This is a genomic window from Paenibacillus sp. JT22N1 (assembly GCF_059692155.1).
The window spans coordinates 1-55130 of sequence record NZ_JCAUAW010000036.1; the positions used below are offsets into that span (position 1 = coordinate 1).

The following is a 55130-nucleotide window of genomic DNA, read 5'->3' on the forward strand; positions in this document are numbered from 1 at the left end:
ATGATGGCGGAGGGGACCCACGCGTTCCCATCTCGAACACGACCGTTAAGCCCTCCAGCGTCGATGGTACTTGAACCGCAGGGTTCTGGGAGAGTAGAACGTTGCCAAGCAGTACCCGCAAGGGTATTAGTAAGAATGTAGGGATAACATTTATCTATGACGCGGGGTGGAGCAGCCCGGTAGCTCGTCGGGCTCATAACCCGAAGGCCGCAGGTTCAAATCCTGCCCCCGCAACCAATGATGCGAGTCATTAGCTCAGTTGGTAGAGCACCTGACTTTTAATCAGGGTGTCGTAGGTTCGAATCCTACATGACTCACCATTTTTTGCCTTATTTACAGCATGCGCGTATGGCGGAATTGGCAGACGCACTAGACTTAGGATCTAGCGGGCGACCGTGGGGGTTCAAGTCCCTCTACGCGCATCAATCATCCCCAAGTCGTACTATACGGCTTGGGGATCCCTATGCGGAAGTGGCTCAGCGGTAGAGCATCGCCTTGCCAAGGCGAGGGTCGCGGGTTCGATCCCCGTCTTCCGCTCCATTTATTAAGCGCCCTTAGCTCAGCTGGATAGAGTATTTGACTACGAATCAAAAGGTCGGGAGTTCGAATCTCTCAGGGCGCGCCATTTTTTTTTAGAAATACATATTACTTTCGGGACGTAGCTCAGCTTGGTAGAGCACCTGCTTTGGGAGCAGGGGGTCGCATGTTCAAATCGTGTCGTCCCGATCATAGCAAAGCATAATCTAGTAGTGATTTCACTGCTAGATTATGCTTTTTTGTGTTTTCCTACAGTTTTCTCGGATGTATCGGGAGCGGCTTTTTGTATTCAAATAAAGGGATTTGTCATATGGTGTCGAATATGCATGACAACATATATATCGCACTGAGGAGTGTAGTTTAAAATGAATGTAAATACGTAATAGCGGTTACGGTATCTGATAATCTGTAGTCAGATATTAATATGCGTTTCGGATATCCTACCTCTTCTGTCTTTGAACGACTATTCAACAGAGGAGCAAGTGAAAGCTGGATTAAAGTATAATTACTTTACAGGATATACAGCAATCGACATCGAGCAGATCCTACTAGTTCTCAACAATCCGTCCAACCCCTTCTCCCAAATTAGTAAAGAGGACACACAGCTCTTGTTATCACTTATTAAACCTATTATGTCAGGTAACTAGATCTTTATAACTAGAAAAGGTCAGCCTATTCATTAGAAAGGGGCAGGCCTTTTTGCTTTTGGTGCGGGATCTTTTCAGGTTATCTGACAGAAATCGAGAGAATAATCCAAGAAATTAACAAAAAGCGAGTAATTATATAGCGATATGAGTAAAAAAGTATTAAAATAATGGAAATTTTTATTTATAATAGAGGAGAATCTCCTTATTAAGAAGAACTAGTACTAATTAAATAGTTGGGGAAGTTTATTTGAGAAGAATAAGAGGTACATCTATGCAGAATTCATTGTTTTTTAAAAATGTGATAAATTCTGATTCCATCTTCGAATCGATCGGACAATTGAGTGATATCGCCAAGAAAACAATTGGCTGCGAACATATCTCTCTCTTTCTTATAGACGAGAAACATCAGAGCACCCCAGCATCTTATTCGGTTAATATTAGTACCGCAGTCATGGACCAGTTACAGCAAATAGTGCTCCAAACTCAGTTTTTTATCCGAAATCCCGATGGGATACGTTTATCTGTACATAAGGCAGAAAGTCATATAAAAAATTATCTTATAATGAGTAAATACGAATGTATATACGGTTTTCATATAAAGCATGGTCATTCTTACGGGGCTTTATTATTCTCATTTCCTTCTGATATCCAACTTACAGAGGATCAATTGCATCTGTGCAACCTCATTAAACTGCATATGGAGCAATTGATTAAAAAGATTCAATTCCGGAGACAAGTGCTGAAACAGAAAGCTTACGAGAATCTTTTTAATACATTGAGGGTTAAAGATAGCTTCACGGTCGATCACTGTTATAATGTCGCTTTCTACTCTACTTTACTTGGAGCAAAGGCGGGGGTAAGTGAGGCTGAACTGGAACGCCTGAAGTTAGGGGCTCTTTTGCATGACATTGGAAAAATAGCAATTCCCGATCATATTTTGATGAAACCTGGGCGGTTATCAGATGAAGAATTTAATGTTATTCGCCAGCATCCTGTAATTGGCTATGAGCTGCTAAAGGATTTGCCGGATGTTGAGCATCTTCTGCCGATTGTAAAATGGCATCATGAACGCATGGATGGGAGAGGATATCCAGACAATCTACAAGGTGAAGAGATTCCCTTGCTTGTCCGCATTGTAAGTATTGCAGATGCATTTGATGCTATGACTTCTACGAGAGTATACCGAGATTCGCTGCATGTGCATGAAGTCAGGGAACAACTTCTTATTCACGCAGGCAAACAGTTTGATGACGAATTAGTACGGATTTTCTTAAGTATCATCGATGAGCAAATGCAAATGAATGGATAATAAGTTATCAATATGTAACTATTTTAGTAATGAAAGCTGGGATAGATTAATGAAATGTCGCATTCTTATCGTCGATGACGAACCCCATAATTTAAATATACTGCGTATATTTTTAAATTCATTACATTATGAAATCATCACGGTTGAGGATGGTAAAGAAGCATTCTCCATGGTCAAAGAGACGGCACCTGATCTTATTTTACTTGATGTGATGATGCCTGAAGTGACTGGATTTGAAATATGCAAACAATTAATAGCCGATAGCGACTTTGATATCCCAATTATTTTCTTATCTGCAAATGCACAGAAGGAAGACATTTTACAAGGACTTCGTTTAGGAGCTATTGATTATTTGACCAAACCATTCGATCTGGATGTGCTGGAACGGAAGGTTGAAATTGCCCTCCACCAAAAAGCGAAGGTTAAAAATTTGAAGAAAGACAATAAACAATTAGCCAAATTGGTGTATGTGGATGCGCTAACTGGTTTATATAATCGAGCATACTTGGATATTACCATTCGGATGATCAAAGAGGGAACCAAGCAATTTCAAGCCGCTATGATGGTCGATATGGATTATTTTAAGGACATTAATGATAACTATGGTCATTTGGTTGGAGATCAAGTCTTGAGAGAAGTAGCAACGATCATAACGTCGAAAATCTCTTGCGAGCATGATCTAGCCTTTCGGTATGGCGGGGACGAGTTCTTGGTCTTACTCCAAAATGAAGTGAACTGTGTAGAGATTGCAGATAGTATCATTAAGGCTGTCGACGGCTTAAAGGTTAGCCTGGCAACGCATAAATCACAGGAATTTTCAGTGAGCATAGGGTTGACGAATAATTTCGACCCTACCTCGTTCGATCAAATCATTATGCAAGCTGATTCTGCACTTCTTGGGGCCAAGAATAATGGAAGACATCAAATAAAGATTCGCTAATAAAAGGGGAATAGGTGGGGCATGGTCATGGAATTGAAAAGTTTTCAAAAATTATTTCAAATGACGAAGGTCATTAATTCTCAGTTTGAAATGTCAGAAATCCTGCAAGTCTTCGTTGACGCGATAGCAGGAGAGATAACTCAAGCAGATCTTGTTGGTTTTTTCTTGAAACAGCCGGATGGTACTTTTCAAGGATATAAAGGCAATAAATTGCCCGTGGATATAACGGAGCTGCTCATTGATCCCAGAGAAGATGAGTTTGTCAGGGATATTTTGCGCAACCAAGCTAGCGACTATATCTCAGATACGAGTATTGACCTGAGATTGGATCAATCCAAGAGACAATTGTTAAAAATTAAATCGATCCTCGGAATTCCCGTCATTGTAGAAAATGACGTGTTTGGGCTTGTCTTCGTCCACGATTTCGGAAAACCGATGAATATTACTCAGGAGCAGATGGAAGTTACGGAAGCTTTTGTTAACATGGCAAGTGTGGCGATTCGCAACATCCGCATGTTCGAACAACGGCAGCTTCTGATGGAGAAACAGCAGCTTCTTCTTGACGCGACGAAAGCTTTATCGGAGTCATTGTCGGTCAAAGATGTTCTGAACACTTTTTTCCACTACATGCGTAAAGCCAGTGGGTCTAAGGATATCGGTATTCATCTGTATAATGAAAAAGAGCATACCATTGAGCCCTACCAATTGTCTTCTGAGAATGTAACGGTTGACGAATGGAAGGTTAAGCATAGAGAAGTCAAGTTAACTATTGAAAATGACCGCCTTTTGTATGAAGTCATTACTCAGAAGAAATCAGCGGCAATCGAGGATGTGTACGCGGATCCGCGGCCTAATCATAAAGCCTTCGTCTCTTTTGATATCCGGAGTATTATGGTGTTTCCGCTTGTGGCCAAAGGTTCCGTATACGGTGTCGTTGCGATTCCATCTATCGGGAAACCAAGGAAGTATGAAGCAAGCATATTGGAATTCTGCCAATCGATTTCTGATGCTACAGCTACCGCGCTTTCGAATGCCCAGCATACGGAGACATTGGATCACTCCGTCAATGAGCGTTCTATAGAGCTGCAGCATGCTAACTTCAAGCTAGAGGGTCTAGTACGAGAGCTAGAGCATCTGAATGAGTTGAAAAGCGATTTCATCGCGACACTTTCGCATGAGCTGCGTACGCCGATTACAGCGGTTAAAGGATCTGTAGACATACTAAGCAAAGGAATTCTTGGTGGTCTCAACGATTCGCAGAAGGATTTACTAGATATTGCGTCCAAGTCGATCGAGCGTTTGCTGGATCAAGTGAATGAATTGCTGGATTTCGCTAAAATGGAAAACGGTAAATTTGAATTGGTGTATACCGAAGCTGATTTCAAAGAAATCATCAAGGAATCCGTTCATATTGTACAGTCTTTAATCAATAAGAAGAAGCTGATTCTAGTTGTAGAATCGGACGCAGAAACGGATACGATTGTAAGCGTCGATAAACAACGCATTCTGCAGATTTTATTGAATTTACTTTCCAATGCGATTAAATTTACACCACCTATGGGTGTGATTACCATTAAAACGATTTTCGAAGAAACGGTACTTACGGTTGAAGTACATGATAGCGGTATCGGTATCCCTTATGAGAAGCAGAAAAACATTTTCACGAAATTCTATCAAGCCAATAATCAAATTAATGGGACAGGCCTAGGTCTTGCGATTTCAAAACAGCTTATCGAACTGCATGGCGGTCGGATTTGGTTCGAGAGCACCGAAGGTCAAGGTTCGGTATTCAAATTTACTTTACCTAAAGGAAGGGAGTAACCAATATGCGGGCGATTGAAGTAGGATTGAGATTTTTAGTGCAGCAAGGTGTGCGATATGTATTCGGTATTCCAGCAGGCTCAATCAATGCGATCTATGACGCCCTTTTGGACATTCCTGAGCTTAAGCCGATTGTAGCTAAGCATGAGAACAGCTCCGGCTACATGGCAGGTGCTTATACGAGAATTACAGGACTTCCGTCGATTTGCGTGGCATCTAGCGGACCGGGAGCGACGAACCTCGTGACTCCGGCTGCGAATGCTTGGAAGCAGAAGCTTCCTGTTATATTCATCACAGGCTCAGTGCCATCTGGTAAAATGGGCAAGGGGGGCGCGCAAGAGCTGTATGCGGAGCCGATCTTTGCATCGATTACGAAGATGAGCCGGACGGTTCTAGACCCTAATCAACTGCCAGAGATTCTGGCAGAGGCCTATTACACAGCGATTAGCGGCGTGCCAGGTCCTGTGCATTTGGCGATTCCTATTGATATTCAAATGACGGATATTGGCGAAAGAGAACTTCCGGTGTTACCACCAGTTCAGCAGCCCACGATGGATTTGGCAGCAGCTCAAGCGGCTGCTAAGCGAATCAAAGCAGCAGGTCTGCGTGGAGCGATTCTGCTGGGTAATGGCGCAAAAGCATCCTCTGACAGCATCGTACAGTTGGCTGAAACACTTGAGTGGAAAGTGGCAACAACACCACGCGGTAAAGGAGCCTTTCCCGAAAATCATCCGCTTTCCTTAGGGATATATGGCTTATCAGCGAATATCAAAGCGAGTGAGTACCTGAACGGTAACGATCATGAAGTACTGCTGATCATCGGTTCAAGCTTAGGCGAGCTGGCAACAAGCAACTGGGAACCGCAATTGGTTGCGGGTAGAGAGCTCATTCACATCGATTACGATCAAAGTGAATTAGGAAAGTGCTACGAAACCCAGTATCCTGTACATGGTGAAATCAAGCTTGTCATTGCGGAATTATTAGATCAGCTTTCGGCTGATACACAAGATAAATCATATGCAAGCGAGGCATTCCAAGGGCTAAGCGAAGCAGCTGCAGCTTCCGAACATGACGAAGAGAAATGGAATACGTTGTCGGCGATCCGTCGTCTCAGTGCAACAGCACCGAAGAATGCTCGATTCTTCCTAGATATCGGTGAATTCATGACCTATTCGATCCAAAACTTATTGATCGAGAGCGGACAAGAATTCGATATTGATATCAATTTCGGAGGCATGGGCTCTGGAATCGGAGGTTCATTAGGAGCACAATTAGCGGAACCGACTCGACCAACAATCTGTATTACAGGCGATGGCTGTTTCTTCATGCATGGTCTCGAAGTGCTAACCGCTAAGGAATACAACCTTCCGATCCTATTTGTCGTCATTAACAATGCCCGTCTCGGGATGGTTTATCATGGTCATATGCTGCAGTACAAAAGATGTCTGGAAGACTTTTCACAAGAGAGAGTTAGTATTGCAGGTGTTGCCCAATCGCTTGGCTTGCGTCATGCCGAGGTTAGATCTCTGGATCAACTACAGGGAGAGCATGTGCAAGAGTGGCTTTCTCATGGAGGTCCTGTGGTTGTTGAAGTTATTGTGGATGGCAACGAAATTCCGCCAATGGGTGAACGAGTTAAGTTCTTGCAAGGGGCAACGTATTAATTGGCATACATTGACGTATGAGTAAAAAGTTTTTGGATGTTTATATCCAAAAACTTTTTTGCATCTAGTTTCAGTGAAAAACTGTATTCTTGGCCAAGTAAATGATATGGTGGAGAAGAGTAAGAACAATAAGGAAGGAGCACTTCATTCATGTTGAAACGAACAATAGGTCGTTTGAATTACGAAAGCTCAGTCGTTATGTTTGGTGCAGCAAGTCTCGGGAATGTTACGCAAGAGGAAGCGGATGCATCCATCTCTTTTGCCTTGCAGCATGGGGTTAACCATTTTGATACAGCTGCCAGTTATGGGGATGCCGAAGTCCGTATGGGTCCTATGATCAGTCAAATTCGCAAGGATATTTTCCTAGCTACGAAAACAGGGCAAAGAACGAAGAAGGAAGCGAAAGAAGAAATTTATCGTTCTCTGGAACGGATGCGGGTTGATTCTGTAGACTTACTTCAACTGCATGCGGTAGGCTCTATGGAGGAGTTAGACCGCTGCACAGAAAAAGGCGGTGCTTTGGAGGCAGCCTTGGAAGCGCAAGCGGAAGGTATTGTTAAGGAGATTGGCATAACTGGACATGGGCATGATGCTCCGAGTGTACATTTGGAAGCGTTACATCGATTTCCTTTCGCAACCGTGCTCCTGCCTCTCAATTATTATATGTATAGTCTGCCGGAGTATCGGGAAGCTTTCGATGCACTCATGGAAGAAGCCAATAAGCAAAATGCAGCTATCAGGGTCATCAAAGCGATTGCTAAGGCTCCGTGGGGAGAAGGGGAGAAGCGCCCTTATGCGACATGGTATGAACCGTTTGACCAGCAGCAGATGATAGATGCTTGTGTGCATTTTGTGTTGTCTTTTCCTGGTGTGTGTGGATTCGCAAGCGCAGGAGACATTCATTTGTTCCCTAAAATCGTCGATGCCGTGGAACGATATGGTTCCATGAACGATGAGGAAGCGGAGCGTATCCTGGGCAGCATCAGCGGATACACCAGTATTTTCGGAGCACCGACCTCAATCGCTTAAAAATAATAAATTTTAAATTAGGGGCCCTTCAGTTGTTTTTATGTGCTGGGGGGCTTTATTCGTCGTTAAAATTGGTAAGAGTTCCTTTCCCTCGTGCGTCGCTAACTGCAGGAATCCTGCGAATATATATAAGCGTACGTAAGGAGGAAGGTAAGATGTTTAAAGCATTTTGGAAGAAAAAAAGGTTTTGGCAAATTTTCAGCGTTATTGTACTGATGGGTTGTGTGATTGTATTCGTGGCTTGTTATTCCTACATTCGTGGACTCGATGTATCGAAGTTAAGCCAGCCGCTGCCAGAGTCAACACTTGTGCTGGATAAGAACGGTAAACCAGCTTCGCAGTTATCTGCTTCAAAAATTGAGCCTGTCCAGTTTTCACAATTACCGAAGGTGTTGACGGATGCGGTTGTGGCTGTGGAAGATAAAAGATTCTATGAGCACACGGGGATTGATGTCAGATCTATCTTCCGTGCGGTTGCTCGCGATGTGTTGCGAGGAAGCTATTCGGAGGGAGCCAGTACGATTACGCAGCAGTTGGCCCGTAATCTGTTTCTCAATGCGGACAAAACACTGGGTCGAAAGCTGAGAGAAGCCGCTTATGCGATTAAAATAGATACAACCTACAGTAAAAATGAAATTCTGGAGATGTACTTAAACAGCATTTATTTCGGGGAAGGGAGCTGGGGGGTACAGGGAGCAGCTAGAACGTACTTTAACAAAAATGTGAAGGATCTAACCTTGCCAGAGGCAGCAGTTCTTGCCGCTCTTCCTAAGGCTCCTAGCAGGTACTCACCTTTTAAGGATGAAGGTCAGGCACTCGAGCGTAGGAATACTGTGCTTGTACTGATGCGCGATGAAGGTAAAATCACCGCGCAGGACTACGAGAAAGCCAAAGCTTCACCGCTAGGTGTCGTTAAATCCGATAAAGGCAATGAGTTGAAGGGACGCTATCCGGCCTATGTGGATGCGGTCATTAATGAAGCTGTTAATGAGTATGGTTTTACAGAAGAACAGTTGTTGACCGGCGGCTTGCGAATCACGACGGAGCTAGATCCTTCTGTGCAGAATGTAGTTGCGGATGTTTTTAAAGACGATAGTCTATTTCCGGAAAGCAAGCCAGATCAGCTCATTCAAAGCGGAGCTGCAATCGTAGATCAGCGAACCGGTGGGATTCGCGCCTTAGCTGGAGGACGAGGAGAAGGAGTCTTCCGTGGGTTTAGCCGTGCAACGCAGTTGAAGAGACAGCCTGGGTCATCTTTTAAGCCGATTGTTGTCTATGGACCCGCGATGGAGAATGGCTATAAGCCAAATTCGATCTTATATGATGGTCCATTGAACATCGAAGGTTACCAACCACAAGATTGGGATCACCGAACGAGAGGGCAGGTGACGATGCAAGAGGCTGTTGTTTCTTCTTGGAACGTGCCGGCCGTGTGGCTGCTTCACGAGATAGGGATTGATCGTGGACTCCAATTTGCTAAATCTCTGGGCATTACTTTACCAGCTCAGGATCGTCAGCTTGGCATCGCACTTGGCGGACTCTCAGAAGGGGTGTCACCGTTACAGATGGCGCAAGCATTCAGCGCCTTCGCCGACAAGGGGGTTCTGCATCAAGCGCATACCATCACGAAGATCGAGACGAGCAGCGGTCATATACTTGTTGGGGCAAGCACGAAGGGGGTTCCCGTGATGCAGCCGGAAACAGCCTATGCGATGACGTCAATGCTACAAGTGGCTGTTGCGCAGGGAACAGGTAAGAATGCCGCTATGAATCGCCCCGTTGCAGGTAAATCTGGTACAACGCAGCTGCCGCAGACGAAGGAATTCGAAGGCTTAGGCAGCGGAAGCGCTAAAGATGCGTGGTTCGTTGGTTACACACCGGAGCTAACGGCTGCGGTGTGGGTTGGTTATGATCGTACGGATAAAGAGCACTACTTAACGACATCCGGCGGAGCTGTTCCTGCTGTTTTATTTCGCGAGATAATGAATCGGGCCTTGGCCCAGGCACCTATTGTGCCTTTTGATATGCCGTTTGTGGGGGCAGAGGCTCAAACTGCTAAGGATTCGAACTCATCTGAAGAGTCAGACCAGGACGATAAGGAAAACAAAAAAGAAAGTCAGCACGGACATGGCAAGGGGAAGAAAAGATAAGCTGCAAAAAGCCGTCGACATCCTTATTGGATATCGGCGGCTTTTATTGTGATGGCGGGCCTTCTACGGTGTTAGAACCTGTAAAAAGTGCATCATTTTTGCACAAAAGTTCGGGACTTCTGTTTTATGAGTTAGTCATCATTGTGGTTGCTGCGATTCTGCTTTTCACTCTTTTTGTTATCATCGTTTTTTCCTGAATGTTCATTGTTACCGTGCGCTTTGGATTTAGTGTTGTTATTTTCTTTGTTGTTATTGCTGTTGCTTTTATCGTTATCTTTGTACTTGACTTTGTCGTCTTTGTCTTTATTTTTGTCTTTATCTTCATCTTCGTCATCATCTTTTTGCGCGCTCTCATCTTTTTGGGAATCCTGCTGCTTTACCGTATTGGGCGCTTGTTCTTGCTCCCATTTGGTTTTCATATGGATATTTAGTTTAGTTGCATCCAAGTTATAGTGCTCGGCAAGCAGCTGTGTTAATGCCTGCTCAGCATTGGAAGATTTGAGGTCGACGGAAGCAAGCAGCATTTTGATCCATACGGCGGCTTGGTCACCTTTGAGATGAATCGTACCGCTATTTTCAGGCTTAATATTCAGATCATACAAGATGCCATTCGCACCCTTGGTTTGTGTAATATGCAGTTTGAAATGCTTACCATCCACCTTCAGGTCGATGTCCTCCAAGTTAGGATAAACCTCATTATTTTGCTGGGAAGTTGGTTGTGTGTTGGATACTGGTCCATTGGGCACAACTGCTGCAGGTTGCTCGCTCGTTACCGATGAAGCTGGTGTCGACGTAGGCTCAGGGGTCACTGGTGTCGCTGGTACAGCTTCAGTCACGGGTGTTACAGCACTAGTTGAGGTCGCTTTCACATAGGCAGCCTGCTGCTTGCTATTAACGATTAGTTCGATCTGATCCCCAGGCTTTAAATCAGCCAGTTGAGCCTTTTGATCATTACGGTAAACCCATACGGATTTGGCTAATGGAATTGTTTGATCACCGGTATTTGTGTTTACAGTGACAGCATCCGAAGCGATGGATTTGAATGTCCCTAGGACGGAAGTCGAAGTCGATGTGTTAGGTGAAGTTGCCGCATAGGCCGTCCACCCACAAAGCATCAAAACGACTAGGGTAATAGATAGTATCGTGATTGTTAATCTTTTGCGCATAAGAAGCACCTCCACTAACAGCTTTCGATACCAAATGATGTTTTAGGACGGTACCCGTAAGCTTCGAACTGTCAGCCATAGTATGGCTAGACCCTAAATCATGCATATGCTGGATGAACCTGGGGCATGGTAGAAGTAACCAGAACCATGGGAGGGTTGTCCTCATGTTTAGTAAATTGCTGCTTTGGTCAGGATTTGTTCTACCTTGGTTATCTTTATTTTTGATGAAGAAGAAAAGTATTTACAGGTATATGCCTGTCTGTATTTTCTCCGCTCTTTTGGTCACGATCGTGTATGAGATTGGCTATACATATAAGTTGTGGATATTAAAAGATGCCATCGTTCCATGGGGCTATGTGACAAATACAGCCTTTGCCTATGGGATTTTTCTTGTCGGAACGATGTGGGTTTTTCACTTTACTTTTGGGCGGTTTTGGTTATATGTGATTGCTAATCTGTTGTTAGATGCCTTTTATGCCTTTGTGTTTCATCGGATTGAGGAAAAGCTTGGCATAGCGGATCTTATCAGTGTGAAGCACTATCATATATTCCTCATCATGATGGGGCTTTCATTTATCCTGTATCCGTATCAGCTATGGCAGGAGAGAGGTTGGAAAAATCTTGATCATGGCGACCTCGATGATATCACGGTTAGGATCAATACCCCGACTTGGTTAACGAAAAGAGAAAAAGCTAAATAAGTAAGCCGCCTCATCTTAGGATGGTGCGGCTTCTTTTAATCGGTGTCATTTTGCAGACGCTGCATGAATTCCTCGGCAGCACGGTACCCTTGCTGACGCAAATACCAGTTGTTGGCTGCAGCTTCAACGAGTCCGGCAACATCACGTCCAGGCTGTAGTTGGATTTCAATATGTGGAATTTTGATATCCATATACTCGGTGAAACAGGGTTCAAGCTCCAAGTCGTTGTTGAGCGCATGCTCCTGCCACTTCGTAAGCTCAATATCGAGTACGATCCGCGTTTCGTCCTGGAAAGCTTTGCGGCCGTAAAGCCGCGAGACGTTAATCAGTCCGATGCTGCGCAGCGCCAGGAATTCCTTCGTCTTCCCATTGTGGGTACCTAGCAGGGTCTCGGGGCTGATCTTCTTCAGTACGACAATATCATCGGCAACAAGGCGATGCCCTCTGTGAATTAAAGTGTGGGCGGTTTCACTCTTGCCAACCCCAGATTTACCGCGAAGTAGAATGCCGATCCCCGAGACATTGACGCAAACACCGTGAACGGCAATCTCCTGAGCGAGCGATTTACTCAAATACAAATCAACTAAGTCCTGAAACTTACTCGTAGGGGAAGCCGTACGGAGGAGTGGGATTTTCTCTTCTTCGCAATATTTGGTTAAATATTTCAAGCCTTCTTGGTCTCTCGTCACGACGAAACAAGGCGGGTGATATTTGACAATATTACCGATATGAAGATTTCTTTCGTTCTCGCTGAGACTGTGCAAATAGGTAATTTCTTTCCTGCCTAACAACTGAACGTGCGCTTGCGGGAAATATTCAAAATAGCCGACAAATTCAAGTCCAGGGCGATGTGCCTTTGTTTTGGTAATCTGGCGGTGCAGTTCCGAATGTCCGGCAAGCACTTCGAGCGAGAATCGCTCAACCAAATCTTTCACTGTGACGGGCTTCACAACAGTCCTCCTTAAAGTTTTACTATTACTATTCTAATTGAAATTGACAACTATATCTATCTCTAGTAGATTCGCTTGAAGGTGGCTACTATCCTGCTCTGAAAGCGCTTGAATAGATAATAGTCAGCTTTTCATTGCAATTGAATGCTTTGTTGGTATGATAATAGGAGAAGCTCTAGGAGGAGTAAAAAAAATATGGACACCTATAAAAACTGTCAAAGCTGCGGGATGCCGCTCGCTCGTGATGAGCAAGGCGGAGGAACAGAGAAGTCTGGCATGAAGAGCAAGGTATACTGCAGTCATTGCTACCAAAACGGTGAATTCACTTTGCCTGATTTAACCGTAGAGCAGATGAAGGATCGGGTGAAGCAGAAGCTGGTTGAGTTTGGTTTTCCGCGGTTTCTTACAGGCCTCTTTACACGAAATATTCATAAGCTAAAAAGATGGTCACCAAACAAATAATTGAGTTTTACGGCCATGACGACAAAAAAGGCTCTATGCAAGGATTGCACAGAGCAAAATGCCAACATGGTCTTTCGTATGTTTATGTAAAAGAAAAGCAGCTTATCTGTTGAAGCCGCATTTTTTAGCAAGTGTTGGCCATGTTGAGAGAAACATGCTTTCCCACCTGTCTTCAGGTAATACCATGATCCATTTTGCGATTTGATCCAATCCCATTTCACATAATGTGTGAACGACTTCTTCTTTTTCACAACCGGTTTTTAATGCTAACATCTCAAAACCACCTCAGTCGAATGTATTCAAACAATTATGTATATGCAGCCGCGTGCAAAAGTGTGACTGATATTTTTGAATGTGCATGCTGGGATGGGGTGTGGGATTGCGAAGAGTCGGATAAATGTTCATAAAAGTATAAAAGGAAGAGGCTGAGCAGTTGTTTGCTGCGCAGCCTCTTTTTGTTTTAAGGTGTTCATTTCAATTGATTGCGAATAAGAGGGTCAAGAGTTTGCAGTACTTGATCAAGCTCTAAATCAGATACATCGTCATCTCTATATCGTGCTTGGTTATAAGCTGTTGTTATGGCATGAACGGCATGGTTAGACAGCTGATACTGGTTCGATAGCTCCCGTTCTGTTTCATTTGGGGTATGGGCTTTATTGTAAGTATAGCCACCCTCAGCTGCTTGCTGGATCAACACTCGGTAAAGGAAACGGATGCGTTCCCGATTGTTAGGCAAATGCGACCATTTTGGCTCATTTACTTTCCCCCTCGACCAGCTCTTCATCGTTTGCTGCCACCACATACGCGGTAGTTCTTTCCACGCTAGAAGATTCTCTTTTTCATCCGTGAATCCTTCGGTTCCCTCGCCTTTCTTGCTGCTAAATGAACGGTTCATCAAGCGCCGGATAAGCGAGACCAGAGCAGGTGTCAGCTTGGCAATGATGATATAAATGGCGCCAAGGATAAGGGCGATGACAATGAGATAGCCGAAAATAACTTGGGCATAATGAAGCAGCATGTCAAACCAGCTTGGTTCGCCAGTGGGAGCAGGAGGCAGAAGTGGCTGTGGTTGTGCTGAAGGACTTGGCTCTAGCGGCTGATCAGACGACGGTTCGGACTGCAAAAGGCGCAGCAGCCAAGCGATCGAAGCACGAAGAAGAGAGCTGATTCCTTGTTGCAATTGCTGAAAATAGGCAACAGCTGCGATGCAAGCAATTAATGTGATTAACCAAATGCGGCTTGAGCGCTTCACTGACTCAGATAATGACGATGCTGCAGCACGTTCATTGCCTGCTAACGTGGCGCTAAGGAGCTGAGCACGATTCGTAGCTAAGAAAAAAATGACCAGCGAACAAAACCCGAATCCATTCATCCAACCTATATACGGATGGAAAAGATCCAACCGTCCCATAATGGGGACACCTACGAAATAAACCAAACCTGCGGTAACAAATATGCTCGCAGGGAAGAGCGAGAGCCATCCATCCTTGGTGCACCGAATTCCGCGATATACAAATATTAACCCGATGGCTGCGCAGGTCCAGGCATGCCAGTTGTTGCCTTGCAGGAGGTAGGTAATCGTTAAACCTGCTCCCGCACAAAGCATTAACTCATAGAGAGTACGAGTTAGCCATTTTATACGTCCAAAGAAGCAGCCGAACACATAACAGAGCAAAAACTGTAAGCAAGTCATCCAGAGTAAGGTCTCAGACACATAGACCTGAATTAGAACTATAATCGGAAAGAAGATAATGAGTTCGAGTAAACCGTACAAGATCGCTAAACCGAATTCTCTCACAAGAAAATTAAGATTAGCTCGTTGAGAAGGAGTTTGAATGGGCGCTAACATTGGAAACACCTACCTCCTCTCCGTTCAGCTCAAGAAGGCTGTGCTGCAAGGGGATGATAAAAACAGAATGTCCTAACGATTCAAGACGCTCAATACTTTCTTCGATCCCCTTAGATACGAAAGAAGTCAGCAGGATGATGTCCATCGCGGTCCCTTCTTGCTCGATTCCATAATCCAGGAAGTCTTCGAAGGAGCGAGAGCAGGAGATCGCAAGCTTAGCCATCGTTTCGAAAAGGTGTTCCAAATGTGGCCAACCACCTTCGGGGGCGAGGTACACGGGAACTCCAGGTTGACCCTGCAGAGAGCCGTTGTAGCCGAAACCAACAGGAATTCCTTGGCTTACGGCATATTCAGCAAGTGTAGCTGCGTACGAGAGAGCTTTCTCAACAAGCTCGGGATCGGTCACAGCATCCCACATCGTTTCCGTTATTTGTGTATTTACGGCCAAAAGCAACCTAGGGTCAGCAGTGAAATCTCGATTATATACTTGGAGTTTCTGGCTGCGTGCTGTCGCTTTCCAGTGGATGCTGTTCATCGTATCCCCAAAACGATATTCCCGAGCGCCGGAAACGAGGAACGGATCTGGCATGATCCAGCGTTTGACGGTTATATCGCCTTGCCATCGGCTGGAGAGGAGTGGGATGTCATCTCTGCTTACCAAGCGAGGGTAAACAAGAAGCTCCAACTGCATGCGGTGGATCGAAGAAGCAGCTTGCACACCAACCAAGTCTCCCATTGAAGCGGCGACCGTTTCGAGCTTATACCAACCTCGCTTCGCACAGTGTACCCCGTGTCGTCGGACTATTTTTGTATAGGGCATAAGGCTGAACAGACTGCGATGATTTTGGAAAAGAGCTCCGCTGCTCACTGCGAGATTGCTCATCTTCGCAAAGTGGAGCCCCGCATGAATCGTTGATTCCAAGCGAAGCCAAGGAATCGGTGCTAGCTTGCGATTAACGATCGTTTCGATCATGACAATGTCGTCTCCGGCATGGCAATGCGTCGTACTGAAGGTTCGCTCAATGCGAAGCCCGCGAAACCCCCAGCGGGCAAATAACTGATGCTGGAGGAGGAACAGAGCGACAGTGATGATGAGAATCCAGCTAATGCTCATCGGCTACCCCAGCTTCACTTCCGTAGGAACGGGGGTAGCTGCAAGAATACTGACCAGCAGGGCATGCACCTGTTGGTCTTGTTGGCGCGAACGCGTACGCAGCAGGATGCGATGCGCCCAGACGGGCCCCACCAGCGCTTTGATGTCGTCAGGCAGCACGTAGTCGCGGCCGCGAAGCGCCGCGTACACTTGCGCCGACTTCATCAAGGCGCGAACGCCGCGGGGGCTGACGCCAAGCGCGGCATCTGCATGCGAGCGCGTCGCTTCCGCGAGCTGCACGATGTACTGCAGCAGCTCGTCGCTGACGCGCACCTGCGTGAACAAGTGCTGAGCTTCGAGCAGCTCAGCACGGCCCACAACCGGCAGCAGCTGATCAAGTGGATCATGCTGCTGGTAGCGCTTCAAGATCTGGACCTGCTCGGCTGCGGAAGGATAGCCCAGTGAGAGCTTCATCAGGAAGCGGTCGAGCTGAGCTTCCGGCAGGGGGAACGTCCCCTGATTCTCGACAGGGTTCTGCGTGGCAATGACGAGGAACGGAGCTTCGAGCATGCGCGTTTCACCGTCGATGCTCACTTGGCGTTCCTCCATGCTTTCCAGCAAGCTGGACTGCGTGCGCGGCGTCGCGCGGTTAATCTCATCGGCAAGCACGATGTGAGCGAATAACGGCCCTGGGCGGAATTCGAATTCGCCCAGCTTCTGGTTGAAGAAATTGATGCCGCTTACATCTGACGGCAGCAAGTCGGGCGTGAACTGGATGCGCTTCATTGTGCCGTCGAGGGAGCGGGCTAGCGCTTTAGCTAGCTGAGTTTTCCCTGTACCGGGGACATCCTCAAGCAGCACATGCCCGGAAGCAATGAGGGCGATGACCATAAGCTCGACGGTATCGTCCTTGCCAACAATGACCTTACCTACGTTTGCTTTAATAAGTGAAGCGATTCGTCCTATTTGTGCGAAATCCAATGGGGCTTCCTCCTTGTTTGTGAGAGCAGTTTTATTGTAATTCCTGTCTTGTAAGCAGTTTTACGACAATTCCTGTCTACTGAGGGAACGTCGATTTGTTATTTTTTTCGTTAGGGGCCTCTCCAGCGACGCTGAGTGAAGTTTGGTCGCGAAGGCCGAGTCCAACGACGGCTCAATTAATGTTTAATACCGTAAGGCCGCACGATGCTAAGCAGGAGATTGTCCCAGTTTGATGCATATTTAATGGGTTTGCTTTACTCTTTCTCAAGTTTAACAGACTAAAGGTGATTTTTACCATTATTTCCTGATGAGAGCATCAACCAGTTGTTTATTCCATAGGCAGTTAGTACAATGATGTTTATTAAGAATACGCTTACGAGAAGCGCTTACGAAGTAAGCTTTTTATAAGGAAAGCTTTAGGAGGACTGACATGTACAAGCTGCTATTAGTGGATGACGAAGAGGACGTGCGAGAAGGTGTCGTCCGTGAGATAAATTGGGAAGCGATTGGCTTTGAAGTGATAGAGAAGGCGGAGAACGGTAGGGAAGCGCTGGAAATGGTTGAGCGACTGCAGCCGGACGTGGTTGTGACGGATATTCAGATGCCATTTATGAATGGGCTCCAACTAGCTGAAGCGGTCCGTGAGCGTTTTCCAACGATTAAGCTGATCATTCTTACGGGACATGATGAGTTCGAATATGCCCAAAAGGCGATTAAGCTGCACATTGATGAATATGTGCTGAAGCCTTTTTCCGCGCAAGAGCTGATCAATGCTTTGCTAAAGGTGAAGGAGCAGATTCAGGAGGAAGTGTCTCATCGGGAAAATGTACAGCTGCTGAAGGAGCATTACCGCAAGAGTATGCCTGTGCTTAAGGAAAATTTCCTAGCAACGCTTATGAACCGAAAACTCCCGCGCGATGAAGTGTACGAGAAGGCGGCGAACTATGGGATTGATCTCAGTGGGAATAGCTATGTTGTAGCGGTGCTAAGTATCGACGGGGTGCTCATTCATGAAGAGGATTTGGAGAATCGCGGCGAGCTGGCGAAGTCCGTTTCTTTGAAATATTCCGAGGATCAGGCGTTGAAATATTTTGCCCTGCTGAATATTACCGAGGAGATCGCCGATAAACGGCGTCTTGGCCTTGTTTTCATGCATAACGATCAAGTGGTTGTACTAGCCGCGAGGGAGAGCACAGACAGAGAAGCTGCGCTTCAAGAAACAATGAAGGTGCTGGAAGAAGTACGCCAGAATGTAGAGAAATATTTGAAGTTTACGCTTACCGTTGGAATCGGAACTGTTATGAAAGACATAACCAAGATTAGTTATTCGTATGAAGATGCCGTGTTGGCGCTCGACTACAGGCTTATCTTAGGCAACAACCGCATGATCTACATCGATGATGTGGAAAAGCGAAACGTAGAGAAGATTCGTTTTGACGATGTGAAGGAGCATGCCTTGACGCGCTGCATTAAGGTCGGGACGAGTCAGGAGATTCGGGAGACGATGGATGAGCTTTTTCAAGGGATTGAGGGCGGTGTTTCCGTTAAGGACTACCAAATTTATTTACTCGAAATATTGACTTGTATTCTGAAAGCAGCCAAGGACTCAAACCTTAACGTCGATGAGGTATTTGGCGATCATTTTATTCCTTTTACTGAGATTAATAAATTCACATCCTTGGAAGAAGCCAAGCATTGGCTTGCCGAACTATGTGCCAGCATGATGAATCATATCGCGACGGATCGTCAATATACGTACAAGAACCTGGTCGAAATGGCCAAGGATTATACGAAGAGCCACTATCATGAAGGGGATATTACGATTAATAAAGTGTGCGGCCACCTGCATATTAGCGCGGGGTATTTCAGCAGTATTTTCAAAAAAGAGACGAAAATGACCTTCGTGAACTATTTGAACCATATTCGTATGGAAGCGGCCAAGGAGCTCTTGCGTTCTACGGATATGAAGGCACTTGAGATCGCGGAGAAGGTTGGCTATGCCGATGCCAATTATTTCAGCTTTTCGTTCCGCAAAAATGTCGGTGTTTCCCCCAAAGAGTACCGTAACAACAGTTCCAAAGGGCTTTAGTGTTAAAGGAGTGGGTGGTAAAGTTTGAAACGTAAAGTGAGAACGCTATTCGAGGCTTTGTATAACGTACTGCTGGACACGATGAGAGTGAAGAGCATTCAATTTACGATTACGATGTCGTTTATTTTGATTACGGTGATCGTCATGTTGATCGTCTCGCTAGTGCTTTATAATAAATTTTCTAGAACGGCGGAAGAGAGTGCTTTTTTGAATACGCAGCAGGTGATTGAGCAGGTACAGTTTAACTTAGAACATTATATTAAAGGCATGGCGGACACCTTCGAGGTTGTCGATGCGAAAATTGCTAAGAGTCGTGGCATTCCTACGGACAAGCTGCTCGAGCAGTTGGAAACGATCGCGAGCACGCGTGAGGATATTGTCTCTATTCACCTTTTTACAGCAGATGGCGGACTAGTAACCGGCATTCCCACGACCGAAATGCGCAAAAATACGCGTCTTCTCGAGCAGTCGTGGTTTAAGTCTGCGCTGGATAATCCAAACCATCTCACTTTTTCCCTACCGCATATACAGAATCTGTTCAAGGATCCTTATAAATGGGTCGTTTCCATGAGCAAAGGCGTTTCCATTGAAAAGGATGGGAAATGGGTGGAGGCTGTGCTGCTCGTAGATGTTAATTTCAAGACGCTGGATGACGTGTTTCGTACGGTTTCTCTTGGCAAAAAAGGCTATGTATACATCATCGATGACTCTGCCGGAAACATTGTCTATCACCCGCAGCAGCAGCTTATTTATATTGGCTTGAAGTATGAAAATGTGGAGCAAGCGCTCAAATTTTCGTATGGAAAATACATGGATGTCAGCGATGGCGAGTCGCGGCTGAATGTGGTCAGGACGGTTAATAACATCGGTTGGAAAATTATTGGCGTCTCTTACATGGATGAAATGGTTACAACACGCAAGGAAATCAGTACGTTCATGATTTGGCTTCTCGTCATTGTCCTTGTTTTCATTTTGTTGATCTCGTCCTTTATGTCTGCGCGTATTTCGCAGCCTATTAAGCGACTGAAGAAGTCGATGGAAATGGTCGAAAAGGGCCATTTTGACACCTATATTCATGTTCGGGGCGCTGATGAAGTGGAGCAGCTTTCGCGGAGATTCAATCTGATGGTCTCACGGGTTCGTGAGCTGATGGATCAAAGTATCCATGAGCAGGAGACGAAGCGGAAGAATGAGCTGGAGGTACTGCAGTCTCAGATTAATCCGCATTTTTTGTACAATACACTCAATTCCGTTGTTCGGATGGTCGGTAATGGAAAGAATGAAGACGTCGTCAAAACTATCACATCCTTGTCTAAGTTTTTCAGGATATCGCTGAGCAAGGGTAAGAATATCATTTCAATCGGGGAAGAGATCGAGCACATTCGGAATTATTTGATCATCCAGAAGATGCGGTATAAGGATAAGTTCGATTACGAGATTCAGGTAGATGATGAGGTACTGCCCTACAAGACGTTGAAATTGATTTTACAACCTTTTGTGGAAAACGCGCTCTATCATGGCATTGAATATATGGTGGACGAAGGCCTCATTCACATATCGGTCGGCAAGGACAAAGAGAAGATCCTATTCGAGATTCGGGATAACGGTGTCGGTATGTCAGAAGAAACGCTAAAAAACATCCTGACCGGTCAGGTGAAAAGTGAAAAAGGGTCCGGTGTAGGCCTGCGAAATGTGCATGAGCGTATCCAGTTATACTTCGGTTCGGAGTATGGGGTCAAGGTTGAAAGTGAGCTGGAAGAAGGAACTACCGTCAAGATTTGGATTCCTTTAGTCTTGGAAGATGAATAGGGAGGAGAAGCCATGGATAAAACAATGAAAGTAAGACCCCTACTATTTGCCATCCTGGTAGCCGTCATCTCCATGTCCTCCTGTTCCAAACAAACGGAGACCACACCAACCGAGCAGAAAAAACATTTTGAGGTTGTACTCCGAAGCCAAAACGGGGATTACTGGAAGACGGTGAAAATCGGCGCTGAGGTGGCCGCGAAGGAGTTTGATGTTGCGCTGGATTTCCGTGCACCTGGCGATGAAGCGGACGTGAAGGGGCAAATCGCTTTAATGGAGCAATCGATCAGCAGCGGACCGGACGCCATTGTGTTGGCTCCTAACAGTTATAAGCAATTGTCTGAGGTTGTGGATGATGCGTCCATGCGAGGAATTCCTGTCATCACGATAGACTCTGAAGTGGAGACACGTAAAGCTAAGAGCTTTATCGGGGCTAATAATTATGAGGCGGGGCAATTGGCAGGCAAACAGCTCATCAAGCTGGCTGGGACAAGCGGTGATATTGCTATTGTTAGCTTTATGCAAGGAGAGCGCAATACAGAGCTTCGGGAACAAGGTCTTTTGGAAGAATTATCTAAATACCCGGATGTTAAGGTGATTGATAAGGTTTACAGTATGACTGATTATGAGCTTGCTGCGCAGCTAACCCGTAACATGATGGAGAAGTATCCCCAATTAGACGGGATTGTTGCTCTGAACGAAATCTCGTCCATTGGCGTTGCGCATGCGATTCAAAGTATGAACCTGCAGGACAAAGTGAAAATCATCACATTCGATAGCACATCCGAAGAGCTGGAGCTGCTGCAAGAGGGTGTCATCCAAGCGACGATCATTCAGAATCCTTTCAGTATCGGGTATTTGGGTGTAAAGAACGCGGTTGAAGCTTCGAATGGGAAGAAGGTCCCCAGCCGCGTGGATACAGGGATTAAAGCCATTGACTTGGATAATATGTTCTGGTCGGATAATCAGAAGCTGCTGTTCCCTTTTATAAAGTGATGAGAATTTTGATAGAACATATGAGGATATTGCATTTGTTTCGGTAATTGAATCCATTATAGTAAGGAATGTAAATACACAACACAACCTTTTAGGGAGGGTCTTATCTTGAAAAAATTGATTACTCTTGCAGTAGCAGGCGCATTGGTTGCAACCGTGGCAGGCTGTGGCAATAAAGCAGCAACACCTTCACCAGCTCCAGCAGCAACTACAGGTGCAGCAGCAACTCCAAAAGCTGCAGACACAGCTAAAAAACCAACAATTGGTGTAGCCATCTACAAATTTGACGATACATTCATGTCTGGTGTTCGCGCCGCGATCTCTGATGCTGCTAAAGATAAAGCAACAGTTGATATCGTTGACAGCCAGAATTCACAACCAACACAAAATGATAAAGTCGATCTTTTCATCACGAAAAAAGTAAACGCTCTAGCGATTAATGCAGTTGACCGTACAGCGGCAGGCGTTATCATCGATAAAGCAAAAGCTGCAAACGTTCCAGTTGTTTTCTTGAACCGTGAGCCTCTTGCTGACGACATGAAGAAATGGGATAAAGTTTACTACGTAGGCGCTAAAGCAGAGCAATCCGGTACGATGGAAGGCCAACTGCTGGTTGACTACTTCAAAGCTCACCCAGAAGCGGATAAAAACAAAGACGGTAAAATTCAATACGTTATGCTGAAAGGCGAGCCAGGACATCAAGATGCTGAGCTTCGCACGAAGTTCTCCATCCAAGCGATCACAGATGCTGGTCTGGGTGTAGAAAAAGTAGCGGAAGATACAGCTATGTGGGACCGCGTTAAAGGTCAAGAAAAAATGGCAGCATTCCTAGCTTCCAGCGAAAGCAAAATCGAAGCTGTTCTTGCGAACAACGATGATATGGCTCTTGGCGCTATCGAAGCTTTGAAAGCAAAAGGCTATTTCAAAGATAACAAATTCTTACCGGTTGTAGGCGTAGATGCTACAGCTCCTGCTCTTCAAGCGCTTAGCGATGGAACATTGCTCGGAACGGTTCTGAACGATGCGAAAAACCAAGGTGCAGCAACAACGAATGTAGCAGCAGCACTTGCTAACGGTAAAACACCTAGCAAAGAAACAACAGGCTACGATGTAACGGACGGTAAATATGTATGGATTTCCTACAAAAAGATTACAAAAGCTAACATGAACGAAGCGAAGTAATCCGAATAGAAGCGGGCAAGAGCAGCGATGTATCATACGCGGGCGCTCTTGCCTTCCTTATTTGGGAACCCATGCAAAGCTAAAGAGAAAACGAAGAAAGGCTTCACTGTGGGGATTATCGTGAGCTGTAGGGGGAGTTACCATGACTGTAAATGACTATTTATTGGAAATGAATCAAATCTCCAAAGAATTCCCCGGCGTCAAAGCGCTGGATAACGTTACCCTCAAAGTTCGCCCGGGAAGCGTGCATGCGCTGATGGGAGAGAACGGTGCGGGCAAATCGACACTGATGAAATGCTTGTTCGGTATTTATAAGCCGGATGGTGGAGAAATCAAATTGAATGGCGAAGTCGTTTCCATTCAAAGTTCGAAAGATGCTTTAGAGAACGGCATTTCCATGATCCATCAAGAGCTTCATCCAGTTCCTCATCGTAACGTAATGGAGAATATCTGGCTTGGCAGATTTCCACTAAAAGGGATCGGACCTTTGAAATTAGTGGATCACAAGAAGATGCGTAAAGATACAGAGAATTTGTTCAAACAGCTACAGATGGATATTAAGCCGGATACACTGGTAGGGACGTTATCTGTTTCTAAGGTGCAATCCATTGAAATTGCCAAGGCTGTGTCATTCAATTCGAAAGTCATTGTTATGGATGAGCCGACTTCTTCACTAACGGGTAACGAAGTTGAGCAGCTGTTTCGCATCATTCGCGACCTGAGAAGTCGTGGCGTTTCGATCATCTATATTTCACATAAAATGGAAGAAATTCTCGAAATTTCAGATGAAGTGACGATTATGCGCGACGGTACCAAGATTGGTACGTGGGCATCGTCGGAGTTAACGACCGACATGATTATTTCGAAGATGGTCGGACGAGATCTGAAGGAGCGTTTCCCTGAGCGCAGCAATGTGCCGAACGGTGTATTAATGAAAGTCGAAGGACTGACTTCTGTCATTCCAAGATCATTTAAGAATGTATCCTTTGATCTTCGTAAGGGTGAGATTCTTGGAGTCGGCGGTCTTGTTGGTGCTCAGCGGACGGAGTTGATCGAAGCTTTGTTCGGGATGAGAGGTGTTGCTTCCGGCAGCATTTTCATGCATGGCAAGCAAGTGAAGCTCAAGTCGCCGATCGATGCTATTAAGCAGAAAATCGCTTTGCTCACAGAAGAGCGTCGTGTAACGGGAATTTTCCCCGTATTATCTGTTCTTGAGAACACCGTGATTGCGAATTTGGGCAGATATATGAATCCACTAGGCTTCATTAACGAAGCTAAACGTAAAGTAGAAGTCGAACGAAGTATCGAAATGCTTCGGGTGAAGACACCGAATATGCACGCGCTGATTAAGAACCTGTCAGGTGGTAATCAACAAAAGGTGCTGCTAGCCAGATGGCTGCTCACAGAACCGGACGTGCTTCTGCTTGATGAACCGACACGGGGAATTGACGTAGGTGCTAAATTCGAAATTTACTCCATCATCGCTGACCTTGCGAAGCAGGGGAAAAGTATTATCATGATCTCTTCTGAAATGCCCGAACTGTTAGGGATGTCAGACCGAATCATGGTCATGTGTGAAGGACGCCTTACAGGCATTGTAGAAGGAAATAAAGCAACTGAAGAAGAGATCATGCGCCTTGCTGCACAGCATATGGCATAATGGAGGGGGCCAAGAACCATGAGTACGAAGACAGAAACATTGAAATCCAGAGACATTAGTGGGTTCGTGACCAAATATGCAATTTACATCGTATTAGTCGTGTTAGTTATCGGTATCGCGATATATGATCCACGTTTTTTATCTGTAAATATCCTACGTGATATTTTACTGCAGTCATCCACACGCGTCATTATCGCCTTGGGTGCGGCATTCATCTTGATCACAGGGGGAACGGATCTTTCGACCGGACGTATCGTCGGCTTGACCGCCGTTATCTCCGCTTCCATGCTGCAAACTCAGGAGTATGGTCGAAGATTTTTCCCGAATTTGCCGGAGCTGCCATTGATCGTGCCGATCCTTATTGCGATTGCAGCCGGTCTATTGGTAGGTCTGATCAATGGGATCATTGTTGCAAAATTCAAGGTTCCACCGTTCATCGCAACTTTGGGTACCATGGTAGCTGTATACGGAGCTAACTCCTTATACTTTGATATGAAACCGAATCAATCACAACCGATTGGCGGATTGAGATCAGATTTCAGTCAGCTGGGGACAGGCGCGATCGGAACCGGTTCTACTTATTCCATTCCTTACATTGTCATTATTGCCATTGTCGTATCTATCATCGTTTGGATTGTGTTCAACAAAACGAAGCTGGGGAAATATATGTACGCCATCGGCGGCAACATTCATGCAGCAGTCGTTTCAGGTATTAACGTAAACCGTTACCTCATCTACATCTATGCGATTGCTGGCGCTTTGTATGGTCTAGCAGGGGTGCTAGAAGCAGCAAGAACGGGTGGCGCAACGAATAACTACGGGAATATGTACGAGCTTGATGCGATCGCAGCTTGCGTCGTCGGTGGTGTATCCACTTCCGGTGGTATCGGGACTGTACCTGGTGTTCTTGCAGGGGTTTTAATTTTCAGCGTTATCAACTATGGTTTAACGTTTATCGGAATTAGTCCTTACTGGCAGTTGATTATTAAAGGTGTCATTATCGTCGCGGCTGTTGCCTTCGATATGCGTAAATACATGAATTCCAAATAAATTATAGTTAAACACCAAAAACGCTCCATTTCATTTGGTTATAGGTAATAATGTGAAACAGGCTGTCGCGATTTAACGACAGCCTGTTATCGTGTATAAAATGAAAGCGATTACTGACGTCTGTAGGAGGGCATAGTTATGGCAAATCGTAATTCGGCTAGCTGGAGAAAACGACTATTTTCGGTTTCTTTGAGAAGCAAAATTGTAGGTACATTTGTTATTGTATCTTTACTCGTTGCTGTAACCAGCGGCATGTCGTATACATACTTAAATAAAGTAGATAGTTCCTATTCCAAGCTCTTGAATGATAATGTCACTATTCTTCGAAATGTTTCTGAGATCAAAGAGAAAACGCAAATACAAAACAGCATGCTGTTCGGATACGTTTTAGACCCTACGAAGGACAAAGAGAAGCTTTTGACGGAAATGAATGGAACACTTTCTTCGATCATTACAAAGATGGGAGAGGTTTCGAAGAACGAGGATGAGCAAAGTGCAATCCAATCCATGGTAGACTCGAACATGACGTTTGCTCGTCTAGTGAAGAAAGTGACGGAATACGCCGACAAAGGGAACGTGGCTCTAGCCAAAGCAGAGGCGACGCAGTGGGCTATTCCGACAACGGAAACATTGACGCAGGCTGCCGCGAAGATTGAAGAGTTGGAAAGGAAGGTCCAGGAGGAAGCTTCTGCCCGCAATCATGATGTGGTTGTATCGACCGTTCAAACGTTGATCTGGGTCAGTGTAGCAGCTTTTCTTTTCGCCTTGGTCATCGGCCTCTTGCTGTCCCGCATGATTGTTAATCCCATACGTTCTATGGTACAAGTAGCTGAACGAATTGCAGCATGTGATTTAACGGTTGGTGACATTAACGTGAAGAATAGGGACGAACTACGACATTTGGCTACCGCTTTTAATCAAATGAAAGCCAATCTACATAGCTTAATTAGTCAGGTAGGGAGCAGTGCCCAACACGTCGCTGCAGCATCGGAAGCGCTAAGCAGCAATTCTGAGCAAGTTAGCGAATCTTCGGAACGCATTACATACACAGTCCAGGACATTTCGATGGGTACGGATGCGCAAGTTCGTAGTGTACACTTGGGAGTCTCCATCATGGAGGAAATGTCAGCAGCCGTCATTCAGATTGCAAGCGTCACGCAGTCGGCTAACCATCAGTCTTTCCTTGCGCAGCAAGAGGCAGGGGAGGGGAATGCGGCTGTCGAGACAGCGATTAAGCAGATGAATGCTATCTATCAGAAGATGATGGAACTTGCTGAATCGGTACAGAGGCTCGGTCAACGGTCTGAACAAATCGTCAATGCGAACGCGATGATTGCAGGTATTGCGCGGCAGACAAACATGCTGGCGCTCAATGCCTCCATTGAAGCGGCACGCGCCGGAGCCGCTGGCAAAGGTTTTGCGGTCGTCGCTGACGAGGTCCGCAAGTTATCTATGCAGACGGGAGCAGCTGCGGAAGAAGTCGCTCTTCTTGTTTCCAGTATTCAGGATGAAACAAGAGAGGTTGTCAGTTCCACCGAGGCTGGGAGCCGAGAGGTGCAGACGGGGCTTGAGGTGGTCGGCGTAGCGCGGGATACTTTCAAACGTATTCGCGATGCGATGGACGAAGTTGCGAGGCAGATCGAGGAAGTGGCGGGAAGTTCGGCCGCTATTTCCGAGAAAACACGCGCAGCCGTGGATGTGATTCGCGCGATCGATGAAGTCGCCGGACAGACCGCAGCGGGAGCAAGAAATGTATCTTCCAACATCGAGGGCCAGTACGCGAGTATGGAGGAGATATTCTCCTCAGCGACAGTGCTGAACAGCATGGCTGCTGATTTGCAAACCTTAATCGGAAGATTCCGCGTGTGAGGAGTATAGCTAACTCCGAATTTCGGAGAATTCCTCGGTTGGGTAGGATGAGCAGGCTAATTATGCTACTTTTGAGTGCTAAAGAGTGCTGAAGAGTGGGCTAAAGAGAGCTAAAGATTGGCTAAAGAGAGCTTAAGAGGAACGACAAGCCGCTATTTCGGGAAAAATGTGCTGAAAGTCGAATCTAACGGAACGTGAGGGCTCTATTTTAGGAAAATAGAGCTCTTTAGGTCGCGAAGCAGCGAAATAGCGAATCCTCGTTCCTCATAGTGGATGAAACTGGCGTTTTTCGTTCAAATAAGGCTTCTACGTTCCTTTTTGTGGAACATGCGGAACATTTGAGTTTAAAACAAGGACCTGAGGCAGCGCCTCAGGTCCTTGTTTATGTTGAGCTCGATACTAATCTCGCACTTCTACGATAAGTTCAATTTCCACTGGTGTGTGAAAAGGCAGATCACTCGTACCAATCGCTGAACGAGCATGTTTGCCCTGCTCACCGAACACAGCCACTAACAAGTCAGAAGCGCCGTTGATGACATAGGGTTGATCGCCAAAGCCCGGAGCGCTGTTGACGAAACCGAGCATTTTCACGATTTTGACAACTCGATCCAAGTCTCCAAGATAGCCCTTCATAACCGCAAAGCAATTGATAATGGTTTGACGGGCTGCCGCTTGCCCTTGCTCGATCGTTACTTCGCGGCCAAGTTTGCCTTCGTACATAAGTTCACCGTTAATACGGCAATCCTGACCGGATAAGTAAATGAGATTCCCTGTCTGATTGCAAGGAATATAAGTGAAACGCGGTTCTGGGGATGGGGGAAGCGTGATACCTAGCTCTTGTAGACGTTGTTCAATTTGGGACATAATGTTGACCTCCAAGTCAAATGATGATTAAATCGGCAGTAAGCTCCCAGATTGCTTAGCTTACTCCAACATACCTCGTGCAAGCACCGGCAAGTGCTCAAACGCATCACCGCGCTGCATGATAACCTGATTGTGCAGATTGACGGTGCTGCAGATGTGATTAGGGATAATACGCAGCTTGTCGCCTACCTGTATGTTGGCCGCTTGGGCCATTGGTCCAAGATCAACCATGCCATGTTCTTCAGATAAGCGAACGAGAAGCGCATCTTCTAGGTTCATGATGTGCCCGAAGCCCCGCAGCTGAAGCGGCTCCGTGCCTGGTTGCACATCGGTAGCGAATGTTTTGCTGCCGCCATCAATGATCGCGAGATCCGCTGACGGGCGGCTAACGACGGTGACAAGCACGCTGCCAGCGCAGTCTTCGATGCCGCAGAGGCCTAAGCGGGCTTGCATCCGATCGTAGTACACGTAGGTGCCTGGGCGGACCTCCGTCACGCCTTCAACAGCAGCGGCGGAAGCGGCCGTCGGTGTGGATCCGACGCTAACGTCCGTGATAGCGATGCCCTGCGCTCTAAGACGCTCGGCCAGCTGCACCATCAGCGTGCCTTCTTCTTGACCGGCTGCAGCCACGTCGAGAGTAGGCTTTCCTGCTAGCAGGGAGCCACGAAACGTATAGATGCCGGTCAGCCGCAAATGCGGCATGCGGGCGATCTCCGCGGCGAGCGCGGAGGCTTGCTCGTAGAGTACGCCGGTTCTGCGAAAGCCAGTATCGATTTCTAGCCGGACTTGCAGCGAGTGGCCAAGTCGGCTAGCGCACTTCTCTAATTGCTGAGCGCCTGCCAAGCTGTCGACGCCGACGATCAGCTCGATTTGCTCGCTTAAGCGAATCGCTCTTTCAATTTTGCTTGCGGTTACAAGGGGATAGGCGATGAAAATATTGTTAACGCCACCCGCCGCCATAACCTCTGCTTCAGACACTTTCGCTACCGTGATACCGACAGCGCCAGCCTCAATTTGTTGGAGTGCGACTGAAGGGAGTTTATGCGTTTTCGCATGCGGACGCAGCTTCACATGATGTTGACTGATAACATTAGCCATTGCTTGAATGTTACGATCCATGCGATCTGCGTCAATAAGCAGGCAAGGTGTCTCTAATGTTTCTGTTGTCTCCAATGTTTCCAAGCTCTCCATCTTTTTCATCATCCCTCCACACTCTCTTTCACGGCACTTTTGCCTTCTTCTAAGTGGCTATAAAGGGTATACTTTGAGATATTTAAATAGGTGCAAATTTTCTCGCCACCTTTTTTAATCAGAAAAGCACCTTTGGCATCGAGAAGTTGAATCATGCGCATTTTGTCTTCCTTGGTCATAACCGCAACAGGTTTGCCTACTTGCTCTTGTGCTTCTTGAATAAGGGCATCAAGCAGATCGCTTACACTCGTAACGAAAGATTCCTTTACTTCTGTTTGTTCACCAGGACGTATAAGCGTCTGCAGCGTTTTCTCTGCGATCATCAGCTCTGTGATATCATAGTTAATGCACAGCGAGCCAATAATAGTGCCTGCTTTATTTTTCATATACATCGAACTGGAGCGCAGAATGCGTCCAGCTTTGGTTTGTGTTAAATAGTTAAACTTGTTGCCGTTTACATGATTTCCGCGCAGCAGCTCCAAACCCAGATTCGTTCCGGGATCTCCGACTTTACGTCCTGTAATGTGACCATTCGCAATCGCGACGATGGAGCTGTCGTACGGACCTGTCAAGTCATGCAGCACGACTTCGCAGTTGTCTCCGAATTGAGCGGCAAGCCCTGTCACAAGATCGGTCAAAAACCCAAATTCATCTTGAATTGATTCCATGCCTGTCATCTCCCCGTGTAAGGTTATTCTGAGAAAAATGGTAACACAAACAGGTTGAATGTCAAACAAAAAGTTTGTTTAACTAAAAAAAAGTATGATTTTCTGGCAATGCTCATGGTACTATGTAAAAAAGATCATTGCAGGACCGAAGGAGGGATCACCCATGAGACGCTGGTTTGCCAAATCCCTGAAACGTAAACTGTCATTGCTTATTTTATTCGCAGTTGTATTACCGCTGCTTTCAATGGGGATCGTTTCCTATAGCATCGCAACATCGGTGACGGAAGATAAAGCGAAGCAGGCGGGGATGAACACACTGAAGCAAATGTCGGACAAGCTTGATTTTGTCATTCAAGACGTTGAGAATATGTCGGTCTTTCTGATCGGGCAAAAGGATATTCAAACGTATCTCGATAACGAAGAAGGAGACGTCAACAGCTATTCCCTTATTGTTGGCACCCTATGGAATTTATCGTATTCCAAAAAATATATCTCCAACATTACGATTACTCCGAAAAACGGCAATCCTGCTCTTTCAACAACGACCATAACCAATTCAGGATTATATCCTCTCTTACAACAATATGAATCCGTTTACAAGCCAGCTTCCAAATGGTGGTCTCCACTGTATGAAAACCAAACATCGGACGGACCAAAGAAGGTTATTTCACTCGTCAGACCTATACGTGATTTTAGTACTTTTAAGACGATAGGTACTTTGACCGTTTCGTTAGATCAGGCAGAGATCGAGCGTTATTTGACAGGTGCAGGCTGGGAAAGCAGTGGGTTCGTTCTATTGTTAGATCAATATGATCAGATCATTTCGGGTGGCGATCCGAGTTGGTTAGCACGAACCGTCGGTGAAATTTTTCCGAAAATGGGGGGGCTAGCGGATTCAAGTAGTGTGCTGAACGTAAAAAAAGGGGAACAGCCGCATACGGTTTTGTATAATCCGATTCCTCGATTAGGCTGGAAATTGGTTGGTTTCATCCCTACAGAAATCTATCAAAAGCAAAATGGTTACGTGCTCACAGTGACAGCTGTTACGATTGTAATTGCCCTGCTGCTAGCTATGGGGATGGTGCTTTACTTCTTGCAATGGGTAACAAAGCCCTTGATCAAATTGACGAAGTATCTGAAGGATCTGAATCCAGATGAGACGATTCCTACCTATGAGGTGAAAAGCGTCGATGAAGTCGGACTGCTTGTCCACAGCTATAATAAGCTGAGTGAACGGATAGGAAGACTGAAGGATCAAGTACAGCTGAACGAGGCGATGAAAAAGGAAGCGGATATTATGGCTCTGCAGGCACAGATCAATCCGCATTTTCTATATAATACACTCTCCTCCATACACTGGATTGCCTTGATGAATAAGGATCGTCAAATTGCTGAAATGGTGGGTGCGCTCAGTGATTTCTTGAGATTTAGTTTGAATAAGGGCGAGGAGTTTTGTGCCGTTCAGCAGGAAATTTCTCATGCACAAAACTATGCCTATATACAAGCTATTCGGTTTCCAGACCAGTTTGAGATTGAATTTTTTATCGATCCCGCGATGGTGCATACCTCGATGCTGAAGCTGCTTCTACAGCCACTGATTGAGAACAGCCTTATTCATGGCATCCAGAAGAAAAAAGCGAAGGGTCACGTCTATGTGCACGGAGAACTGAAGGATGGTCAAATGAAATTCGTTGTTGAAGATACCGGAATAGGCATGGATGAAACGAAGCAACGCGCGATTCAAGATCAGCTCGCTTTGGCCAATCGTCAACTGGGTATGCTAAGCGAAGTCGCTAAAGAAACGAAGATAGCTGTTACTAGCTACGGACTTATCAATGTTCACCGGAGATTGTTACTGCATTATGGAGTAGAATCTGGGCTTATTGTTGAGAGTACGCAGGGTGTGGGGACGAGCATTTCATTTTCAATTCCTCTTGGGATGGGAGAACTAGTGACATGAGAATCTTGATTGTAGATGATGAGGTTATTATACGAACAGGTCTTTGTACCGTAATTGATTGGAAAGAGCTCGGACTAGAACTGCTTCCGGCCGCCTCTTCTGCTGAAGAGGCCTTAGAGCGCATATCTGAAGAGAAACCGCATATTGTGCTGACCGATATTCGTATGTCAGGTATGGACGGTATCGAGCTTGCACGCGAGGTGAAAGCGATGCTGCCGGATACGGAGATCGTTATCCTTACAGGTTACGATGACTTCAGTTATGCCCAGCAGGCACTGCGCGAAGGTGTGACCGATTACTTGTTGAAAACAAGTCGTCCGGAAGAGATTATTAAAGCTGCGCTGAAAGCGAAGCAGAACATAATGGATAAATGGGAGTCGATCAAACAAGATAACCTTCAACAGGCTGCACTGCGCAATCAGTTGTTGGAACGGGTGCTGGGTCGAGGATTGAACGATGATAGGGAAGCTCAAGAGCAGCTGCAAGTATGGTTTAGCAAGAATGGTGTAGATGTTCACCCTGAGACAGGTGAGTCTGCAGCGATGCAAGTTCTCCTGATCTCTGTGTCCGGATGGGGAGAGACGCCTATCATGGAGCTTCTGCAAGGAGCTGCAGAGAATATCCTCTTCGAGCTGCTCCCGTGCGTCACGCTGATGAAAAAGGACCATTTGCTGCTTGTCGTGCGTCACGAAGTCGGGATGACCGACCAAGCTGGGCTGACAAAGGCGCTTAAGCGCGTTACCGAAACGCTCAAATGCTCGGCTTTTGCAGCGCTTGGAACCGTAACGCAGGATTACGAAGGCCTTCGGGAATCTTATCGTACGGCGAAAGAAGTTTTTGCTTACCAAGGGCTGCTCGGTGCACAAGGACTGTTTACGGTTAAAGATATCAGGGAGCGCAGCGGAGGTCGTACGGTTTGCACAGAGAAGGAAGAAGCAGAGCTTACGGCGATCTTGATGAGCGGCAATGCCACAGAGCTGAGGCACTGGGTGAACCAGAAGGTACGGGCTCTGATGGAAGATGCCGCAGCGACGCCGCTTACGGTGCAGGGTTATTTGCAGTCGATGATCATTGCGGGTCATCGATGGCTTGAACGGGCCAGTTCTTCTCAAGAGGGAACCGTTCCTCTTAGCACACTGCCTACCTATGAGGGGGAAGGGCGTCCCGAAGATGAAGTCTTTAAGGTGCTATCTGCCGTGATGACGCGTTTTCATCAAGGCTTGGATCAGAATCGCTACGCGTATATTCACAAGTCCATTGCCTATATCCGGGACAATCTGCATCAGCCGATTTCGCTTCAGCAGGTGGCTGGATTCGTGCATGTGAATCCCAATCATTTTAGCGAGGTGTTCAAGCGGGAGACAGGCTGTACCTATATCGAATTCGTCACTCAGGAACGGATGAAACGCGCGGTGGATATCCTCCAGGGCACTCAGACCAAAGTCAGCGATATTGCAAGAAGAGTGGGCTATGAAGATATCAAATACTTTACGCAGCAGTTCAAAAAGTATACGGGAAGAACGCCATCCGAATTTCGGCAAGGGAATAAAGACTGAATAATGTCCCCCTCTGCGCCGAAGTTTCTCCCGTACCACCTCCTGAATATGTCCTCTATACTAAAGTTCATAGAGAGAGCTTGAGCTTATGTATCTACGAAAACTTTTAGGAGGTCCAAACAAATGAAAAAGTCATTGATCGTTACACTGGCGGCTACGATTTCATTAGCTTTATTAGCCGGTTGTGGTTCAAGTGGAACAAAAGAGGGTGCTGCGGGTACCACTTCTCCCAAATCGACAGATGCAGCCAAACCAGCTGAGAAAGTGAAATTATCGATTTGGCACAACTATACAGGCGAAGATCTCCGCGCCAAAACGATGCGTGAATATATGGAGAAGTTCAAGAAAGATCACCCGAATGTCGAGTTAGATATACAGGGAATCCCGCCCGATGGTTACCGTCCACGTTTAAAAACGGTAGCTGCCGCTAATGAAATGCCAGATCTTTTCGTGATGTGGCCAGGTGTCATGACCAAGGAATTCGTCGGTGGTGACTTGATACAGCCGATTAATGAGCTGCTGGATAGCAAAGCGGAATGGAAGAACGGTTTCATGCCAGGGTCATTTGATGATTTCACCATCTCAGGCAAAACCTACAGCGCACCGATGGCTCTATCTCCTACTTCTATCCTTTACTACAACAAAGAAATCTTTAACAAATATAATGTACAGCCGCCTAAGACATGGGACGATCTCATGAAGCTGGTGGATACGTTCAAAAAGAATAATGTTACACCAATCGCACTTGGTAACAAAGCGGCATGGGTTGCGCAGTCCAGCATTCTCAGCTCACTTGCAGACCGTGTAACAGGTACGGAATGGTTCCTGAAAGCAGTGGATCAGAATGGCGCCAAATTTACGGATCCAGAATTCGTACAAGCCTTGACGTATCTTCAACAGCTTGGTAAGGCTGGGGCTTTCCAAGAAGGCTTCAACAGCATTGATAATACACAAATGGAACAAATGTTCGCTCAAGGTAAAGCGGCCATGATGATCGATGGTGGTTGGGCATTACCGAACTTAGCGTCGAATACATCCAAAGAAGCATTAGCTAACATGGCTGTTACCGTTCTGCCATCGGTGCCTAACGGTAAAGGTGATCCGAACACCCTTTCAGGCGTAGTAGGAACAGGACTTGGGATGAGTAAGAAAGTTACCGGCGCACAGAAAGCTGCCGCTTATGAACTGATCTATACGTTGTCTGGCCCAGAAGCACAGAAAGCTATTTTGGAAAGCAACCAGCTCGTTAGCTACAAAGTAGACTTGGATACAACGAAAGTATCTTCCTTGTTTGCAGAAGTGTACAAAATGATGAGCACGGTCAAGAAAACGCCAGTTTACGATGGCAAGCTTAGCTCCGCCAGTGCGGATGTCGTGAATAATGGACTTCAAGAGCTCCTCATGGGTGGCAAGCCTGAGGATATTGCCAAGAAAATTCAAGACTCGCAAGCTAAAGCCGTCGGCAAATAAAGTACGGACAAAGGACTCCAGCCAAAGCCCGGCTGGAGCCTTTTTTCAAAAAAGATAGCAAGGAGGGAAGTTATGACCGTATCCGCAAGAATCAGAGGATTCATTACCATAGGGCTGCTTCCGGCCTTAGTACTCTATCTGTTTTTTGTCATTGTTCCGATTTTCTGGTCGGCATACTACGGCTTTTTCGACTGGAAAGGTATCGGTGCAGCTAAATTTATCGGATTTGACAACTATGCAGAAGTGATCCAAGATCCAATCTTCTGGAAAGCTTTTAAAAATAACATGCTTATCGTTGCAGCTTCCGTTTTTGGTCAGGTACCAATTGCTATGGTATTAGCGCTTCTCCTCATGCGCAGTACGCTATTTCAACGTGTTATTCGAGCCTCTGTTTTTATGCCCATGGTGCTGTCCTCGGTTGTTGTCGGGATCATCTGGGGATATATTTACCACCCGCAAATCGGTATTCTCAACTTCTTACTTGAGGGCATCGGGCTTGAAAGTTGGAAGAAATCTTGGCTCTCCGATCCGAAAGTATCGATGTTCGCGCTCATGGTGCCGATCATCTGGAATTATATTGGTCCCTACATGATTATGTTCATTGCCGCTCTACAGAATATTTCACCTGAGATTGAGGATGCTGCCCAGCTGGACGGCGTGGGTCCGGTGCGCAAATTGTTTGCAGTCACACTGCCTATGATATGGGATACGGTCAAAGTAGCCGTTGTGCTATGCATCTCCGGAAGCTTGAAGGCATTCGATCTCATCTATGTCATGACGGGCGGTGGACCTGCACACTCCACGGAACTGCTTGCTTCTTATATGTACAACAGCACATTCAATGTGTATCGTTTCGGTTTTGGCAGCGCCATTTCTACGGCAATCATTATTCTTAGCTTGTTCTTAATCGTAGGCAGCCAATATCTGATGAAACGAGACTATCGTTAGGAAATAAATTCTCTCAGGAGGGACATCTATGGAGCAGGTTGTATCGATGCAGACGGGTTTTCCCGCTGGAGGTAAGAAGCGAAGAGGGTGGGCGCGCGGTGTCATCAACGTCTGTTTGACCCTGTATGCACTTGTCACGCTTTACCCGTTGATTTGGTTATTTATGAGTGCTTTAAAGTCCAATGAGGAATTTCATTCCCGGCCCTTTTTACTACCGACGGTTTGGAAATGGGACAATATCGTTCGCGCATGGAAAGTATCGGGTATGGGTCTCTCGCTCTGGAACTCTACCGTAGTGACGGTGGCCTCGCTAGTGCTGACCCTAGTTATTGGAGCTTTGGCAGCCTTTGTTTTATCGCGGTTTGAATTTAAATGGAAGCCGTTTTTTATGGGTTTATTTCTACTCGGAATGCTCATTCCGATCCATAGTACACTCGTACCTCTTTTTATTATTATGAAAAAAATCGGCCTTCTGAACACGTACGGTGCACTCATTTTACCTTATGTCGCCTTTGAATTGCCATTAGCCATCTTCGTCATTGCGGCCTATTTAATTACGATTCCCAAAGAAATTGAGGAAGCGGCGTTAATCGACGGCACGGGCTATTGGGGCATTTTCTTTCGGATGATGCTTCCGCTTAGCTTGCCAGCGCTTTCTACGGTTGCGATCTTAGGATTTTTACGCTTTTGGAATGATTTTGCGTTCGCACTAGTCTTTATCAGCAAGCCTGCGCTTAAGACAGTTCCGCTCAGTTTATCTGCTTTTGCTACGGGATATATGACCGATTACGAATTGACGATGGCTGCGCTTGCCATTGCCGTACTGCCAACCATTATCGTGTTCTTGTTGTTCCAGGAGCAGATTATGAAGGGAATGACGGCTGGCGCGGTCAAAGGATAACAATGAATAAAATAGCCATCCTTGGATTCTGAAAAGAGTCCCTAAGGGTGGCTATTTTTTGTGTTTGTGACAATCCCTCAAGCTCGTCCACATAGTTTGCTAACAAAATTATGCTACGATTATGGGGGGTGGATAGTATGAATGACTTATCTTTTGAAACATTACAGGATTTGATTGCCAATTTCTCTATCGTCACCGCTTATTTGTTTTTGGCCAGCCAAGTCATTTATAAGGATTGGAACTTGGGTACGCCTACTACTCTGTATACCAAACTTCATATAGGCGTTTTAACTGGCATTTTAGGTATTATACTTATGGAATTTACAGTTAAGCTGAACGGTACGATTTTAGATTTTAGACATCTCGCGATTACGATAGCGGCGCTATTCGGTGGAGTTTACTCTGCCCTAGTCACTGGGATCATTATCTCCCTTATGCGTTTATTGGCTTTCGGTACGCTAAGTCCTGCTACCATTTTCGCCGCTTCCAACACTCTTATAATTTCGTTCATACTTGGGTGGATTTGTACAAGGAACCTATCCTATTGGAAAAAGTGGACGTATGCTCTATTTCTTAACAATCTCTTTACGATTATTATTTTTCATATCAATCTGGGGAGTAAGGGTACTATTCCATCCTACATATACTTGATAATGATGACTTTAGGCGGCATTTTCACAGCTTATTTGACACAATTTCTGATTAAAGCAAAAACCCACTTCCAAATGATCGAAAAGGCAGCTACGTTTGATTTTCTGACAGAGCTTAATAACCATCGTACTTTTGATGAGGCATTCAATTCCTTACTGTTGGAAGCAAAAGACAAGAACGAAGCCTTGACTTTGATGATTATAGATATTGACCATTTTAAAAAAGTGAATGATACCTACGGTCATCCTAATGGTGATACGGTGTTAAAACAATTGGGGAAATTGTTAAAAGATGCCTCACGCTCTTTCGATATCGTATCACGTATAGGTGGGGAAGAGTTCGCCATCTTACTTTACGATTGTCCTCATAAACATGCTTTAATCATTGGGGAGCGAATTAGAATGGCTGTCAGAAACCAGGAATTTCTGCTTAATGAGGGGAAGGTCATACAGATCACTGTATCTGTGGGCGTTGCTTCGTACCCTGATACCAATGAGAATATCAAAGAAGAAGCAGATAAGGCGCTGTATAAAGCCAAATCATGCGGTAGGAATTTGGTTTGCTCTAATCAATCCGTTTGAATGAAGCATAAAAGATCCCAACGCAAGTTCATCTTGCGGGCCGGGATCTTTTTTTACTTTAAGGGTGCCGTGAGAATAACCTACAAAAATATTTCTAGGCAATAGGCAATAGGTAAATAGGTAAATAGGTAAATAGGGAAGTAGGGGAAGGTAAGTAGCTAAAGGTAAATAGGGAAGTAGGTAAACTGAGGTAGCAGGTATGGAAATAGGAAGGCGAGTTGTACATCGTACAACAATTTCCTTGAGATCTCCTTGGGCAAGCATAAGATGTTGCATAACGTGCAACAATAAAGCCTTTTTAATGCTAAAAAGCTACTTTCCGGCTAAAATTGTTGTATTTTTTGCAACATTTGCGGGGAAAATGTGGATTAACTTGCGTAATGTTGTACAAAATACAACATTACGCAAACGAGTAATTAAATGACCATACCACTCATGACTTGCCCTTGCGCGTCATCTCCGCAAGCCCAATCCACTGCTCCTCGGTCACCTCGAGCAGGTCGTTGAACTGCCCGGCGCCCTGCAGCCATTCGCCGCCGTCGATCGTGACCACCTCGCCGTTAATATAGGCGGCGTAGTCCGAGATCAGATAAGCCGCGAGGTTCGCGAGCTCATCCTTCTCACCGACCCGCCGCAGCGGCACGCGGTTCAAGAGCTTCTCCGACAGCTCAGGCGTCGGAGCCAGTCGGCTCCACGCGCCGTCGGTCGGGAAGAGCCCCGGCGCGATGGCGACTTGCCGGATGCCATGCCGCGCCCACTCGACGGCAAGCGAGCGCGTCAGCGCAAGCACGCCGGCCTTGGCCGCAGCCGACGGTACAACGAAGGCCGAGCCAGTGGAGGCGTAAGAGGTGACGATGTTCAGCATCGTACCGCCGACGCCTTGCTCGATCCATCTTTTACCCACTTCTAACGTGGTGTAGAACGTCCCGTGAAGAACGATATTCAGCACCGCATCCACCGCGCGCGGAGATAATTTTTCTGTCGGGCTGGCGAAGTTGCCGGCTGCATTATTAATCAGTACATCAATACGGCCATAGTGCTGTTCCACAGCGGCCACCATCTCGGTAATTTGAAGCGGGTCACGCACGTCACAGCTTTTGTAGAATACTTCTTTGCCTTCACTGCTCATTTCGGCAGCCGCTTTAGCGAGTACCTCCTCACGTCGGCTGGTAATTGCTAGTTTTGCGCCTAACGTTAGAAATTTCTCGCCCATAGCACGGCCCAGACCGGTACCGCCACCCGTAATAAGAATGACTTTATCCTTCAGCAAGGTTGAATCGAACATATCAATCGCGCCCTCCATCATCAATTTACGCTGCTAATCATTAATGCTGTGAATGCTGCTCTATTGCTGCTGCCCTAGGAACGAAGCTTCAAATTGCTCGATACGGCTTGCTAAATCTTCTGGAAGCGGGGTGCCTTTTTGTGTATGAACATCGACATAAACACCAGTGCTGGTAGCGAAGCTCACAAGCTGCTTATTCTCCCGCTTAACAATGGCATACTGAGTTTCAATCGATGAAGTGCCGATCCGGCTCACTTTCATATAAATATCGAGGTTATCGTTAAAATGCGCTTGAGACTTGTATTCGACGCTTTGGCTGACGAGAAAGAAGGTTTTATCAGCCAGATTACCATCCGAATTTGCAAAAAATAAACCCAAACCGTTCATATACTCACAGCGGGCTTGCTCCATATAAATGACGGAAGAAAGGTGACTCAGGTGCCCGTTCGCATCGGTTTCACAGAAACGAACTTTCGTTGGTGTATAAAAGCGGAAGCCCTCTAATTCAAAATTGTTCATTGCTATCTAGTCTCCTGTAAAATAGGTTTGATACTGCTCACGAAGCCTGCGTTTCATAAATTTACCGACCGAAGATTTAGGTATTTCGTTGAGGAACACAACATCGTCCGGAATCCACCACTTTGTGAATTTGTTTGCCAAAAAGGTGAGTAAATCTTCTTTGTTGTCATCCGTTTGTAACGCAGCGTCTTTTAGGACGACGAAGGCGAGAGGCCGTTCATCCCATTTGGGATGCGGCACGCCGATGACACAAGCCTCGAACACATTGGGATGTGCCATTAATGCGTTTTCTAAGTCGAGAGACGAGATCCATTCCCCACCGCTTTTGACCAGATCCTTGGCTCTGTCCACCAGCTTCACAAATCCTTCACTATCTATAACCGCGATATCTCCGCTATAGAACCAACCGTCCTGGAACGACTCCTGTGTTCGAGCATCTTTGTAGTATTCCGTAGCTACCCATGGCCCGCGCAGTAAGATTTCGCCCATCTCCTTACCATCCCAAGCTACCTCACCCCGAGGTCCGACGATTTTCATATCAAGCCCAGGCACAAGTAAGCCCTGAGTAGCCCTCGCATCGTATTGTTCATCGTAAGAGGCATCTTCTTGATAGCTTTTAAGGCGGGCAACGGTAACGAGAGGACATGTTTCTGTCATCCCATAGGCATGATAGAACGGAACTTTGAGCCGCTGCTCGTAGCTTTCAATCAGACTGCGCGGGGCAGCCGATCCACCACAGACCACTGCGCGAAGGGATGATAGATCTACTTGCAGTAATTCCTGCACCTTAAGTGCGGCCGTCCATACTGTAGGAACACCAGCAGCAATCGTCACTTTCTCCTCAGCGATCAAACGAAGCAGGATGTCAGGTGTCGGCGAAGGTCCCGGAAGCACTTGCTTGCTGCCGAACCAGACAGACGCGAATGGAAGTCCCCAAGCATTAACGTGGAACATCGGCACAATAGGCAGAACGGTGTCGCGTTCAGAGAGTCCTAGTGTATCCGCCAGACCAATGGAGAGGGAATGTAGGTAGATCCCGCGATGAGAATACACCACACCCTTGGGATTACCCGTTGTCGCAGATGTATAACAGATGCCTGCGGGAGCGCTTTCATTTATGTCGGAAGCGTATGTATACTGAGGGTCGCCGTCCTCTATCATGTTCTCATATAAATAGACGGGATGTAAAGAAGTAGGCGGCAATTCCTTTTTGTCCGTCATCAAAATATAGCCTTCTATCGTCGTAAGTTGATCCTGGATTTTCTCTATGATTGGGAGTAAAGTCTCATCGACGAAGAGAAATCGGTCTTCCGCATGATTAAGAATATACGCAATATGCTCAGCGGGGAGCCGGATGTTGACGGTGTGCAGCACAGCCTCCATACAGGGGATAGCGAAATAAGCTTCTAGATGCCAGTGGTGATTCCATGCAAAAGTAGCAACCCGATCTCCTGGCTTCACGCCAAGTGCTTGCAGGGAGCTGGATAACTGCTTCGCACGTCTCCCGAAATCGGCGTATGTATACCGATGGATGCCGGTGCTTGTACGTGAAACAACCTCTTTTTTGGGGAACAGGGTTTGTGAACGTTCAAAGAGAGAGCGCAGCGTTAATGGGAAATTTCCCATATGGAAACACCTCCGGAGATTGTCTGATTCTATTGTAATATATAAGCCGGAGGGACAGGATATGTCCAAAAACCAAGCGATTGCAAATAAAAAACCGACTCCGGCGCATGTGGACCATGCAGAAGGAATCGGTTCAACGATTACGTACTCTTACGTATTCAAAATAAACTTTTCAATAACATGTCTGACGCCGTCGTCGTTATTGCTCTTCGTAACGTAGTTCGCCAGCTCTTTGAGCTGTGGCAGCGCATTGTCCATGGCGACGCCAAGTCCAGCGACTTCCAGCATTTCACGATCATTCCAAGCATCGCCCAGAGCAATAACGTCATCTAAGGAGCAGCCGATATGCTCGGCAAGGAAAGTGATCGCATGTCCTTTGGTACCTTCCTTATGCATGAATTCCAAGTAGTGCGGTTTGGACTTCGTAATGTGCATCTTGTCACCCAGAAGGGGCAGGAGCTCTTCGCGCAGTTGGTCGCAAACTTCCGGTGTATCGATGATAAGCATCTTAGGTTGAGGGATATCAATCCATTGGCGCAGATCACCAATGATATAAGGCGTTTTGGAAAGACGCACGTAGGCTTTTATCTTGTCGTTATCTTCACCTGCATAAAGCTCATCCCCGTGGTAAAGCTGTAAATGAAGGTTGCGCTTTTCACAGAAATCGAGCAGGAATCGGGCACTTTCAACAGGAACTGTACGCTCGTAGAGGACTTCCTCATCAAGTAGATTTTTGATTAAAGCGCCTTGATAGGTGATAATCGGAACATTGAGTCCGATCTGGTTGGCGATCTTGGCAGCGGATGGGAAGCTTCTTCCCGTTGCAATCGTTACGGTTACGCCTTTGGCAACAGCCTGGTGCATAGCATCAATAGTCTCTTGTGAGATGGTTAGATCATCACGCAGCAGCGTATCATCTAAGTCAGCGGCAACTAGTTTGTAAGTCATGTAGTTCTCTCCGATCCGATAAGTAGTCTATATTAAAAATTCTGCTATAAGCATACCCGAATTACTTTGGAATTGCTACAATAAAGCATATAGCTGATAGGTTAAAAAGGAGGCACGTAACCAATGGCATCCCCTTATACGGACAAGCTGGAGGCTTGGTTAAGAGCGCACCGCAACACGGCAAATGCGTCAAGTATGGAAGCCTACATGAAGAATCATTTCCCATTTCTAGGGATCCGTAATCCAGAACGAGTAGCATTGACCAAGCAATTCACGAAAGAACATGGCTTCCCTAAGGGTGAAGAGGGGGTCAGAATTGCCAAAGAGCTCTGAGAGTTGCCGGAGCGCGAGTTTGCCTACACGGCATTATTGGTCCTTACTGGGTTGCGAAAAACCGCTGAACGGGGACATATCGATGTTTTGGAGTATTTCGTTGTGACAAATTCGTGGTGGGACACCGTGGATATGATCGCTGATCACTTAATCGGCTTTCATTTGCAGAGGTTTCCTGAGTTGATTCCATCCTATGTGGATAAGTGGCTAGCTTCGGATCATATGTGGCTGCAAAGAACGGCGATATTGTTCCAATTAAAATATAAACAACAGACGGATGTACCGCTTCTGTTTAGCTGTATTAGGCGCATGGCTGATTCGAAGGAATTCTTCATCCGCAAAGCAATTGGCTGGGCACTTCGGGAGTATTCGAAGACAGATGCCGCAGCGGTACAGTCTTTCGTTGAAAGTACGGAGCTTTCGCCGCTAAGCGTGCGGGAAGCGTTGAAAGTAATCCATCGAAAGGAAAAATGAAATAGGAGATCCGCAGAGGGGGATGAATGACCCTGAAGTGGGTCTTTTTTTATTTCCAGAAATTCAAGCAATGTCATCATACCTTACGCATATATTAATAAAACAAAATAATTGTTATGTATATTGACATAATCATAACATTCGAGTAAAGTTATTAAAATTCTTTAAAAGCGCGTTACGAGATTAAAAGAAAAAGGAGAGATGGAAGATGAATAACATACGGGCTAACGATCTATTAGCGAGATTACCCAAGGTTGATCTTCACTTGCACTTGGATGGCAGTGTGAAGCCAGAGACGATTCTGGATCTCGCGCGTAGGCAAGGTATTGAACTTCCTGTTTATGATAAAGATGGACTCATTCCACACATGCGAGTAGGTGAGGAGTGCGGAAGTCTCATTGAATATCTAAGCAAATTTCATTTTACTACTCGGTTTTTACAATCTGCTGAGGCCTTGGAGCGAGTTGCCTACGAGGTCGTAGAACAGTCTGCTGAGCATAATTGCAGATATGTGGAAGTTCGTTTCGCACCGCAACTCCATAGGAACAACGGTTTGACGGTTGAGGAGACGATTCGTCATGTGGTAGAGGGAATGAAACGGGGGCAGCGGGATTTCGGTGTGAGAGTCGGCGTCATTGCGATTTGCATGAGAAATCATTCTTGTGAAAGCAACCTAGAAGTGATCGAAGCAGCTGCTAAGTATGTAGGGAAAGGCATAGTCGCTGTCGACTTAGCCGGTGATGAGGCGTCGTATCCGCCGGAATGTTTCCGGGAGGTTTTTGCGGAGTCAGGAAGGCTTGGTATTCCTGTCACAATCCATGCCGGAGAAGCAGCCGGAGCGATGAACGTGTATGAAGCCGTCACGAATCTTGGCGCTGTTCGTATTGGGCACGGTGTTAGATTGAAGGAGAACAGGTCCATATTGGAAATGGTCAAGGATCGCCGCATCCCGCTCGAAATGTGCCCGATCAGCAACATCCAAACGAAGGCCGTTTCTGGTTGGGAAGCCTACCCGATTCGCGAATATTTGGAGCAAGGGCTGGTCGTTACGATTAATACAGATAACCCCAGCGTATCGGGTACGAACATTACCAATGAATACCGGGTGCTTGCGGATCGCTTTGGCTTTACGACACCGGAATTGGTTAAGCTCATCATGAATGGCGTAGATGCCGCTTTTATGGAAGATCATGATAAGCTGTCGTTAAGACGAGAGATGGAAGAGGAAATGAGTAGTTTGGGCGTGCTCAACTAATAGCCTAATGAGAGAAGAATTCGTTGCGATCAGGCAACGGGTTCTTTGATGATTCCATTGTACGTAATCCAATCTGCATCTCATAGTGTTATACCCATCCCTTAGAATACGGCACATTTCCCAATGGGAGTGGATGTAGCCAATTCATATTCATTTTGTTGCAAAGCGTGCAATGACCAACAACCAAGTGTATAAGCTATAAAGATATTTTTCATTGTTACAGTCGCGAGGGGATGTAGAATCGTGTTTGTAACGATGTTTTTCATTCTTACAAACGAGAAAAAAGCAGTTTTATGCGCTGAGCGAGGCTGTAAAGATATTATTCATCGTTACAGATGCGAGGGGATGTGGAATCGTGTCTGTAACAGTATATTTCATCTTTACAGACGTGAAGATAGCGGATTGGTATCTAAACGAGCGAGTGATAGCAAAGAGGAGTTAGTTCCCCATGCTCAAAACGTCAAGACATCATTCCCGAAGAGTGGTATCTTTAATGGATAGGGCGAATTTCAACGGGATGGTGTCGTAAATGGAAACGTATATTATTACAGGCGGTTCAAAAGGACTCGGCGCTGCGATCATCCGGCAGCTTTTACAGCAGGGAGCTGCGATTCACTGCATTTCCCGCAGCGACAGTGAAGCTTTGCGCCAAGAGGCGCTGCGCGCGGAAGGTACACTTACCTTCCACGCTTACGACTTGGCGGACACGCAAGGCCTTGATTCGCTCATGGAGCGAATCCTCAGCACGGTGGATGAAGCGGATTCCATCACGCTCATCAATAATGCTGGCATGCTCGAGCCGATGACGTCGATCGGCCGAGCAGACCATGACGACCTGCAGCGCAGCCTGCAGGTCAATCTCATCGCGCCCGCGCTGCTGACGAACAGCTTCATTCGGCTCACGCAGGCGTGGCCGATCATGAAGCGGGTCGTCATCATCTCCTCGGGCGCGGGGAAGAAGCCCTACCCCGGCTGGGGTGCCTACTGCACCGCCAAAGCCGGGCTCGATATGCTGACGCGCTGCGTGGGCGTCGAGCAGATGAACCAACCGCACCCGGTGGAGATTTACTCCATCGCACCGGGTGTGGTTGACACGGATATGCAGCGGGAGATCCGCGCTGCTGAAGAAGTGGACTTCCCGCAGGTGAGCAGGTTCGTTCAGCTCAAAGAGCAGGGCGAGCTGCAATCGCCCGAAGCGACTGCGCAGCAGTTGATTCACCTGCTGCGGACGAATGCCTTCGAGCAAGGCGAGATCGCCGATCTGCGTACAAAAAAGCCCGAATCGTCATCATGATTCGGGCTTTTACCATACCTATTGAATACTCCCTGACACAGCAGTGCCTGATGACAGCTCTGAAGTACAGAACTTACAACGTGTAGCTTGTACAGGAATTTCGGACAAGCAATGCGGACAAGATTTGGATGTTACCACTTTTTCTTTCGGCTCTTCCTTCTTGCGGAACTTACTAAGCTGTCGGATAACAAGGAAAATGACAAAAGCAACAATTAGAAAGTCTAGGAAGGTCGAAATGAATTGTCCGTAATTAAAGGTAGGTGCACTGGCTGCAACCGCATCTTTAAGGGTAGCGTAATGAGTGCCATTTAATGAAATAAATAGATCATTGAACTTCACTTTACCGATTAACAGCCCAACAAGCGGCATAATTAAATCATTCACGATCGATGTAATGACTTTCCCGAAAGCCCCGCCAATAATAACCCCAACTGCTAAATCAACCATATTCCCTTTGAATGCAAAATCTTTAAATTCCTTAAGCATCGCTTCGCTTACCCCCATGAGACAATAATTGTTAGTATTGTAGCATATTTGATTACACGCAAACAATTGGAGGTAGGTTTCGGCTTGTCCGTTCAAGAGGGTTTTGAGTTGTGGCGATGAAATTATGTTTGCTGAATGAATATTTCGCTAAGCGCCTCAATTAATACCGTATGATCTTCAGACGTCCCAACTGAAATCCGCACATGATTAGGGAGGTTCCAAGCTCCGCCATAACGTATAATAATTCCTTTATTCATCAGCTTTTCATAGATATTTTTAGCGTCTGGTCCAAGCTCAACCAATAGGAAATTACTCATGCTGCGTGTGAAATTCAATCCCATTCCCTGCAAGCTATCATATAACTGCTCTCTTCCGCGAGCATTCATCTCACGTGTCGCATCAAGATGCTGATCATCCTTAATCGCTGCAGTAGCGCCAACTTGTGCTAAAGCATTCACATTGAATGGTTCTTTGACCTGACGGATACTATGCAGAATACTTGGTGACGCGATGCCATACCCTACACGAATACCAGCCAATCCGTATATTTTCGAAAAGGTTTGTGTGACGACGATGGGGTAGCCCAAACGCACAAGCTCCAACCCATCGCTATAATCATCCGCCGTTACAAAGTGACTATAAGCCCCGTCGAAAATAACAAGAACATAGGAAGGGAGCTCCTCCATAAGCCGGTGTAAATCCTGTTTCTTCATATATGTGCCTGTCGGATTGTTAGGTGAGCAAATATAAAGCAGTTTGGTTTGTTCAGTTACAGCAGCGAGTATATCGTCAACATCATAACGGTAATCTTCACGAAGCGGTACTTGCACGACACTTGCGCCCATTAAATTAGCCCCGAATTCATATTCGCTAAAAGTTGGGGAAGGAACAATAATCTCATCCCCTGGTTCCAAAAATGTCTCCGAAATAAGTGTAATGAGTTCATCTGCTCCATTGGTTACAAGGACTTCATCAGAAGAAAGCTGTAATTTCTCCGCAATTGCCCCCCTAAGATCAATCGTGTCGGCGTCGGGGTAGCGATGGATATCGGTCAGATAAGCTTGAATGGCTGTTAGAGCTAGTGGCGAAGGGCCTATAGGATTTTCGTTAGAAGCAAGCTTGGTGACCTTTTCGATACCTAATTCTCGTTGAACTTCCCAAATGGGTTTCCCAGGAGAGTAAGGCTTCATGCGTGAAAGAACGCTGCGAGGGCGGATGTGTTTAAATGTCCGACTCATAATAATCACTCCTATTTCATTTGAATTAATTTAATTTAATTTAATACATTACTATAATAATACATTAACTTGGTAAAGTAGTAAAGTATATATAATCTCCATATCCCATTTTTTGGAGAACATAGTATAATACACGTATAAGGCGAATTCTTACTAAAGGAAGGGACTGCAGCGTGATGGGGAAAAATAGATTTGGTATCCGTTCCAAGATTATGATTGGGTATATGTTCATCATTGTCTGTTTAACCATTTCATTTGTATTAGTTAATTATCAAGTGATCTCCATGCAGAAAGATAGAAATTATATCATCGAGCATGATTTTGCCGTCCATAATGAAACGAATCGTATCGAAAAATATGTGATGGATATGGAAAGCGGGCAGCGGGGCTATTTACTTACGGGAGTTCTCAGCTATTTAGAACCCTACAACGTAGGCGAGTCGAAGTGGAGGGAATCCTACAGTCGTCTCAGTCAGCTAACTCGAGATAATAGCGTACAGGAGCAAAATCTTTCTTCCATTAAGGCGTCAATCGAACGATGGCTTCAGCAGAGCGGAGGAAAGTCCCTATCTTCGATGAGAAATAACGTTAATAACGAAACGTATTTTGATTATAATTTTTTACTCGGGAAGCAAGTTATTGATGATATACGCTCACAGTTGGATCGTTTTCGAAGTGTTGAAATGGGACTTACCAAGGAAAGAGCAGCGCACTTAGATGCACAGAATCGGATGCTGACCACGTCTCTATTCGTCATGTTAACGCTTGTTGTTATATTTTCAATAGCGGCTGCATTATTAATTTCTCGATCTATCGTAGGGACGATTAAAAAAGTAACACGAAGTATTATGAATTTAAGTTCATCGAAGAGAGATCGTTCTAAACGTATACAAGTTACCATGAACGATGAGGTGAAAGATCTTGCGGAAGCTATGAATGTTCTGCTTGAGAATCAAGAAGAGATGGAGTGGCAGCAGCGAAAATTAACGGAAGTCGTTCATATGCTTCAAGGGATTTCAGATATGGAAACACTTGGGAAAGTCTTTATTAGTAAAGCGGCTGAGCTGTTTGATGCTTCTTACGGTCTTCTATATCTTCGTTCTTCCTATGAAGGCAAGGATTCTATGATTAAGTTGGCTTCTTATGCGGTCATGGGGGGGAGCGATGGCATTGGGGTTCACCGATTCAAATTGGGAGAAGGACTAGTCGGTCAATGTGCGGTCGAGAAGCGAATGTTTCACCTAACCAATATACCAGATAGTTACATTACCCTATCGTCTGGACTTGGAGCGGCGAAAGCTCAAAGTGTTCTGATCGTACCCATTTTACATAACAATGAAGTTATTGCTGTCATGGAGCTGGCCTCCTTTGATAAATTTACTCCGCTGCAGCTTGAACTGCTTGAAGATATTCTTGAAGTATTAGGTACAATTGTACATAGTGTGCAAACGCGTGTTGAAGTTGAGCGGCTTTTAAAAGAATATCAGATTATGACGGAAGAACTTCAAACGCAACAAGAAGAACTGCACATGACGAATGAACAGTTGGAGGAACAGAATCGTTATGCGGAAGAAAGGTCGCGGGAACTAGAGAATATCAAAGCATCTTTTGAAGAACATGCGGTTCAGCTGCAGCAAAGTTCTCGATATAAATCGGAATTTTTGGCAAATATGTCACACGAACTCCGTACCCCATTAAACAGTGTGCTTATCCTTTCCCAAATGCTGCAAGAAAATAAACAGGGTTCGTTGACCAAAGAAGAGCAAGAGTACGCCCGTGTTATTCATTCTTCAGGGAATGATCTTCTGCATCTGATTAACGATATTCTTGATCTATCCAAAGTCGAAGCTGGCAAATTAGATATTCATGTCGGTGAAATGAATGTATCAGAGCTTCCAGATATATTGCGAAGTCAATTTGCAAAGGTGGCCGAACAGCAAAGTCTCACTTTTAGCATCGTACGCGATTCACAGGTTCCAGATATTTTCTATACCGATGAACAGCGATTAAGCCAAATTATTAAAAATTTACTCTCTAATGCCTTTAAATTTACACATAAGGGCTCCGTTCTGGTGAATTTGAGTATGTGCAGCGAGGAGCAGATTAAAGAGTTTCTGCCATTGGCTAAACAAAGTCAAGTTCTGGTCATATCCGTAAAAGATACAGGGATTGGGATATCTCCTGAGAAGCAGCAATTGATCTTTGAGCCGTTCCGCCAGGCGGATGGAACAACGAATCGTAAATATGGAGGGACAGGCCTTGGATTATCGATAAGCCGTGAATTAGCCCGACTTCTCGGTGGTAGGGTTATTATGCAAAGCGAAGAGGGAGTAGGCAGTACCTTCACGCTTTATGTTCCTTCATTGGAGCATGTCTTTAACGAAACTGAATCCATGCAGAAGGAAGCTGCAGCTGCGTCTTCCCCAATGATAAGTGACTTTCTGCTTAGGGATGCCTATAAGAAAGCCGCTGATCCAGCAGAGAGGAACAATTTTAGCGGAAGAAAAGTACTTGTCGTCGACGATGACGTTCGGAATGTGTTCGCGCTAAGCAATGCTTTTGAGAAAGAAGGAATACTGGTTACCGTTGCTCATAATGGACAAGAATGTTTGGAGATCATGAAGAAAGATCAAGACATCGATCTCATACTTATGGATATCATGATGCCTGTTATGGATGGTTACGAAGCCATGCGAATGATTAGGAAAGATACCCGATTTGAGAAAGTACCGATTATTGCATTGACGGCCAAGGCTATGAAACAGGACAGGGACATTTGCTTGCAAGCAGGAGCCTCCGATTATATTAGCAAGCCGCTTAATTTAAGCCAATTGCTATCCCTGATGCGTGTATGGCTGACCAAATAGAAAGACCTTTGATCCTATCCATTTTTGGATGCGGTCAAAGGTCTTTTTTATTTTATGAGATTAATAATTAATGATAGCTTATTTCTTCAAATCCAAACGCACATCGCGACCATCGTCTTGTACAGATAGCTCTTTACCAGCGGCTTTCAGGGAATTAGCATAATTCACCCAAGCATCCAGCATGATGGCGCCATCTTTCCAATCCTTCACTTCACCAAATACGGTAAAGCCATCGCCACTGCCAGTAGCCATAAAATCATTGGTTGTTACTTTAAATGTACGGTCTGTATTAAACTTGCCATCGACATAGATTGGTGTACCATCTACCAGGGTGATTTTCGAATATTTCTCACCGAGTGGCTTCGTGCTGTCCCATTCTACTTTCAAGCCAGAGAATTGAATAGCCGGAAGATTGGTATACTTATCTGTAACTTCGAGTGCTTTTTTGATTTGAGCAGCAGTCATTGTACCCGTTACGTTGTAATTGCCGAAAGGGAACACTTCAAACATTTTGCCATACGTCAGTTCACCTTTATCCACATCTGCTCGAATACCACCAATATTAGTGAAGGCAATATCGGATTTCTCAGAAGCGCGCATGGCATCTGTGATGCTGTTTCCTAATTGGGAAGCGCCGTCGCGATCAACTCCACCATTGGTAGCAAAGCGGAAAGATTTACGAGTTAGTGGCTCTGCAGCAACGACTTCAACTTCTCCGGATTTCGCTGAAATTTTGGCTTTATAATCTTCGACCGTTTGGTGAATCTTCGCGTCAGCTGTCGTCAAGTTCGTATATGTTTCAAGCAAACTTGCATTCGAGGATACGACTTGCTTTGTGGATTTGTCTACAAACAGTTGAATGTGCCCAACCGCATAAAGCCAGCTTTGAGCCTCTACAACAGGAATGCCATTCACGATACCGGCAACACGCATATGGGAGTGACCACCAACAATCGCATCAAGGGTACCATTCCCCGTGCCTTTTGCAAGATCAGCAAGCTCGCTAATGATTTCAGCAGACTTTTGATTTTGCTCACCTGGTAGGTGGGAGGTAACCATAATGATGTCCACACCTTTTGCACGAAGCTCAGCGGACAATTCTTTAGCCATAGGAACCGGATTTACAAAGGAGAGGCCTTCAATGTTTGTTGATTTTGTAGTTGTTGTAGTTTGTGGCGTTGCGAAGCCGATGATACCGATTTTCAAGCCATCTTTTTCAACAATTACATAGGGCTGTGTCCAGTCAACGCGTTTACCTGTTTTATCATCGATAATATTAGCCCCGAGAATAGGGAATTTAGCTTTTTTAATGTTGTCGATTAGAACGTCACGACCGAAGTCGAACTCGTGGTTTCCGATAGCCGCGGCATCATATTGCACTTGTGCCATCGTATCCATCACGGATTGACCATTCGTTGTATTGGAAATCAGGGTACCTTGCCATGCGTCTCCGCCATCAACAACGACCGTTCCACCTGGATTTACAGCACGGAAATCGGTCACGATACCACCGAGTGTTTCGATACCGCCTTGACCTTGATTTCGTTTTTTATCGAAGCCGACTTCGATTTTACCGTGAATATCGTTTGTTGTTAAAATATCAACCACTTTAAATAAAATAGGCTTAAGTGCTTTAGCCACTTCGTCACGCGTTACTTCCGCAGTAGGGTTGAAGTTACCGTCAAGGGTAGGTGTGAAAATTCCGCTGATGACGGCATAAGCGACATAAGGGCGGGATTCTTTAGCGATGGAGGAGGAATCTTTGAAGTAGTTCAACACATTCTCGTTCACTTTTGGCAGTTGGCCGCCAGTTACGACTTTAACGATCAACTCAGCAAGCTCTTGACGAGTAACGGCAGCGTTCGGGTGAAACGTACCGTCAGCAAAGCCGCTAATGAGTTTAGCTGCAACGGCACTCGCAACCGCTTGTTTTTGCCAATTTGCAAGGTCCGTGAACGTGACAGAACCAAGATCTGCACTTTTCAGCTTGGCAGCACGGTTAATCATTGTTACCACTTCAGCGCGAGTAGCTGCATTTGCACCACGGTAGTCGGTATCCCCGTAGCCCTCAATAGCGCCGTTATCAATGGCAAGACGCATATCTGATTTCATTGAAACGGGAGAAGAGGGTGCTGCTGTTTCAGCAAATGCTAGGCTGCTAGCGAAAGAGCTAGTAAGAACGGTAACAAGAGCGAGCGCTGTAAGGCGGGTGGTCAATGTTTTTTTCATGTGTTAAAAATTCCTCCTTCAATTAATAGAACTGCGGTTAATAAGCCCATCTATTAGTATAAGGGGAAATGGTAGATTTTGAGAAGTGAAGAAATTGTTATTAGATGAAACAACAAAAAAAGCCATTAACCTTCCAAAGGTTAAGTGGCTTGGCGTTCCGTATAAACTTCAAAATGATAGATGGTATTGCGTGTCAGCACCCGGAAATCCAAACCGTCCCGATCTATCGCTTGAACTCTAGTTGTTTTGAAAGGTATATATCGATGGATGCCTGATAGGATCATCGGGCACCCAACCTCAGTAGGGTTCATTTCACGAAATGTTTGCCCTTGAATTTCATCAAAATTGAATCGTTCCGATCGATGCTTGGGTGTAATCCCATCCACTTCATAGATTTGAAGAAGCTTTAGTAATCTCATATTTGCACCCTCCTACCTCATCTTCTTTATTCTAGTATACACTGACTTTTTATCTAAGGCGAAATCTATGAACCTAACATAAACCTAATAAAGTTCTGACACTTTCCTAGATTCCAAAATATACAATTGAACCATTGATAATGGGGGTGTTAATGGGATGATGCACGCGAAAATTCTAGTCGGGGAAAAAGAAGTTCTTATGTTTTTTGAATCCATGTATCAGGATCATTTACAGATAGCGGCCCAAACCATAATGAAGCATTTATCCAATGCTCAGGTGAGAAAAGTATTTGATGATATTGGTTTGGTCAATATTACGAAAAAAGAAGTGACGCTCTTCTCGCTGGATGGCGAAATGGAAACGCTCAGTATCTCTTAAAGACAGTCTAGTCCTCTCATGCTCTTTTCGTTACAATAGAAGGAGATGAATGGAGGAGGTTATGTACAGATGGCAGTTTTGAAAATGGAGCATGTTGGTGTAATGGTAGCAAACTTGGAAGCATCGATTCGTTTCTATGAAGATGTGATTGGACTTAAGCACAAAGGTACTTTGTTACATACGAATGGTGTGATCAAACTCGGTTTTCTTGGCTTTGAAGCATTAAATGAAACTGAAGTTGAATTAATAGAGGGTTATAACGCGGGTTTACCGCAAGAGGGCAAAGTTCACCATTTGGCCTTTACTGTGGATGATATTGAAGCGGAATTTACAAGAATCAAAGGATTGGGAGTTGAGCAGCTGGATGCTGAGATTACGACCCTTCCGAATGGCTCCAGATACTTCTTCTTTAATGGTTTAGACGGAGAGCGTATCGAATTCTTTCAATCTACGCGTTGATTCGTAATAATCTGCTAGGTAAGGCAACCCTTTTACTAGAGTTGTAGATTCCCCCTTGAATTTTCCTTCAATAGATAGAATGGAATACTAATGAGCTTCAAAGGATGCAGGGGACTGCATCCTTTTTGTTTGGATTCTATGTAGGAACAATTCAAAACAATTGCAATTGTGGAACATTTCCAAAGGGGTTGTAATTGGTTTCTCTACGTGTTACATTATTCCTCGTTGCTTTGAAGCGGCAAATCACCATGAGTCATTAAATGGGACTTGCATTCAAACAGCAACCTATGTTACTATAGCCTTCCGACAGAGAACGACAGAAATTGACAAGAAAAAAAGTGCTTGCAATTGATGAACGAGCTGTGGTATATTACTTCTCGCTGCTTCGGTAACACGGCAGTGAGCGAAAGAAATTGATCTTTGAAAACTGAACAACGAGTGAGTAAGCACGAATGAGAAATCGTTCAAAAAAGAGATTGCAAAATCTCGCTAGCAACGCAAATGAGCAATTAAGCTTTCAAATAGTTTTACTATTATGGAGAGTTTGATCCTGGCTCAGGACGAACGCTGGCGGCGTG

General features: G+C 45.6%; 43 protein-coding genes, 6 tRNA genes, 1 rRNA gene and 1 pseudogene. 34 read left to right on the forward strand and 17 right to left on the reverse strand.

The window, feature by feature from the left end:
- The 13 genes from rrf to AC58UU_RS37180 form a co-directional block, all read left to right on the forward strand.
- Positions 1-110: ribosomal RNA gene (rrf, locus tag AC58UU_RS37120) — 5S ribosomal RNA — on the forward strand; the annotation flags it as partial.
- A 50-nt stretch (positions 111-160) separates the two neighbouring features.
- A tRNA-Met gene (locus AC58UU_RS37125) sits at positions 161-237 on the forward strand.
- 7 nt (positions 238-244) lie between these two features.
- Positions 245-320 (forward strand) — tRNA-Lys (locus AC58UU_RS37130).
- Positions 321-342: 22 nt separating this feature from the next.
- Positions 343-422, forward strand: a tRNA-Leu gene (locus AC58UU_RS37135).
- A gap of 43 nt (positions 423-465) precedes the next feature.
- Positions 466-540, forward strand: a tRNA-Gly gene (locus AC58UU_RS37140).
- An 8-nt stretch (positions 541-548) separates the two neighbouring features.
- Positions 549-625, forward strand: a tRNA-Arg gene (locus AC58UU_RS37145).
- 27 nt (positions 626-652) lie between these two features.
- A tRNA-Pro gene (locus AC58UU_RS37150) sits at positions 653-726 on the forward strand.
- Between the two features lie 729 nt (positions 727-1455).
- Complete coding sequence (locus AC58UU_RS37155) at positions 1456-2493, forward strand: HD-GYP domain-containing protein (protein WP_497322452.1); 1038 nt, start codon at positions 1456-1458, stop codon at positions 2491-2493.
- A 49-nt stretch (positions 2494-2542) separates the two neighbouring features.
- On the forward strand, positions 2543-3433 hold the full coding sequence (locus AC58UU_RS37160; protein WP_497322453.1) for a GGDEF domain-containing response regulator: 891 nt from the start codon (positions 2543-2545) through the stop codon (positions 3431-3433).
- A 27-nt stretch (positions 3434-3460) separates the two neighbouring features.
- Positions 3461-5254 carry a GAF domain-containing sensor histidine kinase gene (locus AC58UU_RS37165; protein WP_497322454.1) on the forward strand — a complete coding sequence of 598 codons (1794 nt, stop codon included), beginning with the start codon at positions 3461-3463 and terminating at the stop codon, positions 5252-5254.
- A 5-nt stretch (positions 5255-5259) separates the two neighbouring features.
- Complete coding sequence (locus AC58UU_RS37170) at positions 5260-6918, forward strand: thiamine pyrophosphate-binding protein (protein WP_497322455.1); 1659 nt, start codon at positions 5260-5262, stop codon at positions 6916-6918.
- Between the two features lie 150 nt (positions 6919-7068).
- Entirely contained in the window at positions 7069-7947 is an 879-nt protein-coding gene (locus tag AC58UU_RS37175) for an aldo/keto reductase (protein ID WP_497322457.1), read from the forward strand.
- A gap of 155 nt (positions 7948-8102) precedes the next feature.
- Positions 8103-10097 (forward strand): transglycosylase domain-containing protein, encoded by a 1995-nt coding sequence (locus AC58UU_RS37180; RefSeq protein WP_497322458.1) that lies wholly within the window; start codon positions 8103-8105, stop codon positions 10095-10097.
- Positions 10098-10228: 131 nt separating this feature from the next.
- Here the strand turns inward: AC58UU_RS37180 and AC58UU_RS37185 are convergent, their stop codons facing one another.
- Positions 10229-11263 (reverse strand): hypothetical protein, encoded by a 1035-nt coding sequence (locus AC58UU_RS37185; RefSeq protein ID WP_497322459.1) that lies wholly within the window; start codon positions 11261-11263, stop codon positions 10229-10231.
- Positions 11264-11427: 164 nt separating this feature from the next.
- Here AC58UU_RS37185 and AC58UU_RS37190 point away from each other — a divergent pair, with 164 nt between their 5' ends.
- Positions 11428-11964, forward strand: a complete 537-nt coding sequence (locus tag AC58UU_RS37190; protein WP_497322460.1) for a hypothetical protein — start codon at positions 11428-11430, stop codon at positions 11962-11964.
- A gap of 35 nt (positions 11965-11999) precedes the next feature.
- Here AC58UU_RS37190 and hprK read toward each other — a convergent pair whose 3' ends face one another.
- Positions 12000-12914, reverse strand: coding sequence for an HPr(Ser) kinase/phosphatase (gene hprK / locus AC58UU_RS37195; RefSeq protein ID WP_497322461.1), 915 nt, complete (start codon positions 12912-12914; stop codon positions 12000-12002).
- Positions 12915-13109: 195 nt separating this feature from the next.
- Here hprK and AC58UU_RS37200 point away from each other — a divergent pair, with 195 nt between their 5' ends.
- Complete coding sequence (locus AC58UU_RS37200; protein ID WP_171642674.1) at positions 13110-13376, forward strand: zinc ribbon domain-containing protein; 267 nt, start codon at positions 13110-13112, stop codon at positions 13374-13376.
- Positions 13377-13478: 102 nt separating this feature from the next.
- Here the strand turns inward: AC58UU_RS37200 and AC58UU_RS37205 are convergent, their stop codons facing one another.
- The 4 genes from AC58UU_RS37205 to AC58UU_RS37220 all read right to left on the reverse strand — a co-directional run bounded on the left by AC58UU_RS37205 (position 13479) and on the right by AC58UU_RS37220 (position 17299).
- A complete protein-coding gene (locus AC58UU_RS37205) occupies positions 13479-13649 on the reverse strand; it encodes a hypothetical protein (protein ID WP_156389969.1) in 171 nt (56 codons plus the stop codon).
- Positions 13650-13845: 196 nt separating this feature from the next.
- Positions 13846-15225 carry a DUF4129 domain-containing protein gene (locus AC58UU_RS37210; protein ID WP_497322462.1) on the reverse strand — a complete coding sequence of 460 codons (1380 nt, stop codon included), beginning with the start codon at positions 15223-15225 and terminating at the stop codon, positions 13846-13848.
- Complete coding sequence (locus AC58UU_RS37215) at positions 15188-16339, reverse strand: DUF58 domain-containing protein (RefSeq protein WP_497322463.1); 1152 nt, start codon at positions 16337-16339, stop codon at positions 15188-15190. Before AC58UU_RS37215 ends, AC58UU_RS37210 begins: the two co-directional genes overlap by 38 nt.
- 3 nt (positions 16340-16342) lie before the next feature.
- A complete protein-coding gene (locus AC58UU_RS37220) occupies positions 16343-17299 on the reverse strand; it encodes an AAA family ATPase (protein ID WP_497322464.1) in 957 nt (318 codons plus the stop codon).
- Positions 17300-17729: 430 nt separating this feature from the next.
- Between AC58UU_RS37220 and AC58UU_RS37225 the strand changes: the two genes are divergently transcribed.
- The 7 genes from AC58UU_RS37225 to AC58UU_RS37255 all read left to right on the forward strand — a co-directional run bounded on the left by AC58UU_RS37225 (position 17730) and on the right by AC58UU_RS37255 (position 27951).
- Positions 17730-19388, forward strand: a complete 1659-nt coding sequence (locus tag AC58UU_RS37225; protein ID WP_497322465.1) for a response regulator — start codon at positions 17730-17732, stop codon at positions 19386-19388.
- Between the two features lie 81 nt (positions 19389-19469).
- The gene (locus tag AC58UU_RS37230) at positions 19470-21197 is read left to right on the forward strand and encodes a cache domain-containing sensor histidine kinase (RefSeq protein WP_497322496.1); all 1728 of its coding nucleotides are present in this window, start codon (positions 19470-19472) and stop codon (positions 21195-21197) included.
- Between the two features lie 12 nt (positions 21198-21209).
- Complete coding sequence (locus tag AC58UU_RS37235) at positions 21210-22190, forward strand: substrate-binding domain-containing protein (RefSeq protein ID WP_497322467.1); 981 nt, start codon at positions 21210-21212, stop codon at positions 22188-22190.
- Positions 22191-22298: 108 nt separating this feature from the next.
- Positions 22299-23372, forward strand: a complete 1074-nt coding sequence (locus tag AC58UU_RS37240) for a galactose ABC transporter substrate-binding protein (RefSeq protein ID WP_497322469.1) — start codon at positions 22299-22301, stop codon at positions 23370-23372.
- A 142-nt stretch (positions 23373-23514) separates the two neighbouring features.
- The gene (locus tag AC58UU_RS37245; RefSeq protein WP_497322470.1) at positions 23515-25032 is read left to right on the forward strand and encodes a sugar ABC transporter ATP-binding protein; all 1518 of its coding nucleotides are present in this window, start codon (positions 23515-23517) and stop codon (positions 25030-25032) included.
- 18 nt (positions 25033-25050) lie between these two features.
- A complete protein-coding gene (gene mglC, locus AC58UU_RS37250) occupies positions 25051-26082 on the forward strand; it encodes a galactose/methyl galactoside ABC transporter permease MglC (protein WP_171642657.1) in 1032 nt (343 codons plus the stop codon).
- Positions 26083-26220: 138 nt separating this feature from the next.
- On the forward strand, positions 26221-27951 hold the full coding sequence (locus tag AC58UU_RS37255; RefSeq protein WP_497322471.1) for a methyl-accepting chemotaxis protein: 1731 nt from the start codon (positions 26221-26223) through the stop codon (positions 27949-27951).
- Between the two features lie 399 nt (positions 27952-28350).
- Here the strand turns inward: AC58UU_RS37255 and AC58UU_RS37260 are convergent, their stop codons facing one another.
- From AC58UU_RS37260 to AC58UU_RS37270, 3 genes are read right to left on the reverse strand one after another with little or no spacing between them, the layout of a single operon-like run.
- Entirely contained in the window at positions 28351-28815 is a 465-nt protein-coding gene (locus tag AC58UU_RS37260; protein ID WP_497322473.1) for a RidA family protein, read from the reverse strand.
- Between the two features lie 60 nt (positions 28816-28875).
- Positions 28876-30018 (reverse strand): alanine racemase, encoded by a 1143-nt coding sequence (locus tag AC58UU_RS37265; RefSeq protein ID WP_497322474.1) that lies wholly within the window; start codon positions 30016-30018, stop codon positions 28876-28878.
- A complete protein-coding gene (locus tag AC58UU_RS37270; RefSeq protein WP_497322475.1) occupies positions 30015-30674 on the reverse strand; it encodes a helix-turn-helix transcriptional regulator in 660 nt (219 codons plus the stop codon). The genes AC58UU_RS37265 and AC58UU_RS37270 overlap by 4 nt, the downstream gene beginning before the upstream one ends.
- 163 nt (positions 30675-30837) lie before the next feature.
- Between AC58UU_RS37270 and AC58UU_RS37275 the strand changes: the two genes are divergently transcribed.
- From AC58UU_RS37275 to AC58UU_RS37300, 6 genes are all read left to right on the forward strand, one after another.
- A complete protein-coding gene (locus AC58UU_RS37275) occupies positions 30838-32634 on the forward strand; it encodes a sensor histidine kinase (RefSeq protein WP_497322476.1) in 1797 nt (598 codons plus the stop codon).
- Complete coding sequence (locus AC58UU_RS37280) at positions 32631-34190, forward strand: response regulator transcription factor (RefSeq protein ID WP_497322477.1); 1560 nt, start codon at positions 32631-32633, stop codon at positions 34188-34190. The genes AC58UU_RS37275 and AC58UU_RS37280 overlap by 4 nt, the downstream gene beginning before the upstream one ends.
- A 123-nt stretch (positions 34191-34313) precedes the next feature.
- Positions 34314-35660, forward strand: coding sequence for an extracellular solute-binding protein (locus AC58UU_RS37285; RefSeq protein WP_497322479.1), 1347 nt, complete (start codon positions 34314-34316; stop codon positions 35658-35660).
- A gap of 72 nt (positions 35661-35732) precedes the next feature.
- Entirely contained in the window at positions 35733-36608 is an 876-nt protein-coding gene (locus AC58UU_RS37290) for a carbohydrate ABC transporter permease (protein WP_307434679.1), read from the forward strand.
- Positions 36609-36636: 28 nt separating this feature from the next.
- A complete protein-coding gene (locus AC58UU_RS37295) occupies positions 36637-37509 on the forward strand; it encodes a carbohydrate ABC transporter permease (protein ID WP_497322480.1) in 873 nt (290 codons plus the stop codon).
- A 137-nt stretch (positions 37510-37646) separates the two neighbouring features.
- On the forward strand, positions 37647-38741 hold the full coding sequence (locus AC58UU_RS37300) for a GGDEF domain-containing protein (protein ID WP_497322481.1): 1095 nt from the start codon (positions 37647-37649) through the stop codon (positions 38739-38741).
- A gap of 433 nt (positions 38742-39174) precedes the next feature.
- Here the strand turns inward: AC58UU_RS37300 and AC58UU_RS37305 are convergent, their stop codons facing one another.
- The 4 genes from AC58UU_RS37305 to AC58UU_RS37320 all read right to left on the reverse strand — a co-directional run bounded on the left by AC58UU_RS37305 (position 39175) and on the right by AC58UU_RS37320 (position 43119).
- Positions 39175-40026, reverse strand: a complete 852-nt coding sequence (locus AC58UU_RS37305) for an SDR family oxidoreductase (RefSeq protein ID WP_497322482.1) — start codon at positions 40024-40026, stop codon at positions 39175-39177.
- A 60-nt stretch (positions 40027-40086) separates the two neighbouring features.
- On the reverse strand, positions 40087-40545 hold the full coding sequence (locus AC58UU_RS37310; RefSeq protein ID WP_307434667.1) for an acyl-CoA thioesterase: 459 nt from the start codon (positions 40543-40545) through the stop codon (positions 40087-40089).
- A gap of 6 nt (positions 40546-40551) precedes the next feature.
- Entirely contained in the window at positions 40552-42171 is a 1620-nt protein-coding gene (locus tag AC58UU_RS37315) for a long-chain fatty acid--CoA ligase (protein WP_497322483.1), read from the reverse strand.
- A 150-nt stretch (positions 42172-42321) separates the two neighbouring features.
- The gene (locus tag AC58UU_RS37320; RefSeq protein WP_171688881.1) at positions 42322-43119 is read right to left on the reverse strand and encodes a Cof-type HAD-IIB family hydrolase; all 798 of its coding nucleotides are present in this window, start codon (positions 43117-43119) and stop codon (positions 42322-42324) included.
- A gap of 123 nt (positions 43120-43242) precedes the next feature.
- Between AC58UU_RS37320 and AC58UU_RS37325 the strand changes: the two are divergent.
- The 3 genes and pseudogenes from AC58UU_RS37325 to AC58UU_RS37335 all read left to right on the forward strand — a co-directional run bounded on the left by AC58UU_RS37325 (position 43243) and on the right by AC58UU_RS37335 (position 46475).
- A pseudogene (locus AC58UU_RS37325) lies at positions 43243-43926 on the forward strand (DNA alkylation repair protein).
- A gap of 208 nt (positions 43927-44134) precedes the next feature.
- Positions 44135-45181 (forward strand): adenosine deaminase, encoded by a 1047-nt coding sequence (gene add / locus AC58UU_RS37330; RefSeq protein WP_497322484.1) that lies wholly within the window; start codon positions 44135-44137, stop codon positions 45179-45181.
- A 529-nt stretch (positions 45182-45710) separates the two neighbouring features.
- On the forward strand, positions 45711-46475 hold the full coding sequence (locus tag AC58UU_RS37335; protein ID WP_497322486.1) for a (S)-benzoin forming benzil reductase: 765 nt from the start codon (positions 45711-45713) through the stop codon (positions 46473-46475).
- A gap of 18 nt (positions 46476-46493) precedes the next feature.
- On the opposite strand, the gene mscL is transcribed toward AC58UU_RS37335, so the two are convergent.
- Together mscL and hisC are read right to left on the reverse strand one after the other, a co-directional pair.
- Positions 46494-46961, reverse strand: coding sequence for a large conductance mechanosensitive channel protein MscL (gene mscL / locus AC58UU_RS37340; RefSeq protein ID WP_497322487.1), 468 nt, complete (start codon positions 46959-46961; stop codon positions 46494-46496).
- 122 nt (positions 46962-47083) lie between these two features.
- Positions 47084-48199 (reverse strand): histidinol-phosphate transaminase, encoded by a 1116-nt coding sequence (gene hisC / locus AC58UU_RS37345; protein ID WP_497322488.1) that lies wholly within the window; start codon positions 48197-48199, stop codon positions 47084-47086.
- 176 nt (positions 48200-48375) lie between these two features.
- Between hisC and AC58UU_RS37350 the strand changes: the two genes are divergently transcribed.
- Complete coding sequence (locus tag AC58UU_RS37350) at positions 48376-51066, forward strand: response regulator (RefSeq protein ID WP_497322489.1); 2691 nt, start codon at positions 48376-48378, stop codon at positions 51064-51066.
- 78 nt (positions 51067-51144) lie between these two features.
- Here the strand turns inward: AC58UU_RS37350 and AC58UU_RS37355 are convergent, their stop codons facing one another.
- Entirely contained in the window at positions 51145-53295 is a 2151-nt protein-coding gene (locus AC58UU_RS37355; protein WP_497322490.1) for a 5'-nucleotidase C-terminal domain-containing protein, read from the reverse strand.
- A 140-nt stretch (positions 53296-53435) separates the two neighbouring features.
- Entirely contained in the window at positions 53436-53714 is a 279-nt protein-coding gene (locus AC58UU_RS37360; RefSeq protein WP_497322491.1) for a hypothetical protein, read from the reverse strand.
- 157 nt (positions 53715-53871) lie between these two features.
- Here AC58UU_RS37360 and AC58UU_RS37365 point away from each other — a divergent pair, with 157 nt between their 5' ends.
- Together AC58UU_RS37365 and AC58UU_RS37370 are read left to right on the forward strand one after the other, a co-directional pair.
- Positions 53872-54093, forward strand: coding sequence for a hypothetical protein (locus AC58UU_RS37365; protein ID WP_497322492.1), 222 nt, complete (start codon positions 53872-53874; stop codon positions 54091-54093).
- 69 nt (positions 54094-54162) lie between these two features.
- Complete coding sequence (locus AC58UU_RS37370; protein ID WP_497322494.1) at positions 54163-54552, forward strand: VOC family protein; 390 nt, start codon at positions 54163-54165, stop codon at positions 54550-54552.
- Positions 54553-55130 lie beyond the last annotated feature (578 nt).

Coding starts and splice junctions, on each gene's coding strand:
- AC58UU_RS37155 (WP_497322452.1), top strand. CDS start 1,456: ATGCAGAATTCATTGTTTTTTAAAAATGTGATAAATTCTGATTCCATC.
- AC58UU_RS37160 (WP_497322453.1), top strand. CDS start 2,543: ATGAAATGTCGCATTCTTATCGTCGATGACGAACCCCATAATTTAAAT.
- AC58UU_RS37165 (WP_497322454.1), top strand. CDS start 3,461: ATGGAATTGAAAAGTTTTCAAAAATTATTTCAAATGACGAAGGTCATT.
- AC58UU_RS37170 (WP_497322455.1), top strand. CDS start 5,260: ATGCGGGCGATTGAAGTAGGATTGAGATTTTTAGTGCAGCAAGGTGTG.
- AC58UU_RS37175 (WP_497322457.1), top strand. CDS start 7,069: ATGTTGAAACGAACAATAGGTCGTTTGAATTACGAAAGCTCAGTCGTT.
- AC58UU_RS37180 (WP_497322458.1), top strand. CDS start 8,103: ATGTTTAAAGCATTTTGGAAGAAAAAAAGGTTTTGGCAAATTTTCAGC.
- AC58UU_RS37185 (WP_497322459.1), bottom strand. CDS start 11,263: ATGCGCAAAAGATTAACAATCACGATACTATCTATTACCCTAGTCGTT.
- AC58UU_RS37190 (WP_497322460.1), top strand. CDS start 11,428: ATGTTTAGTAAATTGCTGCTTTGGTCAGGATTTGTTCTACCTTGGTTA.
- AC58UU_RS37200 (WP_171642674.1), top strand. CDS start 13,110: ATGGACACCTATAAAAACTGTCAAAGCTGCGGGATGCCGCTCGCTCGT.
- AC58UU_RS37205 (WP_156389969.1), bottom strand. CDS start 13,649: ATGTTAGCATTAAAAACCGGTTGTGAAAAAGAAGAAGTCGTTCACACA.
- AC58UU_RS37210 (WP_497322462.1), bottom strand. CDS start 15,225: ATGTTAGCGCCCATTCAAACTCCTTCTCAACGAGCTAATCTTAATTTT.
- AC58UU_RS37215 (WP_497322463.1), bottom strand. CDS start 16,339: ATGAGCATTAGCTGGATTCTCATCATCACTGTCGCTCTGTTCCTCCTC.
- AC58UU_RS37225 (WP_497322465.1), top strand. CDS start 17,730: ATGTACAAGCTGCTATTAGTGGATGACGAAGAGGACGTGCGAGAAGGT.
- AC58UU_RS37230 (WP_497322496.1), top strand. CDS start 19,470: ATGAGAGTGAAGAGCATTCAATTTACGATTACGATGTCGTTTATTTTG.
- AC58UU_RS37235 (WP_497322467.1), top strand. CDS start 21,210: ATGGATAAAACAATGAAAGTAAGACCCCTACTATTTGCCATCCTGGTA.
- AC58UU_RS37245 (WP_497322470.1), top strand. CDS start 23,515: ATGACTGTAAATGACTATTTATTGGAAATGAATCAAATCTCCAAAGAA.
- mglC (WP_171642657.1), top strand. CDS start 25,051: ATGAGTACGAAGACAGAAACATTGAAATCCAGAGACATTAGTGGGTTC.
- AC58UU_RS37255 (WP_497322471.1), top strand. CDS start 26,221: ATGGCAAATCGTAATTCGGCTAGCTGGAGAAAACGACTATTTTCGGTT.
- AC58UU_RS37260 (WP_497322473.1), bottom strand. CDS start 28,815: ATGTCCCAAATTGAACAACGTCTACAAGAGCTAGGTATCACGCTTCCC.
- AC58UU_RS37265 (WP_497322474.1), bottom strand. CDS start 30,018: ATGATGAAAAAGATGGAGAGCTTGGAAACATTGGAGACAACAGAAACA.
- AC58UU_RS37270 (WP_497322475.1), bottom strand. CDS start 30,674: ATGGAATCAATTCAAGATGAATTTGGGTTTTTGACCGATCTTGTGACA.
- AC58UU_RS37275 (WP_497322476.1), top strand. CDS start 30,838: ATGAGACGCTGGTTTGCCAAATCCCTGAAACGTAAACTGTCATTGCTT.
- AC58UU_RS37280 (WP_497322477.1), top strand. CDS start 32,631: ATGAGAATCTTGATTGTAGATGATGAGGTTATTATACGAACAGGTCTT.
- AC58UU_RS37285 (WP_497322479.1), top strand. CDS start 34,314: ATGAAAAAGTCATTGATCGTTACACTGGCGGCTACGATTTCATTAGCT.
- AC58UU_RS37290 (WP_307434679.1), top strand. CDS start 35,733: ATGACCGTATCCGCAAGAATCAGAGGATTCATTACCATAGGGCTGCTT.
- AC58UU_RS37295 (WP_497322480.1), top strand. CDS start 36,637: ATGGAGCAGGTTGTATCGATGCAGACGGGTTTTCCCGCTGGAGGTAAG.
- AC58UU_RS37300 (WP_497322481.1), top strand. CDS start 37,647: ATGAATGACTTATCTTTTGAAACATTACAGGATTTGATTGCCAATTTC.
- AC58UU_RS37305 (WP_497322482.1), bottom strand. CDS start 40,026: ATGTTCGATTCAACCTTGCTGAAGGATAAAGTCATTCTTATTACGGGT.
- AC58UU_RS37310 (WP_307434667.1), bottom strand. CDS start 40,545: ATGAACAATTTTGAATTAGAGGGCTTCCGCTTTTATACACCAACGAAA.
- AC58UU_RS37315 (WP_497322483.1), bottom strand. CDS start 42,171: ATGGGAAATTTCCCATTAACGCTGCGCTCTCTCTTTGAACGTTCACAA.
- AC58UU_RS37320 (WP_171688881.1), bottom strand. CDS start 43,119: ATGACTTACAAACTAGTTGCCGCTGACTTAGATGATACGCTGCTGCGT.
- add (WP_497322484.1), top strand. CDS start 44,135: ATGAATAACATACGGGCTAACGATCTATTAGCGAGATTACCCAAGGTT.
- AC58UU_RS37335 (WP_497322486.1), top strand. CDS start 45,711: ATGGAAACGTATATTATTACAGGCGGTTCAAAAGGACTCGGCGCTGCG.
- mscL (WP_497322487.1), bottom strand. CDS start 46,961: ATGCTTAAGGAATTTAAAGATTTTGCATTCAAAGGGAATATGGTTGAT.
- hisC (WP_497322488.1), bottom strand. CDS start 48,199: ATGAGTCGGACATTTAAACACATCCGCCCTCGCAGCGTTCTTTCACGC.
- AC58UU_RS37350 (WP_497322489.1), top strand. CDS start 48,376: ATGGGGAAAAATAGATTTGGTATCCGTTCCAAGATTATGATTGGGTAT.
- AC58UU_RS37355 (WP_497322490.1), bottom strand. CDS start 53,295: ATGAAAAAAACATTGACCACCCGCCTTACAGCGCTCGCTCTTGTTACC.
- AC58UU_RS37360 (WP_497322491.1), bottom strand. CDS start 53,714: ATGAGATTACTAAAGCTTCTTCAAATCTATGAAGTGGATGGGATTACA.
- AC58UU_RS37365 (WP_497322492.1), top strand. CDS start 53,872: ATGATGCACGCGAAAATTCTAGTCGGGGAAAAAGAAGTTCTTATGTTT.
- AC58UU_RS37370 (WP_497322494.1), top strand. CDS start 54,163: ATGGCAGTTTTGAAAATGGAGCATGTTGGTGTAATGGTAGCAAACTTG.